The organism is Allomuricauda sp. MMSF_3307 (assembly GCF_030733585.1).
GTDB lineage: Bacteria > Bacteroidota > Bacteroidia > Flavobacteriales > Flavobacteriaceae > Flagellimonas.
Genome location: NZ_JASHIQ010000003.1, coordinates 115,344 through 173,014 on the forward strand (window position 1 = coordinate 115,344; position 57,671 = coordinate 173,014).

The window sequence follows — 57,671 nt, forward strand, 5'->3', positions numbered from 1 at the left end:
TTACACCGGTTTGCTCGGTCAATTTTTCCGCAACGGTCATTCCATTGAAAGAAGCGGCTAGAAAGTCTTCCTTTTTGTCAAAACCTATTGCCAAATCGGCCAATTCGGTTGCAAGCTTTACAAAGCTATCGTTTTTGGCAACAAAGTCGGTCTCACAGTTTAGGGAGATAACCACGCCCTGAGTGTTGTCATCGTTAACTTTTGCGATGGCAGCACCTTCAGATGAATCTCTGTCAGCTCTTTTGGCTGCAACTTTTTGACCTTTCTTTCTTAGGATTTCGATGGCTTGGTCAAAATCTCCATCAGCTTCGACCAAAGCTTTTTTACAATCCATCATTCCAGCTCCGGTAGCTTGTCTTAGTTTATTTACCTCTGCGGCAGTAATCTTTGCCATTTTTTCTTTCTTTTTTAAATTTTATGTAAAGTAAAACACTACGAAAGTGTTTTTGTTTAGGACAATGTTAAATCAACAGGTTTATTCAACTCCGCCTTTAACGCTGTCTTGCCATTCTTTTAGTTCGTCCCAGTTGCCTTCGGCAGCCATTTTGGCTTGTTTTGGCCAAGATGTTGGGTCCAAGTGAGCTAAAGTTGAACTGGCTTCGGTCAAGATTTCCTTGATTTTTTCAGCGTCAGTGTCCGCTAGTGCAGCATAAGTGCTTAGGCCATTGGCAACCAATGCCTCGGCAGCTTTAGGTCCTATACCTTCGATTTTGGTAAGGTCTTCTGGCTTGGCTTCAGCCTCTTTTTTGGCAGGCTTTTCCTCAGCAGGCTTCTCTTCTTTGGTTGCTGCCGCCTCGGCTTTTTTAGCAGGCTTTTCTTCTGCAGCTTTTTCCTTTTTCTTTGGAGTTTCCTCTACCGCATCGGTAGTGTCATCTTCCTTATCTTTTCCGCTTCCTTTATCGTTTTTGCGCTCTTCCAAACCTTCAGCAACGGCTTTGGTTACGTGCTCCAAGATAATTTCAATGGATTTACCGGCATCGTCGTTGGATGGGATGGCGAAATCTACGTCACGAGGGTCGGAGTTGGTATCCACCATGGCGAAAATCGGGATGTTCAATTTTTGCGCTTCCTTAACAGCGATGTGCTCACGCATGGTGTCCACAATAAATAGGGCACCTGGCAAACGGGTCATATCTGCAATGGAGCCCAAGTTTTTCTCCAACTTGGCACGCAAACGGTCCACTTGTAATCTTTCTTTTTTGGAAAGGGTGTTGAACGTTCCATCTTTCTTCATGCGGTCGATAGCAGCCATTTTTTTGACAGCTTTACGAATGGTTACAAAGTTGGTCAACATACCACCGGGCCATCTTTCGGTGATGTACGGCATGTTCACTTTGGATACTTTGTCCGCTACAATGTCCTTAGCTTGTTTTTTGGTAGCTACAAAAAGGATTTTTCTTCCTGAAGCGGCAATTTTCTTAAGGGCTTCGTTCGCTTCCTCAAGCTTTGCAGCTGTTTTGTAGAGATTGATAACGTGAATCCCGTTACGCTCCATGTAGATGTAGGGAGCCATGTTGGGGTTCCACTTTCGTGTTAGGTGTCCAAAATGCACACCTGCTTCCAGTAAGTCTTTTACTTCAATTTTACTTGCCATTTTTTGTACTTAGTTTACGTTCCGTTGTAAGTAGCAATGCGCTGGTGGTCACAATAATTTGTTCGCCCAGCCCATTTAGATGCTAAACTAGTTTCCAAAAAGTCGAAATGTATATTCCCTTTTGGAACAACGACAACTTGGTTAAAAATTTAACCCTGAAATGTGTACGCTTTCAGGGTTTTCAATGAACTTATATATAGTTGGGTACGAGACCCAATGTATATTAACGCTTGGAGAATTGGAATTTCTTACGGGCTTTCTTCTGACCGAATTTCTTTCTTTCCACCATTCTTGGGTCCCTTGTCAACAGACCTTCTGGCTTAAGAATGCCTCTGTTTTCCGCATCGATTTCGCACATAGCTCTTGATAAAGCCAAACGTACGGCTTCTGCCTGACCTGTGATACCACCTCCGTAAACGTTTACTTTTACATCGTAGTTACCTTCGGTTTCCGTTAGGGCAAAAGGTTGCTTTACTTTGTACTGCAATGTGCCGGTAGTAAAGTAATCGTTAAGATCTCTCTTGTTTATGGTGATGTTTCCAGAACCTTCGGAAACATATACTCTGGCTACAGCAGTTTTTCTTCTACCTATCTTATGAACCACTTCCATTATTTGTAGTCGTTTAAGTTTATAGCTTTTGGTTTTTGTGCTTCTTGTCCGTGCTCGGCTCCTGCATACACCTTAAGATTTCTGAAGAGGTCCGCACCCAACTTGTTTTTAGGAAGCATTCCTTTTACGGAACTTTCGATAATACGCTCTGGGTGTTTGGCCAATACGTCTTTAGCGGAAGCGGAACGTTGTCCACCTGGGTACCCAGTATACCTTTGGTATTCTTTCTCGTCCCATTTGTTACCGGTCATGTCGATTTTCTCAGCGTTGATAACAATAACATTATCTCCACAATCCACATGGGGGGTAAAGTTGGTCTTGTATTTCCCTCTAAGTATTTTGGCTACTTTAGACGCCAATCTTCCCAAGGTCTGTCCTTCAGCATCAACCAATAACCATTGTTTGTCAACAGTAGATTTATTGGCGGAAATAGTTTTATAACTTAATGTATCCACTTCTCGAATATTATTGATTTAATAACCTTTCCCGAATAACGGGCTGCAAATGTACAATTATTAGATTGAATTACAAACGGTTGATTGGGAATATTTTTCCACTTTTTTCAATTTGAATGGTAGTGCAAAAATACCGCCCACAAGTCAATTCCGCAAAATGTTAAAAATACCTTAAAAATCTGTGATACTGTAACTCTACCTGATTTCGTGGGTCTTTAACGTATCAACCTAATCAAAAAACGAACAAGTGAAGTATGCAGTCCTCGCTTTCGCGACCCTTCTTTTTATTTCCAAAAGTCAAGCACAGGATACCACCGAGGTAGTTGTCAAAAAAACATATACGACACATGATTTGGGCGAATATGCCGCACCAACTATAAATGGTGTTCTAGAGGATGAGGCTTGGAACCTTGTAGAATGGGCAGGAGATTATATTGAATGGCAACCCGACGAAAACACACCGCCCAGTCATCAGACCAAATTTAAAATACTGTACGATAGCAAAAACCTATATATAGGTGTGCGCTGTTATGATGATGAACCGGACAAAATCGTAAAACGACTTTCCCGTAGGGATGGGTTTGATGGCGATTGGGTAGAATTCAACATTGACAGTTACTTCGATAAACGCACCGCATTTTCCTTTACGATTACAGCTGCTGGCGTAAAGGGGGACGAATTTATTTCCAACAACGGGAATAATTGGGACTCCAGTTGGAATCCCATCTGGTATGCCAAATCCCATGTGGACGATGAAGGCTGGACGGCAGAGCTGCGGATACCGTTGAGCCAGTTGAAATTTGGCAGCGCCGAGGAGCAGGTATGGGGGTTTCAGTCCACCCGACGTTTTTTTAGGGACGAAGAACGTTCACTATGGCAGCGAAAACCTGTGGACCAGCCCGGTTGGGTAAGCGAATTTGGCGAACTCCATGGACTAAAGAACATCGAACCCCAGAAGCAACTGGAAATACAGCCCTACACGGTAACGAATACAGAAACTTACGAGGCAGAAGAAAACAATCCGTTTAGGGATGGGAGCGAAAACAACCTGACGGTAGGACTGGACGCCAAAATCGGTATTACCAATGACCTTACTTTGGATTTGACGGTAAACCCAGATTTTGGACAAGTGGATGCCGACCCGTCGGCCATTGCGTTGGATGGTTTTCAGATTTTCTTTCAAGAACGGCGGCCATTTTTTGTGGAGAACAAGAACATTTTTGATTTCAGTGTTTCCCAATCACAAGCAGGAAATACCTTTGGTTCAGATAATATCTTTTATTCCCGAAGGATTGGTAGAAGTCCTCAAGGCTATCCCAATACCTCGGACGGCGAATTTGTAAATCAACCGGATAACACCCCGATTATTGGAGCGGCCAAGTTTAGTGGAAAAACCAAGGACGGCTGGGCCATTGGTGTACTTGAGAGCGTAACGGCCCAGCGAACAGCAACCATTCTCAATGGCAACGGCGATACCAGGAAAGAGATGGTGGAGCCATTGACCAATTATTTTGTGGGGCGACTTCAAAAGGATTTCAATGAACGGAACTCCTATATAGGCGGTATTTTTACGGCAACGAACAGGGAGAATTTACCAGAACAGCTCAATTTTTTACACGATGCCGCTTACACAGGCGGACTTGACTTTAAACACCAATGGGCCAATCGGGATTGGTATGTGGGAGGCAACATCACTCTGAGCCATGTACGTGGGAGTGAGGAGGCCATAACCAATACCCAAGAATCCATTACGCATTTGTTCGGAAGGGTGGGGGCGGACCACGTAGCTATCGATTCAACCAGAACATCTTTGACAGGGACAGGGGGAAACGTGCAGATAGGGAAGATTGGCAATGGCCATTGGCGGTTCGAGTCGGGGGCCACTTGGCGTTCGCCCGAACTGGAGCTCAATGATATTGGTTTTCAGCGCCAATCGGACGATGTTCGGCACTACACCTGGATAGGATACCAAACCCTAAAACCGGATAGCACCTTTAGGCGGGTGGGCATCAATTACAACCATTGGTCGGCATGGGATTTTCAAGGGAATCATAATTATATGCAGTTCAATACCAATAGTTGGCAAAACTGGAAGGGTAATTGGAATACCAATATTGGTTTCAACTATGCACCGATTCAATATTCGAACTTCGCCCTACGGGGTGGTCCAAGGCTTCGGCAATCCCCTTGGATGAGTTTTTGGAACAGCATCAACACCGACAACCGGAAAAAAATGCGATTTTCCTTTTTTCACAACGGAAGGAAAGCTTTGGACAACTCCATCAAGACCTATTATATGGAAGGGGGTTTTGTGTACCAGCCCATAAATGCGTTGCGGGTTTCCGCATTTCCAAGTTTACAGATCAATAATGATCAGTTGCAGTTCATCAATAATTTTGATGATGTCAATGGCTCGCCGCGCTACCTGAATGGGGAAATTGACCAACGCACTTTGAGCATGTCCGTTAGGTTGAACTATACCATTAATCCCAATTTGACCATCCAATATTGGGGACAGCCTTTTATTTCTCGCGGACGCTATTCCAATTTTAAGCATATCACGGACCCGGTTGCCAAGACTTTTGAGGATAGATTTGTGCAATATACTCCAGAACAAACCAGTTTGGCCGATGGTACCTATGCCATCGATGAAGATTTGGATGGTGTTACCGATTTCAGTTTTGATGACCCGGATTTTTCCTTTGTGCAGTTCCGTTCCAACTTGGTCATTCGATGGGAGTATATTCCGGGGTCGGAAATATTCTTGGTATGGTCCCAGGATGTGTCTAGGAGTGGTGACCCAACCAATGGACTGCTTTCCAGTTTGGGGGATAACATTTTTGGACAAAAACCACAAAACATATTCTTATTGAAGGCTACCTATCGTTTTGTGCTTTAAGTGTCATTGCTGAGAAGGTAGGAATCCAATTGTCACTTCGAGTGGTTTTGGCAACGCCAAAATTGTATCTAGAAGTGTTTTATACTCAAGTGAGATAAAAATAGTCCTAAGAACAAGAGTTCTCGATACTTTTTCCTTTGGAAAAAACTCGAACTGACTTCGCAGGAATGACAATTAGGATGTTGTGATTTTCTGAAGTGCCTTTACCAGAGCAGCGTTCGCCTCTGCATCGCCTACCGTAATCCTTACCTTGCCTGGAGCGCCAAATTGAGAAACCGGGCGCACCATAATGCCTTCTTCCATCATTTTATCCGTAAACTCCATCTCGGGAAGTGGCGGGTCAATGATAAAAAAGTTGGCTTGACTGGGCCAGTATTTTATTCCGAGCTGGTCAAATGCCTTGGCGATATATGTCCTGCCTTCCAAAACAGTCTTTACGGTTTTGTCAATGAACTCCTTGTCGTTCAAGGCTCCAATCGCAGCCTCAATGGAAGTCAACGGTAGTAAAAAGGGTTTGTGAATCAAACGAACATAGTTGGCAATAGTGGCTGTCGTATAGCCATACCCAATGCGTTGCCCTGCCAAACCATAGGTTTTGGAAAAACTGTTCAGTCCAATCACATTATGACCTTCCAATACATACGGTAATGCTGTGACATAATCATCCGCATCCGCAAAATGGCGATAGACCTCATCAAATACAACCACAATATTCTTGGGAACACGCGCCATGAAATTGTCCATAACGGATTTTGGAATATAGGTGCCCGTAGGATTGTTGGGACTGGTTAAGAAAATGATCTTGGTCTTATGGGTGATGGCGTTCAAAATACCTTCCACATCCAAATCGTAATTCGGGGATAGAAGCGGTATGTCTACTTGTTTGGCACCGTACCACCTTGAAAAGACGGAGTAGGGCAGAAAACAGGGGTTGGAAAAAATCACTTCATCGCCTTCGTTGATAAAAGCTCGGAGAACAATATCAATAACCTCCGACCCGCTATTCCCGCACAGAAACTGGTCGGCGCTCAACTGGCCGTCAAAATCTTTTACCAAGGCTTCCCGCAAACGAATATCGGTTTGGTCGGGGTAAATATCGACCTTGTCCAATACAGCTTTCATGGCAGCTAGGGCCTTGGGCGATGCCCCCAGAGGATTCTCGTTGGAGGACAACTTATAAATTTTTTTATGCGATGGTGGAATGTTTTTTCCGCCTTTATAAACTTCTTTGGGCACCAAATGGGCCTTAAAAATCGATGTAATGTCTTTTTGCATTTAACTATCGGTTAAAAAATTTTTCAAATCCCTTCCTCCATACAATACCCGAACGATACGAACCCTATTCTTCATTTTTCTATAGAAGATGATATGGGAGTTGAAAGGAAAACTGAAAAGGCCATTTTTAATTTCATCTCTTTCTTTCCCAATGTCGGGGTTCTGTGCAATGGCTTCGAAGTGCTCGTTCAATCCGATCAAATATGAAATGGCTTGTGTGGAACCAAATTTAGTTTCCCCGTAGGCGAAAATAGCTTCAATGTCGTTATCCGCTTCTTGCGATAATACATACCGGTCAATCACCCTTTCTTCTTTGAAGCAATAATTTCCTCCATCGTTCTTGGACTATCCGGTCCGTTCCAACCTTTCTCGATTTCCCTTCTAAGGTCATCAATCACTTTTTCCCTGTAGATTTTGTGCAAGCGCAAGGCATCGCGTATCACTTCGCTATTATTCTGGTATTCGCCTGTTGCTACCTGTTGGGCAATATATTCTTCCTGTTTTTTTGTGAAACTGATATTCATAATACACCTATTATGTCCTCTCAATATTACAGATTATGTCCAAAATTGACAAATATGGACATCATAAGTTTTCCGCAAACAATAAATAAGCTATCGCCTTTTCCGTATCGCCCTTTTCCAAAAGCTGTTTGGCCAGGGTATGTAGTTCGGTTTTGGAGGTGCTTTGTACACCTTCCTTTTCAATAATTTTTTTAATATCCGCTGAGGATGGAATGCTTTCCAGATTCCCCAATCGTCCTAAATTGTTTCCCGTAAGCACTTCGCTTTCGCGAATCCCTTTGGGCAATGCATCAACACCTATACCCTGACTGCGGATAGGCTTTGGAATCTCGAACAGGGACTCTTTAATCGCCCTGATGTACCAATTACCTCCCATACGACCTACCAAATCCAACTTTTCGGTGTCCAATACATCATCCGTTAAGTACTCATCGTTGATATGGATCATATCCACCTGAGCGATGATCAAATTTCCCGCTCCGGGGGTTTGTGCAATCTCCACTACTTCCAAAACCGTACATTCAAAGGATACGGGAGCCTCACCCACACGCGGGGGTTTTACCTTCACGCTGGGCACTTCGGTAAAGCCGGCTTTCACGAATTCGTTCACCCCTTTGTCGTAGGCCGTGCTGGAGAGCGACATTTGCTCCGCCATTTTGTGGTTCACCACATTGATGACCACTTGCGGCACTTCCACCACATTTTGGTGCGTATGTTTTAAGGAATTGTCCCTACCGCTTCGCGTTGGCGAAAACACCATCACTGGCGGATTGGAACTAAAGACGTTAAAAAAACTGTACGGGCTCAGATTGACGTTACCTTTGGCATCCACGGTACTGGCAAAGCAAATCGGCCTTGGTGCCACTGCGGTGGACAAAATAGTGTACAGTTCCGGTTGGGGTATGGTAGTTGGGTCTAAGGTTTTGATCATATTTTCGTTTTCTATCATTTCCGCGAAGGCGGAAATCTCAATTCATTTTATATCTAGGAGACTGAGCATAGTCAAAGTCACCATTCAGTGGCTCTGACTCCGCTCGGCCACCAAACTTATTTCGCAGGTAACACTTTGGCAGAAACTTCGCCAAATCCGAATCGAATATCGCCATTTTGGGCGTAACCTCGCATGGTCACTGTGTCGCCATCTTCAATAAATTTACGTTCGCTTCCGTCTTTTAGTTGGATGGGTTGGGTGCCTCCCCACGACAATTCGAGCATGGAACCGAAACTGTTTTTCTCTTTACCGGAGATGGTCCCCGAGGCCATCATATCCCCGATATTGATGTTGCACCCATTTACGGTATGATGCGCCAATTGTTGGGCCATGTTCCAGTACATATGTTTGAAATTGCTTTGGCAAACCGTGGTTTCTTCGCCCTGCTCCGGTGTGATGCCCACTTCTAGGTGGATGTCGTAATTCTTTTTGCCCTCATATGTAAGATAGGGCAATACTTCAGGTTCTTGTTTGGGCCCTGCCAACTTGAAAGGTTCCAAAGCTTCCAATGTCACTACCCAAGGTGAAATGGATGAAGCGAAGTTCTTGGCCAAAAAAGGCCCTAGCGGTACATATTCCCATTTTTGGATATCACGTGCCGACCAGTCGTTGAACAGCACCAGTCCGAAGATATAATCCTCCGCATTTGCGGTGGAAACGGATTCACCAAGCTTTGTCTCTTTTCCGCAGATAAATCCCATTTCCAGTTCAAAATCCAAGCGTTTGGTAGGTCCAAACACGGGCGAATCTGCTCCGTTGGGCATGGTCTGTCCTTTGGGACGATGAATGGGTTGTCCGCTCACAATAATGGAGCTGGCCCTGCCATGGTAACCCACGGGAATATGCTTCCAATTGGGCAAAAGGGCATTCTCAGGGTCGCGGAACATTTTCCCCACATTGGTGGCATGCTCCAAGCTAGAATAAAAATCGGTATAATCCCCAACCGCTACAGGCATGTGCATCTGGGCTTCGGACTGCTTCACAAAGAGTTCGGGCCTTCCGGCCAAAACAGAGTTGTCATCCTTGAGCCAATGCTGGATATTTTTACGGACACGGGTGGTGATTTCTTTCCCGAGGGAAATAAAATCGTTCAGGGTGTCCTTTTCCAACAATGCGGTGTTGAAGTCAAATACATCCAGTTCGGCCACGGCGGCCAAATCCAAAATATGCTCTCCTATGGCCACACCGATGCGAGGGCTTCGGTCTTGGGTGGAAAAAATCCCAAAGGGGATATTGTGAATCGAAAAGTCTGAATTTTCGGGTATATCTATAATCATCTGAGGGTAAATATGTCAGCTCGAGCGCAGTTGAGAGCAATACTTAGGCCTTCTTTTCTCGACTGCGCTCGAAATGACAGAAGGCCTTAATGAATTTATGTTACTCCAACCACGATTTATAGTACTTGCCATCATCGATTTTAAGGGCGTTCTCCGTAACCTGCAAGGGTTTGAAGGTGTCTATCATCACTGCCAGTTCCTCCGTACCTTTTTTGCCAATACTTGCCTCGTAGGTGCCGGGGTGTGGTCCGTGTGGAATACCCGCAGGGTGCAGGGAAATATATCCTGGTCCAATACCCGTCCGGCTCATAAAGTCACCATCAACATAATACAGCACTTCGTCCGAATCTATATTGGAGTGGTTGTAGGGCGCTGGAATGGATTTTGGATGATAATCGTATAGCCTTGGGCAGAACGAACAGACCACAAATGCGCCTGTTTCAAACGTTTGGTGTACAGGTGGCGGTTGATGAACGCGTCCCGTAATCGGTTCAAAATTATGGATGGAGAATCCGTAAGGGAAGTTGTAACCGTCCCATCCCACCACATCAAATGGATGCGTAGCATAGACCAGTTGGTGCAACATGCCCTGTTTTTTGATTTTCATCAAAAATTCTCCTTTTTCATCAAAGGTCTCGAGGTCCTGTGGCAATTTGTAGTCGCGCTCACAGAAAGGGGAGTGCTCCAATAATTGTCCAAACCAATTTCGATAGCGTTTTGGTGTGTAAATGGGGTGAAAGGATTCCGCAAATAAAATGCGGTTATCCTCAGTATCAAACTCTATCTGGTAAATCATCCCTCGTGGAATGATGAGGTAGTCCCCATATTCGAAAGGAATGTTTCCCAAAAAGGTTTTCAAGGTTCCCGAGCCTTTGTGGATAAAGAGCATTTCGTCAGCATCGGCATTTTTGTAAAAGTAGTCGGTCACCGATTTTCTGGGTGCTGCCAAGCCCACATGAACGTCATTGTTCACCAAAAGAGGTTCGCGCGCCTCCAAAAAGTCATCTTTGGGCGCTACATCAAAACCGATGAACTTTCGGCTGGTGATGTTCTTTTCCACGGCAATTTTGGGACTGGCGTCCATAGCTTTTCCGATTTCCTTAACCTGCGTAGGTCTGTGGATGTGATAGGAAAGGGAGGACATCCCATCAAAACCGATAGTCCCAAAAAGCTGCTCATAATATAGGCCGCCTTCGGGTTTCTCGAATTGGGTGTGCCGCTTTTGCGGAATTTTCCCGAGTTTATGATAAATAGGCATTTTTCTCGAATTTGAGTTTAAAGTTATGGGTTATAAACCTGAAATTCAACAGTTCATAACCCATTCCTTTTACTGTGATTAATGCAAGGTGCCGCGTAGCTCTTGCTCACGTTCGATGGCTTCGAACAGTGCTTTAAAGTTACCCTTTCCGAAGGATTGCGCGCCCTTTCTTTGGATAATTTCGAAAAACATGGTCGGTCTGGGTTCCACAGGTTTGGTGAAAATCTGAAGCAAATAGCCTTCATCATCGCGGTCTACCAAGATACCAAGCTCTTTTAAGGGAGCGATATCCTCATCAATTTCCCCAACACGGTCGCTAACTGCATCGTAGTAGGTAGCGGGTACCCTTAGAAACTCCACGCCGCGACTTCTTAAATCGCGAACAGTTTTAATGATATCGTCTGTGGCAACGGCAATGTGCTGTACACCTTCATCCTCATAGAAATCCAAGTACTCTTCTACCTGTGATTTTTTCTTCCCTTCGGCAGGTTCATTGATCGGGAATTTGATACGACCGTTTCCATTGCTCATTACCTTGCTCATCAAAGCCGTGTAGTCGGTGGAAATATCCTTGTCATCAAAAGAAAGAATGTTCTTGAATCCCAAAACGTCCTCATAGAATTTTACCCAATGGTTCATTTTGTTCCACCCCACGTTGCCCACCATATGGTCCACAAACTTGAGACCGGTTGGCTCTGGATTGTAATCGGGTGTTTCCCATTTTTTGAAGCCGGGCAAAAAGGTTCCGTTGTAGTCTTTACGTTCCACAAAAATATGAACGGTCTCCCCATAGGTGTAAATTCCGGAACGTACCACTCTTCCGTCCTTGTCTTCCTCAACAGTGGGTTCCATGTAGGATTTAGCTCCGCGCTCCATGGCATTGTTGTATGCTACTGTTGCATCATCCACCCAAAGGGCCACCACTTTTACGCCATCTCCGTGCTTGTCGATGTGCTTTCCGATTTCGGTTCCGCTCTTCAAAGGGGAAGTCAGTACCAAACGGATTTTATCTTGGACCACCACATAGCTTTCACGGTCCTTTAGTCCTGTTTCAAGTCCGGCCTGTGCATAGGATTGAAAGCCAAAAGCCGTTTTGTAGTAGTGTGCCGCTTGTTTGGAATTCCCTACGTAAAGTTCCACGTAGTCCGTGCCGTTTATCGGCATAAAATCTTCTGATGTATTTGCTCCTTTTGGAAGTGTTGATGTTTCCATGATTCGTTTATATTTTTTCCGGTTTAATCTTATTTTGTTGCATCAACAACAAAAATAATAAAATTGGAATAGGAAAGCGATTTTACCAACAGAAAATTGCGTTAAAATTCCAGTTGCCCATACCATGTGGACATACTGCTTCGGAATCCCTATTTTTGTGGCTATTCTTAAGTACATGCTCAGTCGGATAGATGAAATACAGGGGATGGGGTTCCATTTGGATTTGGTACTCCGAAAAATTCAAAAAGCTTATTTGCGCAAGTTTGATGAACTTGGGGTGGATACGACCATTGAACAATGGGTGATTCTCTATCAAATTCATCAGTTGGGCGATGATGCCAGCCAGCGCGATATTGTGAATGAAAATTTCCGCAATCGGGCCACCACTTCCCGAGTTATCGGTGGTCTGGAGAAGAAAGGATGGATTTCCAAGACCCGTTTTGAAGGTGACCAAAAGCGATTTAAATTAGAATTGACCCCAAAAGGACAAGAAATCTTGGATTTGACCTTGCCCAGTGCCCTACAATTGCGAAAATTGGCACTTAAAGATGTAGACCCTTCCGAATTTGAGATCTTTTTAAAGGTATTAGATCAAATGGGGGATAACTACGAGGCGGACATGGACCAATAGTCAAAAGCCAACTTGGTTATGGTGGCCAGTCCAATCAGCAAAATAAAAATCAAACTAAGCTTACGGAACCTTTCTTGGGGAATGTAATGCAGTATTCTTTTGCCCAGATAAGTGCCTATTAAACCAATGGCGAACAAAAATGGTAGGTACATCAGTTCTTGTTTACCGATATATCCATTGCCATAGTAGACAAAGGTCCGTGAAAAATCAATCATAAAATCGATAAATGCCGAAGTGGCAATAAAGGCGCTTTTTTCCAAATTAAAGGCTGCCATGGTAAGACCGCGAATGGCCCCTCCCGTTCCCAAAAGTCCCGCGGAAAAACCCGATAGGGCCCCTCCGATGATGGAATTTTTTTTATTGGGAAGTATCACGATTTCACTTTTGATCAGAAAAAGTAGGCTAAAAACCACCAAGAATGCGCCCAGCACAATTTCAAGGATGGCGCTATCGGCGATTTTGGACAGGAATCCGCCAACAATCACAAAAAGTAAGGACGGTATGCCAATATAGAGCAGCAGTTTTTTGTCCAGACCTTTTTTGAACAGGAAAATCTTGCTCACATTGCTGGAGAGGTGAAAAATGGCCGTCATTCCCAGAACGGAATAAAAATCAAAATAAAAGTTGCCCAAGGGCACGAAGAAGACGGAAGAACCAAAGCCTCCAATGGTCCCGATGATTTCGGCGACCAATGCCAACAACAGAAAAATATAGTTGATTTTCATACTGCAGAAAGATAGTGAGGTATTGCATATGGAAGACAGTTTTATGCCATTTTACCCTAAAGAAATCTTAAAAAATGGATTTTAGGTTAATTCAGCATATAAACTGGATAATCTAATGGACGTGGGGCGTATAAAACCACCGCAACTTTGTACCCGTATAACTTATAGATATACATAGCTATGAAGACAACAAATGTTTATCCAACTATATGGGCTACACCCTATTACACACCGAGTGTGATGGCGGGCTGGTACGAAAGGAGTACCCAAGTAGCTGAATTGATTTTAAAGAACGATGTCGTAAACGACCTCAAGGTTTCGGAAATGAACCTGAATATAACGCGATTCTCTGCCATTGATGAGCAGGGGAAAGAACATTTCATCTTGGATTTTCCAGGTCAGAACCCGGTCAACCTTAAGGGAGTTGCGTCAGGAAATTTCATTCATTCCAAGAGTGTGCTTTCCCTTCCCGAAGGCTCGTACAAGGCACTACGTTTTTATTTGGCGGACTGGGGCAACCAGTTTATTTATGAAGATGGGATGGAAGAATCTGCCAACGCGTTCAACCGTTTGGATTTCCACATTGAGAACGGATTTGTGGTGGAGAACGGAAACACCCCAGAAGTAAAGTTATGGTTTGACTTTGCTCCCTACCAGTGGAAGCGACACTTTAAACCGCTTACGGATTTGTTTATGGGGAGCAAAAGTCAAAGACCACGATTGGCCAATAGTTTCGGCAATTGATCCATAGGCTATGAAAAGGAATGAAAAAGGCACCGTTTGGTGCCTTTTTTAGTTTAGGAGTCAATACTTCGCCCTAATCGCTTCAGTTTTTCCAATACTTCGTAGACCGAAAAGCTTCGCGCAAAGCGGTACATTTCCCTGCCATCGACCTTAATGATGACCACGGGAAGGGTAAACACCATGGACTGCCCGGTAAACTCCTCTTCCTCTTCCACATCCACCAAACGGATGCCCACTTTCGGGAAGTTTTCTTGAACCGCTTCAAGGAGTTTAGGCTTCAGGACCTTGCAGACCCCGCACGTTTTACTGCTGAAAAAAATCAATTCCGTCATGTGGTACCAGTTTTACCTAACTAATAATCGGAATACTCGGTAGGGTAGAGGAACCACATATCAATATGTGACATATTGTTCTTGTATTTGGGCATGGCAATGAGCTCTTTCCATTCGGGAGAGTTTACAAAGGCATCCCAGTGTTGGTTTCTGGTATCCATATCGGCATGGGTGGTCATGTACATTAAGTTGGGCATTTTGGGTCCGGAGAGCACTTCACCGTAAAACACAGCTTGAAAGTCCAATCGGTCAAAAAGTGGTATTTCGCCACCAGCATTGAACATATCCACCTTGTTCCAATAATATTTTTCCGTAGGAGATTCATAACTACGAAGTTCATAAACCCGTTCCGACCTTGGACTGTCCAAATTGGGCGTTTTCATTTGGGGCATATCGGGAAAGGCTCGCATCAGGATGGATTGGATACGATCATAAGGGGGATTATCGTAGTTCGCATCGATATATGTACTTCCAGTGCTTGCGTAGGTGCTGTCATTCATAATGTTTTCCTCCAACGCCCGAAATTGTTCCAAGTTTTCAAAAGGTAACAGCACAAAGGTTTTTTGTACCGTATCTGTTTCGGTTATACGTGATTTAAAAACCCCGACCTTGCCAATACCCTGTCTTTTTACAGCGGGCATAAAAGCGTTTTCCAGGTAATGGTCCACCGTGGCCTCTTGTTCTTCGGAGCTGAAGGAATAGATTTTGAATTGATAGAATTCGCGTTGGTTTGATGCGGTCTCTGGAGATTGCGTAGTTTCTTCGGTTTCAGTTTTTGGGTTGCCACAGCTTGCCAGGATGAGGCAAGCCAATAGCAGTTTGATAGTCTTCATGTAGCCTAGTTTGGTTTTTAAATGGATGCCCCAAGATACGGATTAATTCGATGAGGTTTTGACGGTCTTCGTGCCGTTTCAGCCCTTTTTCTTCGAAGCCAAAGCGATAAGTCCAAAAAGGGGACCTAGGGCCAAAACCATGTAAACCATGTTGGAGTTGGACCATATCCGCAGCTCGTTCACCAATTGAATGCTAACAATGGTAATGGCAAAGCCGATACAATTTACAATGGTCAGAGCGGTGCCTTTGATTTCTGCAGAAGCGTTTTGGGCCACCAAGGTGGAAAAGAGCGGAGAATCGGCAATTACGACCATGCCCCAGAACAGTAAAAAGGCGATGAACAGGGTGGCTGAACCTTGCATGAAAAGTAAGGGGGAAATCAAACAACAAAGCCCGGAGAGGAGAAGAGCGATGGAAGCTACGCGTTTGGTTCCGGCCACTTGCGACAGATAACCGCCCATTACGCAGGCCAAACCTCCCACGGCAATAATGACAAAGGATACTAACGGAACAGGGAAGTGGGTATTTGGATGTGCCAGCGCGTAGGTTTGCAGCATGATCGGGACAAAGGCCCAAAAGGTATACAGCTCCCACATATGGCCAAAATAGCCGAAGGCTGCCGAGCGGAAACTTCGGTTTTGGAACACTTGGATAAAGGCGGACAATTGAAACTGCTGGCTCCGTTTTCGGTAGGGACCATTGGGAACAAGTGTTATCATTAGGCTGCCGCCCAAAACCGCCAAGCCGGAAGTGGACACCAAAACGGTATTCCACGGCAGGGTATGGGTCATTTCCTTAAGTAAATGAGGGAATGCGGTACCGACCACCAGCGCACCCACCAAATAACCGAGTGACTTGCCCAGTCCTTTTTCGTAGTAATCGGCGGCAATCTTCATCCCTACGGGGTAGATTCCGGCTAGGAAAAAACCTGTAAAAAACCGAAAGGATAGGATGCTTGCCAGTCCGTTCCCGTCCCAAACCACACCCAAATTAAAGAGTGCTCCCAAAATAGCACAGCCAAAAAATACCTTGGATGGCGAAAACCGATCGGCAATGGATAAAATGGCAAACACCAAGGTACCGACGATAAACCCAAACTGCACCGCTGAGGTCAAATGTCCCACAGCGCCTTCACTTAACCCAAAGGTGGCGACCAAATCGCGCATGACCCCATTGCCCGCAAACCAAAGCGAAGTGCAGCAAAATTGCGATAGCACGATGATGGGAAGGATGCGGTTGGGTGGGTTCATAAATTGGTAAATAAAAAAATCAGCTCGGAAATTTTTCTTCCAGCTCAGGCCAAAGTGAATCAGCATTTATTTCAAAATACTCCATTTTTAATTCAGAAAGTTTCTCCTTGTATAAATAGAAAGCTTTGTCCAATTCATTCAATTCTTCTTGCAGTTCATCATTTTCGTATAATTCTGAAAAATCAAATATCTGATACATTGTCTTTGAACTTAACTTTTCATTTAGGACCTTAGTATTCTCATTATGTTTGAGAAGTATTTCAACCGCATTTAATAAAAGTTGATGGTTGTATGTGGCGCCAATCAAATCCAAAGCTTCAAAGGTTTCATCCACATATCTACCCGAAGAACTAGTAAAAAACTGAAGATAGCCTCCGTTGTTGACCTCCGCTTCCAGTTCGTTTATCAACCAAACCACTTGAAGCTGTCTGGGCATTTGCCTAAAAGATGCATCACTGTAATTATCCGCCTGCCTTAATTTATTGGTGAAGTAATAAAGTAATTCTTGCTTTTCTTCTGGGGTAGCTTTGTCATATTTCTCCTTGTTTAGTTTGGCGAATTTTACGCGGTAGTGCCATTCGCTTTTAGGTTCAGATTTTTCCGGGGCTCCAAAATCAACCAATCTAGGAAGCAAAAATCTTAAGACAACAATAATGGCAATGAAAATGGTTAGTTTCATTTGATATAATTTAAATCAATGCGCCTCCAACCAATTCTCACCAATACCCACTTCCACATCTAGCGGCACGGAGAGTTTATAGGCATTCTCCATTTCCGATTTGATGAGTTTTTTCATTTCTTCCAATTCCGGTTTGTAGCAATCGAACACCAATTCATCATGCACCTGCAGCAGCATTTTGGTCTTGTACTTTCCTTCGGAAAGCTTTTTATGGATGTTGATCATCGCAATTTTAATAATGTCCGCCGCACTCCCTTGAATGGGAGCGTTTACGGCGTTTCGCTCCGCAGCTCCGCGCACCACTTGGTTCCCCGCATTGATATCCTTTAAATATCTGCGACGGCCCAACACCGTTTGCACATAGCCGTGCTCACGGGCAAAATCTACCTGCTCGCTGATGTAATTGCGCAATTTGGGATAGGTCTTGTAGTAGGTGTCGATCAATTCCTTGGCTTCGGAACGGCTCAAATCCGTTTGGTTGCTCAACCCGAAGGCCGACACTCCATAAATAATCCCGAAGTTCACCGTTTTGGCATTGCTACGCTGTTCGCGGGTCACCTCCTCAATCGGTACATTAAAAACTTTGGATGCGGTGGAAGCATGAATGTCCTCCCCATTTTTAAAGGCAGAGATCATGGTGTCCTCCTCGCTCAGGGCGGCAATAATGCGCAGCTCAATTTGGGAGTAATCCGCCGCCAAGAGCACGTAATTCTCGTCCCTTGGGATAAAGGCCTTGCGAACTTGCCGTCCACGCTCGGTACGGATAGGGATGTTTTGCAAGTTGGGATTGTTGCTGCTCAAACGCCCTGTTGCAGCCACCGTTTGCATATAATCGGTATGCACCCGACCTGTTTTTTGCTGGACTTCGTTGGGCAGCGCATCCACGTAGGTGCTTTTTAGTTTTGCCAATCCACGGTAATCCAACACGTTTTTGATAATTTCGTGGTCCTTGGCCAAGTAGGACAGCACATCTTCCGAAGTGGAAAACTGACCCGTTTTGGTCTTTTTCGGTTTGTCCACCAATTTCAACTTGCCAAAAAGGATATCGCCCAACTGTTTGGGAGAGGCAATGTTGAATTCTTCGCCGGCATCAGCATAGATTTTCTTTTCCAGTTCCGCAATGTCCTTATCCAATTGTTCCGAAAGGCCACCTAGATAATCCTTGTCCAGATTGATACCTTCCAGCTCCATATCCGCCAGCACGCGGAGCAACGGAATTTCAATTTCATCAAACAATTTATCCGTATGGGCTTCCTTGAGTTCTGGAGTAAACTTTAGCCCCAGTTGAAACGTGATATCGGCGTCCTCCACAGCATATTCTGTTTGCTTTTCCAAAGGAACATCGCGCATACTGAGCTGGTTTTTGCCTTTTTTTCCGATGAGTTCGTTGATGGAAATGGGCGTATAGTTGAGGTAGGTCTCGGACAGCACATCCATGTTGTGGCGCATATCGGGGTTGATGAGGTAGTGGGCCAGCATGGTATCGAACAATTTTCCTTTGACCTCTACGCCATAATTTTGCATCACTTTGATGTCATATTTGAGGTTTTGTCCCACCTTTTCAATGATTTCCGATTCAAAGAAGGGACGTAATTTTTCAATCAACGGTTGTGCATCATTTTGATTGTCGGGGAAGGGCACGTAAAAACCCTTGCCAGGCGACCAACTAAACGCAATACCCACCAATTCAGCTTCCAGCGGATTCAAGGAAGTGGTCTCGGTATCAAAACAGACGGAGGGTTGCTTCATCAGCATTTCCAGAAAGAGTTCCATGCCCTTGCCATCCTGAACCTTCTGATAAAAATGGGGTACGTCGCCAATGGTCAATCGGCTGTTCACGTCCTTGATGGTGGCCGCTGCTTCCGAAGGGTCACCACCAAATAGGGTAAACTGACCACTGCCTGCCACCTTGGCCTCTTCCTTTGCGGTTTGGGTGCTCGTCACTTTGGTGGTCGCTTCCGCTTCTTCGGTAAATAATTTGATGAACTGGTCCTTTAGTCTTCGGAATTCCAATTCCTCAAAAATCTCTTGGACCTTCTCGGCATCAGGTGGACACATTTCGTAGTCTTCGGCATGGAATTGTACGTCACAATCCGTTTTGATCTCGGCCAATTTTCGGGATAAACGGCCCAACTCGGCATGTTCCTCCACTTTTTCCTTCATTTTGCCCTTCAGCTTGTCGGTATTGCTCAACAATCCTTCCATGGAATCGAACTGTTCGATGAACTTTTTGGCCGTTTTGTCACCTACGCCGGGCAGTCCGGGAATATTGTCGCTGGCATCGCCCATCATTCCGAGGTAATCAATCACCTGTTCGGGGCGTTTCACGCCAAATCGTTTTTGCACTTCGGGGATGCCCCAAATTTCGATGCCGTTTCCCATTCGTGCAGGTCGGTACATAAAAATATTTTCGCTCACCAATTGCCCAAAATCCTTGTCGGGAGTCACCATAAACACCTTGTAGTTTTCCTTTTCGGCCTGTTTGGCCAAGGTGCCGATGAGGTCGTCGGCCTCATACCCCTCCAACTCCACTACGGGAATCTTCATGGCTTCCAAAATTTGCTGGATGTAGGGCACGGCTATACGGATGGCATCCGGAGTTTCATCCCGGTTTGCCTTGTAGTCTTCGAACATTTCGGTCCGCTCCACGCTACCTCCCTTATCAAAGGCCACGGCCAAATGGTCGGGCTGTTCCCGTTTGATTACATCAAAAAGCGAGTTCATGAACCCCATAATGGCCGAGGTGTCCATCCCTTTGGAGTTGATTCGTGGGTTTTTAATGAGGGCATAGTAGCCACGGAAAATTAGCGCGTAGGCGTCTAAAAGAAACAGTCTTTTTTGGTCAGACATTTTATTCAGATATCAATGTTCAATAAAAAATAATGGTACCCAGAATGGGGTAGGGATTAAATGTACGAATTGCGTTTAAAAGATATGAGAATTGAGATATTAGATTTGAGAGGATTTGGGTTTAGCTTAAAGAGACGTGAGACGTGAGACGTGAGACAGGAGACAGGAGACAGGAGATGTGAGACAAGAAACAAGAGACAGGAGACAAGACGGGTAAAACCAGCCGTCCTGATTCTTGAATCCAAGAGCAAAGCGGTCTTGGGTCTTTTGTCTATCAGCGCAGCGGTCTAATTGCTACTCATAAAAACTGGTCACCTCTCGGTTTTCATGTCCATTGGCAGAATACTCCCGATACGTAAACCCGGGATGTACGCAGTAGCCACCTGTTTCTCCATTTTTGTTAATGGCCAAAAACCCAATTTGGAAATCCTTTCGGCCTGCATTTTTCTTCATGATGCGTTTTACGCCTTCTTCACAGGCTTCTTGCGGACTTTTGCCCTGTCGCATCAATTCCACGATCAAAAAGCTGCCCACCGTACGAATGACTTCCTCACCGACACCGGTTGCTGTTGCACCGCCCACTTCATTATCGATAAACAGTCCTGCCCCAATAATGGGTGAGTCGCCAACACGCCCTGCTACTTTGTAGGCCATGCCGCTGGTGGTGCAAGCGCCGGCAATATCCCCATTTTCATCAATGGCAAGCATTCCAATGGTATCGTGGTTTTCTATATTGATGGTGGTCTCGTATTGGGAGGTTTTTAGCCACTCTTTGTACTGTTTTCGTGTGCTTTCGGTGAGCAAATCCTCTTTTTGGAAGCCCTGTTCGTAAGCAAATTTCTCTGCCCCTTTTCCTGCTAGGATGATGTGTGGGGTTTCTTCCATCACTTTTCTGGCCACGGAAACTGGGTGTACAATATTTTGCATGCACACCACCGAACCACAATTCCCATCTTTGTCCATAATACAGGCGTCCAAGGTCACGTTTCCATCACGATCGGGACGGCCGCCCTTGCCCACGGTCTCGTTGGTTTCGTCCGCTTCTTCGACCCTAACACCTTGCTCCACGGCATCCAGGGCATTTCCACCCGATTTTAGCACTTCCCAAGCTTTCTCGGTAGCGTTGAAAAAGTTCCAGGTACACACCACAATGGGTTTGATGGGATTGGGAGTTGGAATTTTTGCAGCGGGAGCTACTTCGGGTTTTGTTTCGGTTTTACAAGCGACCAAATTGGAAGCGGCAACCAATCCGGCGGCGGAAAGGCTGGAATTTTTGAGGAATTTGCGTCGTTCCATGGGTTGGTATGTTTACTTTTATGGAGTTTAAAGATACAATATGCTGGTAGAAGTTTGCGCCAATTCGTTGGAATCGGCAAGGAATGCGGAAAGGGCAGGGGCGGACCGGATTGAACTCTGTTCGGAGCTGGGAGTGGGTGGCATCACCCCATCCGTAGGGATTATTCAATTGGTGAAAAAGGAGCTGACCATTCCTGTTCATGTGTTGATACGTCCCAGAGGTGGACATTTCACCTATTCCGATGCTGAGTTTGAGGTGATGCAGGCCGATATTTTGGCGTGCAAGGCGCTAGGAGTGCAGGGGATTGTTTCTGGGATTTTGATGGAAGATTTTGCGGTGGATGTAGAACGAATGAAGGTGTTGGTGGAACTGGCAAAGCCGTTGCATTTTACTTTTCACCGTGCATTCGATTGGGTAGCAGAGCCTTTGGAGGCCATCAAGCAGTTGGAAGAATTGGGGGTACAAACGATTTTGACTTCCGGAGGTGAAACCGCTGCAGGAGAAGGCATCAAAAATTTGGCGGCTTGGCAACAAAAAACGTCGATGACCCTAATGCCCGGGGGAGGGGTGTCGCCCCAAAACGCATCAAACTTCAAGGATATGGGACTCAAGGCTATCCATTGCTCCGGTACTTCTTTCGGGAAGGAATTGAAGCTGAGCGGAAAAATCAGCATGAATTCTTCCAAGCATTTGGTGGAACATCAGGTGGCCGTTTCCAATGTAGATACCCTAAAAGCCATCGTGCGTGCCGTTAAATAAATTTAAAAACCACTGTTTAATAGCAGATTAGCCCTAATTTTGTAAAAAAATTGTATGTCCCGATTTCTTGTTTTGGCAGTTCTTTATGTGGTGTTGGCCGTTTATGGCTTTCAGGCATTCCGAACGCTTTTTAAAAGCCCATTGATGCAATGGACTTACATTGTGCTCTTTTTGGCTGCCTTGATTTTCTTGACCGTTAAGGTAATGACCTACGACCCCGGAGATGGCTTTAAGGGTACTGCTGCCATTGCGGGGACCATTTTTGCCGCTTTCTTTCTTTTGGCCTTGGTATTGGGTTTCTTTCTATTGTTGGAGGATGTGGTCCGTTTGATAGGCTACGGATACAACAAAATCGTTGGGATTTCGGATTCGGATGCAGGTTACTTTCCTTCGCGAAGAAAGTTCATCAGTGGTATTGCATTAGGTTTGGCCGCTTTGCCCTTTGGGGCTTTGCTATATGGCATGTACCGTGGTAAATACAACTATCAAGTATTGAAATACGAACTGGAGTTCGATGACCTTCCGGACGCTTTCCATAATTATCAGATTACACAGATTTCCGATGTGCACAGCGGCAGTTTTGATGATTATAAAAAGGTGGAATACGGAGTAAATCTCATCAACGATCAACAAAGTGACGTCATCTTTTTTACAGGGGATATCGTAAACAATCGCTCCACGGAGTTGGAACCTTGGAAAGATGTCTTTTCCCGTTTGGAGGCCAAGGATGGTGTATTTTCCATTTTGGGCAACCACGATTACGGGGATTATGCTGTTTGGGATACCGAAGAGGAGAAAGCACAAAACTTGGAGGATTTAAAGGCCATGCAAAAGGAAATGGGTTTTGATCTCTTGTTGAACTCCAACCGTTTTTTGGAAAAGGATGGACAGAAAATTGCCTTGGTAGGTGTGGAGAATTGGGGCAGAGGTGGCTTCAAGAAAGCCGGCGATTTGCAAAAGGCCAAAGAGGGCGTTTCCCCAGAGGACTTTAAAATATTGTTGAGTCACGACCCATCCCATTGGGAAGATGTGGTGCTCCATGATGATTACCATTTCCATTTGACCTTAAGCGGACATACCCACGGCATGCAGTTTGGTGTGGAGATTCCAGGTTGGATTAAGTGGAGCCCGGTAAAATGGCGCTACAAATATTGGGCTGGTATCTACAAAGAGTTAGATCAATTTATCAATGTGAACCGAGGTTTTGGATTCATCGGTTATCCCGGTCGCTTTGGTATCTATCCAGAGATTTCTGTAATCACATTAAAAAAGAAGGGATTCGCTTAAATGGATTTCCTCTTATGGCCTAAACTTCACAGGCTGTAAAAAACATTCACATTTTTTCTTACATTTGACTGTAAACCTTAGAATACATGTCCAAATTCGGAGAACTTATAGATTTACAGGTCCCAGTATTGTTAGACTTTTATGCAGAATGGAACGAGCAATCGACCGCCATGCACCCTGTGCTGAGCGATGTGGCCGCTGCCCTTGGGGATAAAGGCAAGGTTATTAAGATTGATGTGGACAAGAATAAAGAACTATCCCAAGCCCTTCGGATTAAAGGGCTGCCCACTTTGATGATCTACAAAAAAGGGGAGATGGTATGGCGACAGAGCGGTGAGCAGGACGCCAATACGTTAATAGGAATCCTAAACGAATATATCAAATAAAAAAAAACGAGGTGTTGACCTCGCTTTTTTTATGCTATTGTTCCTCATCCGGGATAATGGATTCCGGAATGGTATCGGGTGCATCCAATAGAACTGTGTCTTTCATATCTGGATCTATGGGGATGGGTTCCTCCAACACATCCTCTTCCTCATCTACAAATTGGGAGAACATGTCAATATATTCATTGAAGATGATGGTTTCCGATTCGGCCAGTTCCTTGTCCCCGTTTTCAATTAAGATGTCAATGTTTCTTCTGTAGGCCTGCATATCGGAGAGGATGTCGTCTATTTTATCGTACTGCTCATCCAAAGGAATGTTGGCGTAGTATTCCAGATGTTCCTGATATACTTTCTTGAGTTTGCCAAACAGCTCTCGCGCCTTTTCGGTCTCGCCCACTTTGTAATAGCCGTCCACAAAGGGTTCCACAAAGGCATAGAAACCATAGTGGTCCACAGGCATGTTGTCCATGGCAATATTGATGACGTCCTTCGCCTTGTCAATGTTGTTCTCGGCAATTAAGGTTTCCATCAATCGGGCCAAATTGCTTCGGAAGGACAATCCTTGTGAGCGAGTCTGGGGGTCGTGGTAAATATCGTCACTGCCAGAGTTGCCCCAATCCCAATCTTTTACAATGTCGTACATCAACTCGGAGTCGATGCGTCCCATTTCGAAAGAATTGCGGTTCGGGGTTTTTATGGGTACCAGTTTGTAAACAAGGCCATCCAGTTGAAGGTAGTCCTTCATCCAAATGTACTCTGCACTGTCAAAACTTCCGCCAGAGAAGTAAATGGGTCGTTTCCAATCGTTGTTGGCAATGAGGTCCAGCATCATGATCCTGTTTTTGGCCAAGGCGCTTTGCGGTAGGTCAATATCGATATAATCGACAATAAGGGCCGAATCTTTTTCCTTGACCAATCCACTTTCCAACACATTTTGCTTGTTGACCGGAATCCTGATTTTATTGGTAGGATAGTACACAATATCCAAGGTACTTTCCGAGAAATTGCTCAAATCGGCTCCTTGATTGGTCAAGATGTGCCTAAACTTGGTCTGAGGCTTGTCGCTACCTATCCAGTTTACAAAATCCTTGATGTTCCACCTATTATCGGTGATACCTTGATAGTAAACTGCATCTCGGGTTCCATAGCTGTATTTGTCGTGCGTGAGTTGCGATGGGATAGGGTCGCTTTCATAGGCCTTTCGCTTCATCTGGTCAATGTACCAGTCGGTAGCAAAAAGGCTGGTATTGATCACACGGACATCGGTTCTATAATTTTCAATTTCCTGGGCGTACCAAATGGGGAAGGTGTCATTGTCCCCGATTGTAAACAGTATGGCTCCAGCATCCTCCTGACACGAATCCAAATAGGCCTTTGCGGTTGCCGGGGCGGTATATCTGCCAGAACGGTCATGATCGTCCCAGTTTTGGAAAGCCATCAACAACGGTACGGCCAACAGGCAAATCGTAGTGATGGCAGGTGCGGCAATTTTGGCCGATATCAACTTTTTAAACTCTTCAAAAAGGCCATACACCCCTAAGCCGATCCAGATACAGAAGACATAAAACGAACCCACGAGGGAATAATCCCTTTCCCGTGGCTGGAAGATGTAGGGATTCGTATAAAATTGAATGGCAAGGCCCGTAAACATAAAGAACACAAAGAGGACCCAGAACTGTTTGGGGTTTCGTGATATTTGGAAGACAATACCCAAAATACCCAACAGCAAGGGCAAAAAGAAATAGGTGTTGCGCCCTTTGTTGTTTTTCCAATCGCTGGGAAGATTTTCTTGGCTTCCCAATCGAATGCTGTCCATAAAATTGATGCCGCTCAGCCAGTTTCCGTTTTCGTCGTATCTGCCCTGTACGTCGTTCTGTTTCCCAACAAAGTTCCACATAAAGTAGCGCATGTACATATAGCTGAACTGGAAATCAAATAGGTACTCCAAATTTTGCCCCAATGTTGGTGGCTGTACCTCGATATATTCCCCGAACTCCCTTAAAAAGCGGATATATTGTTCGGTGTCCAGTTCTCCTTGGGAGTAGGCTGTTTTAAATTGGTTGACGGCTTCCCGCAGGTCATTGTTGGAGATGTACTCCGATTTGATTCGGAAATCCAGTGCGCCAAAATATTTCATGTAGTTCTCGGCATGTTGGTCGCTCCACATCCTCGGTAAAAATCCTACGTGTTTTTCGTTGGGTCCGGGTATGGCACCTTTATAATGGTTGACCACCACATATTTACCGAGCTCCAGGTCTTTTTCATATTTAGGGCTGTCGTCCCTGTCCTCTCCCGAAGGTGCAAAGGCATCCGAATAATAGGCACCATACACTGGGCTGTCCACACCAGGATACTGTTCCCTATTGTAGTAGGCCAAAAGGGCACGTGCATCGGCCGGGTTGTTTTCGTTTACAACGGTTTTGGCATTTGCACGGATGGGAAGCATCAACCAAGAGGAAAACCCAAGGATGAGGAACATCAGACATAATACTACTATGTTGGCATTGTAATAGTTGTGCTTTCGGGTGTACTTCAATCCAAAATAGAAAGCGGCCACAAAGAGCAGTCCCATGATAATAGATCCCGAATTAAATGGCAGTCCAATCTCGTTGATAAAAAATACTTCGCTCCAACCAAAGAGTTCCAAAACGTAGGTCAACGAGAATTTATAGACTAAAATCAAAATACCGACCACGATGATGTTGGCCAGCAAAAAGTTTTTTACGGTCGTGGTCTTGTATCTTTTAAAATAATAGAGCAATCCGATGGATGGAATGGCCAAAAAGCCCATAAACTGGATTCCGAAGGTAAGTCCTATCACAAAGCAAATGAGCATGAGCCAGCGGTGACTCCGAGGGTCGTCCAAGTTGTCCGTCCATTTAAGCCCCAGCCAAAGCAACAATGCCATAATCAAGCTTGCCATGGCGTATACTTCCGTTTCTACGGCATTGAACCAAAAACTATCTGAAAAGGTGAAGGCCAGTGCGCCGACCAATCCGCTCCCTAAAATGGCAATGGCCTTGCTGTTGGTGATTTCAGCTTTTTTACCGACCAATTTGCCCGCTAGGTTGGTAATGGTCCAAAAGGTGAACAAAACCGCAAAGGCACTGGAAACTATGGATACGGCATTGACCATGAGGGCAATCTTGGTCTCATCGCCAAAGGCGAACATGGCAAAGAAAGCGCCGATCATTTGCAACAATGGAGCTCCCGGTGGGTGCCCAACCTGCAATTTTGCGGAGGTGGAAATATATTCCCCTGCATCCCAAAAACTTCCTGTGGGTTCTACCGTTAGGGCGTACACAATAAAGGCTATGGCGAAGGAAACCCACCCAAGGATGGTATCCCATTTTTTGAAGTCTTTTGCAAACATAGTAGTTGGTTGTTAACCGAATTGTGGCGAATTTAGTAAATCTCGAACAGAAGCCTAACCCTTTTTGGAAAAGCTTTAACACCAAAATGGCATAAAAATGAGATGTATTCTTTTCAAAAATATTTGTTGATACCAAAGTTTGTTTTAAATTTGCACGCTCAAAAGCTGATAGCATTTAGCTTTTATGGTACTGGCCTATGGTGTAATTGGTAACACAGCTGATTTTGGTTCAGTCGTTCAAGGTTCGAGTCCTTGTAGGCCAACGAAAAAGCCCCGCAAATGAAAGTTTGCGGGGCTTTTCTTTTGGGTGATACCCTTATTGACTATTCGCTATCGAAAAGTTCATCGATTTTGGCGATGGCATTTTCGTAATGATACTTCGTCATCGTGTTTACGTTTGCGTTTTTGGCCCTGTTCAGGGTCCTTTTTAGCGTAGTCAGTTCTCCGCGTACCAATGTTCTTACATCGGAAGTTTCCACATTATAATTGGAAGCATTGTCATCCGTGAGCAAATCCGCCATATAGTCCAAATAGGTGTTCTGTAAATTTCTACGGTACAGTTCCACATTCCTGCTTCGATAGGCTTCGCTCCAAAGCCCCTTTCTCAAATCGCTCAACATTTCGTAGGCACTGTAATTGTCGTCTTGAGTCGTTTCGGAATTGATCAACCTGCCCAAGGTTTCCAATCCCATCAACTGGTTGAGTTGCGAAGACTGTACCCTTCTCACATTTTCAAAGTACGCGGTATGGTCAATGTTCTGCAATACTGAAGTGTCCAAAAGCCATTCTGGGGTTTCAAAAATATTTTTGTGCAACCATTCCATCGATTTGCGCTGTTCCTCGGCGCTCAGGGCGGTATAGACCGTACCCTCTTGTTGCGGTGTCTTGATATTTTCATATACACCACCCACGTTGCGGGCCACATGCCGCACATATCGATTGAAAACTCCTAAAAGTTCCCCGTAAAGTTCCTCCAAATCATCATAATTGTTGGTTTGGTCCGAGGTCCAAGAAGGGAGCTGGGTCATCACATATTTTAAATTTTTGATGCCGTAGGTACTCGCTTTTATGGGGTCGTCACCGATGCACTCTGTTTGCGACTGCGGATCAAAATAGCTGGACTGACGGCCATACTTGAACTTGGGGTCGTCCGCCTTTTCCAAAATCCATTGGTTCAAGGTTGCCTTTTCATCTTCAGGTTCCTGGATATTGGGCAGCCATCTGTATCCCCAGTTGACCGCGTAGTGATCGTAGGGGCCCATTTGGCGAATGAAACGGATATTTTCATCACCGGGCTGTGCCACATAATTGTACCGGGCGTAATCCATGATACTTGCCGCGATACCGTTCTTTTGTGTAAAACTACCGCTGCGAAGTGAGTCCACAGGATAGGCATAGCTGGCGGCCATATTGTGCGGGAAACCCAATGCGTGTCCCACTTCGTGGGCAATGACCATTCGCATCATTTCACCGATTTCTTCCTCTGGGGTATCCAAAGTACGTGCAGACGGATTGGCGGCTCCTGTTTCCAATAAATATCGGTTGCGATAGCTGCGTAAGTGGTTGTGGTACCATATAATATCACTTTCAATAATTTCCCCACTTCTAGGGTCGGATACGCTGGGACCGACCGCATTTCGCGTGGTGCTTGCCACATAACGTACCACGGAATAACGGATGTCCTCTGGGCTGAATTCCGGGTCTTCCTCTGGGGTCGGGGCATCCTTTGCGATGATTGCATTTTTGAATCCGGCCGTTTCAAAGGGCTTTTGCCAGTCTTCAATACCTTGCTTAATGTATTTTTGGAGGTTTTCGGGGGTTCCCGGGTCCAAATAGTAAACAATGGGTTTTACAGGCTCAACCAACTCTCCCCTAGCATAGGCCTCAGGGTCCTTGGGCTCCAATCGCCAACGGCGGATGTACCTTTTTTGGTCGGCCTTCAATTTAGGACTTCCATAATCGATTTGAGATACGGTGAAGAAACCTACCCTAGGGTCGTTTAACCTGGGTGTCATGGGTTCTTCGGGCAACAAAATCATGGATTGGTTCATTTGTAGGCTGATGGAGCCCGTGTCCGAAAAAGAAGGTGGTTCCGAAGCATCGTAAGTGAAGTCCTGTTTTACCTCGATGTTCTCTGGAAAACTTTTGATGCTGTTGATGAAACTACGGGACTGGTCCAACTTTTTGACCTTGTAACGTTGTCTTAACCGGGACGATAAACCACTGATGGCTGCCACATCGGTGGTGAAGAGTTTATCAACCTGAATGACCGCGGCAGTGGAATCTGCATTGAAGGCTTTGATATCAAAAGCAAACAATATGGGTTCAAAATTGTTGACTTTCACCGAACTGCTAATGGCCTTGGTGCTGTCCGCAATGTTGGTGTACGATTTGACCCTAAGTAAGATCTTGTTTTGGTAACGTTGCCAGTGGACCACTTGTTCATTGGTCTTGGAACCGGCATTTACGTAGCCTCCCCCGAGGTTGTCGGGAATCTGGGCTATCCGGCTTACCCAAAGCATGTCCTTTTCCAAGCGGTCGAAGGGAATTTCGTAAAAATAATCCTGTTCCATTTGGTGTACCTTGAACAGGCCGTCGTCGGTAATCGCATCTTCGGTGATGACATCACTGTATTTTTTGATGCCGTTTTTGTCTTTTTTAGGTTTTTCTGCGGTGGCTTCCTTTTTGTTTTTGTTCTTTTTCTTGCCAAAAAGTTGTGCTTGGGCGGTATGTGTCAATACAAGCGAAAAGAGTCCAAAAATCAGGAGTTTTTTAATCATGGTCGGTTTCAGTTTAAATTCCAAAAGGGACAAAGTAGGAAAAAGTAGGCGAACCTATTTTCTTTTTATGAAACATTAACAAGTACTGTCCGCAAACGTCTTTGCGAATTCAATTTAGGCCCGAGTCAAATCACAAATAGCTTAAAGGAAATATGATAGTGTTGAAACGAAAAGTACTCGGCTACCTAGACGCACTGTTTGTCAGAACTGGGGATGGGCCTATAGGTGTAATACTGGAGCACTTCTTCCAAAGCCATTTTAAGCGCCTTGTTTATAGGCATCACTTTGGTTCCGAGTTGAAAATCTATTTGTCCCAATTGCATGTAGTAGTCCGTAAAAACAGGCACGTACATCCCTTCTGAAATGGCCTTTTGGGTGGCCAAGTAATTTTCCTCCTGATTTTCCTTGATGACCTTGCAGGTAGCCAACCGTAGGTTTCCGTGCTTGTCGCGGTTGGCCGCATAGCCGAACAATCTGCAGATAAGCCCCCTATGAGGGTAACTGCCGCAATGACCCTTTCCAATGATGGAGACCGGATTGAGGATAAAACAGGTCGCTCCGGGATTTTCGGTCAAACTGATCAAGGCATCTTCCGCCTTGCCGGATAAAAATAGATGGAAGGCCCAAGGTAAAAACTCCAAGGGCGAAGCATCGATATTGGGGTAGGTACAACATTTTCCACAACCCGAAACACAACCAATTCCCGAATTTTTTTGGAATTGTTCGGTTTCTTTCTCCAATTGATCGAACAACCGTTCGACCGATCGGACTTTCTGTTCCAGTGTCATTTTGCGGCACCGAAATTATATCATATTTCAATACGCGCTAAAAATATTTTTTAAAAAATCAAAGGCTGAAAATCAGGTCTAAAAAGTGCCATTGTTGTGGGCAAAAAGTTCAACCACTTCCTGTCTTCCTTCGAGTTCCATTTTCCCCAAGGATGTAAATGTAAGTGCATCTGATTTTGATAGTTTCCCCACAAGATCGCCAGAAACCAGAAGGTCCTGCTCCAGGGATTTGCACAATTTTTGGATGCGTGCAGTGACGTTAAGTACATCGCCAGTAAAGAAAATTTCCTTTTTGAGCGCGCCGATTTCACCCGTGGTCACTTTTCCCAAATGCAGGCCTGCCCGGAAAGATGGCACCATACCATAAGTAGTGCTAAAATAGTCTGATTTTTGTTGCAGTTTGAGCTTCATGTCGATGAAACAACGAATGCAATTTTGGTTGTGCAATCCATCCTTTTCCTTCCATGTGATTACGATTTCATCGCCCACATACTGGTAAACTTCGCCTCTGAATTGGATAATGGCATCTGACAGTTGGTTATAATAATCGCTCAAAAACCGGAAATAGGCCTTGTGTCCCAATTGCTCTGCAAGCGAGGTGGAGGACTTCATATCCAAAAACATAAAAACTCTGGATTCCTCCTTTGGCTTATGGTATTTTCCAGAGAAAAAATTGAGCAACACATTATGGCCAAGGTGTTCGCTGATTCCAGCATAAATGAGGGATACAAAAATGCTGAAGGACAAGGATACCATGGTGCTCAGAAAGGTGGTGCTGGAGATATAGTTGGCAAACTTTTCCCAGACTTGATGGTCCAGTAGGGAGCTATTGGACTCGATACTGGCGGCAATGGGGAAGGTAATCAGGTTGATGAGCAGCATGAACAATACGTAGAATCCCATTTTATACAGGATTTTTTGTCCAAAGCTTTTGGATTTGAACCGCTTGCCCATCCAAAGTACTTCTACCGAACCCATCAAAATGCCAACCAGAAATACAGCCAAGGAAGCAAAGAGCAAAATACTCCAGGTAACGGTGATATCGGTTTCAGGCCGTTGGTTTTCGTAGCCTGTGGCCATGGATTCTATGAGCAGTATAAACCAGCTCAAGACCAGCCAAATGATGCCGAAGGGCAAAATGCGCTTTAGGTGATGAAGCGTTTTCGGGTTTCGAAAGACATCCATCCGCTAAAGATAAGATGATTTTGGATTCCTAGTTCTTGTTTACCCGATAGGTAACGCCCCTGTTAGTGATCACTCTGCCCGCTTTCATGGTCAAGGTGGCCTCGTCGGAGGTCAACGGAGTACAACTTCCACCACTGTTGGAAACAAGTACCCTAAACAGGTATCCATCTTTATTGCTGTCGGGTGATAGTACCGTTAGTGTGGCCGTTTGGGTGCCCGAGTATTCAGACCCATCAATGATAGGTGCAAAGTTGCTTCCGCCGTCCGTGCTCACTTCCCATTGATAGGTGTCCACATTGCTTGCGGATACGTTGAAGCTACCATTGTTTCCAATGACCACGGTCTGGTTGGTGGGTTGGGTATCGATTGTGAAAGGAGCAACTGTAATGGTTTGTTCCACATCGAGGGAGTTGCCCGCTGCGTCGGTAATGCGATATGTTCTTGTGATGGTCTCTGGGTTGCTTCCGCCATCACTAACGTCACTTACGAAAGTAACCGTTGGATTTGGGTCGCAATTGTCGGTTTCATCGGTAATTAAACTAATGTCTGCAATTGGAATGTCATCCGTACAATGTACCGTTACAGGTGCTGGGGCGCTGGCTGTAGGGGCAATAGATTCTACGGTAATGGTCGTGGTGGCGGCAAGGTCTGGGTAAGGCGGATCTCCGGGCATTCCTCCATATTCCACTAAGTAACCTTTAGGTTGATACACTCCGCTGTTGGCACCGGTATTGGAAAGGTCGTTCCAGGATCCAGGAAGTCCCACACCCGGTGCTGTAATATGTGCATAATCTTCATTTCCTGAGTTGTTGGGCTCTCCGGAGTTCCAGAATTCATAACCAAACGCAGTTCCGCCTGCGCCGCCTCTCCAGAATAATGTGCCTGCTTCGGGGCCTGTTACCCAATACCAATCGCCTTCGAGGGCAGCGTCACTGGCTCCAATCCATCCTGCCCCTGGCGCTTGCGATCCCAAAAGGTCGGATTCGTCTTGAACGGAAATGGTCGCCAAATAGCCCTGAAGTCCGTAGAACGTTCGTAATGCTGCTGCATCCCTCGCGGCAGTCCAAGTAATGCCCTCGGAGGGTATGTATTCATAATAATGACCCGTTGATTCTAGGTAGTTGGCTTCGTTCATCACTATGGAGAAAGTTCTTGTTTCACCAGCGGTTACGGTTGCGGTCGTTTCAAACACCACTGCACTGATGGCCGCCTCAAATTCGGCCAAGGTTGCGGGTCCGTTTAGCAAAAGCCTTCCTTCGGAGGTGTCCCAAGTGGCTGAAATGTTTGGATGGGTACCCGTTAGGCTAAGGACATCCCCCGAAACATCATAGTTCGAGGTCACCTGGACATATACTGCATCCAAGGTGCTACTGTCCGGGTCAGTGATTTCCACACTTTCAATCACGGGAATGGTGTCGCCCGGGCAAAAAGTTTGATTTCCAGTAGCGGTGATGGATGGTGGTTCGTTGTCATCAAAGGTATCATCCCTAAAGTCCAAATCGCCCCCCGAGGCAACATCCCCATCGGAATCTGGTAGCAATATTGAGCCTCCATTGGTGTTCAAAGGGTTATCAATGGTGCCTCCTGGGTCATCGTATCCTGTAGTGGCATCTGTCGCATTATCGAGTCCATCACCGTCACTATCGGAACCGGCTAAAGTTAGGGTTGCTTCGGTAGTGTCTGGTGTACCATCATTATCACTGTCAGTGTCCATAAAGTCGGGTGTGCCGTCCCCATCTGTATCCACTGGGGAAAGTCCGCTTCCCTCGTAGGCATTATCGAGACCATTGCCATTGGAGTCACTGCCCGAAGGAGCTGTATACGCCAAAGATGTTTGGGCTTCCACATTATCGGGAATCCCATCACCGTCACTATCCAAGTCTTGGTAGTTAGGGATTCCATCGCCATCGGTATCCACTGTGGTGCAATCCACCGAACCGCCATAACTGGCGCCATAGACCCGAGCACCGACCTGCCAAGCAATTACCTTTATATATTGTAAACTAGTTCCGTTTACGGTAAAGGTGACTTCACGAATGGAGCCTGGGGTAGTGCCATTGGCACCGGCCAGCCAGCCGTTATTTCCTCCACCTGCCGAAGAGCGTTGTATTTGCATATCGGTGCTGGACACTGCCGGGTCTGCCCCAAGAAAAACGCTTACGGAAGTTCCGACAGGAACAGGTTGGGCAAATTGTAAGAGTATTTCGGATTGTCCTTGGTAGGTAGAAACCGCATTGGCGGCAAAGGAAGTGCCAGGGTTACCTTCAGCATTGGACGGATTGGTAAAGAATTGCAGATTGGTGGCGTTTTGCACAAAATTTCCGCTGGCGCCTCCACATTCGTCAATATCCAAGATGCCATCGTTGTCATCATCCACATCGGCAACATCATCCACACCATCGCCATCGAGGTCCGCACTGCCAGCACTACAAGTGGAATACAGTTTGGAAAATGGGATGTTTTGCTTGGAAATGGATGGTCCTTGATATTGAACGGTAAGCGTCTCGCCACCGCTATTTTCAAAAAATAGGACGGTAATATCGTGTAGTCCTGCGGTTAAGGAAATGGTGCCCGACCGTTCCTGTGATCCATGAAGTCCATCATTGTCCACTACTTCTGTTCCGTTGATAAAGAGTTTGGAGCCATCATCCGAAGTGGTGAAAAACGTATAGGTTCCGGGTGTATCTATTTGGATAAAACCACTGTATCGAATGCTAAAAGTGTTGTTGTCGCCTGGGTCTTCTTGGTTTTGAAGGGCGTCCACATCAAAACTGGTATAGGTGCCCGAGCCCAAGAAACCTGAGGTTGGAATATTATCTACTGTGTTGCCAGAGGGAGTGCTATCGTAAAACTCGAAGTCAACTTCACCGTTGCATATTCCAGAAGTGCCTTCCACGAGAACATTGTCAATAAAATATTGTTCGTCGTTATTGTCGTTATCCATCCGTACCCTCACTTCCAAATCGGAGTTTCCTGTGACAGGTATGATAAAGGAGTAGGATGGTGCCAAAGGATCGGAATCTGAACCCGAAGCGTTCACAAATTGCTGCCATGAGCCTGCGTCGACACGGTATTCCCCAATCAAATAATCGTTACTATTGTCCATCTCGTCCTCATCGTCCACCCAGGTATCCATACTGAAGCTGATGACGTCGTATCCAGAAATGTTGATGGTGCTGGTTTGCCAAGTTCCTTCGGCGTCCAAATTACGTCCTCTAAGAGCATTGTTCCTTGTAGAGAGTCTGTTTCCTAGGTTGGTCGTCCAACCAGAGGCTGATGCTCCGGTCGCCGTTCCAGATGAGGTATTGTTACCGTAACTGTTAAAATTTTCACTCCAAAGCGTGGTCTGTGCAAAAGATAATGTGGTTCCTAAAAGAAAGAGTGCAAAAATGAGCATCCATCTTAGGGGATAATGATTCTTCTTGGTAGTGAAGAAAGAGGTTGAGGCCATGTACTCCATTAATTAAGGTATAAATTTACGTTTCAACGATTCGATGGAAAATATTTGTTGTGAACTGTCCCAAATCGGGTGTTAAACATTTAAATGTATTGGTTGCTTAGATTTGGCCACGAGATGAATCGCGAAGCATGCAAATGGTAATACACTGAAAAATAGTGCGGTCGACCTTATTTTTGTTTTGGAATGGGTTGCACGGGCGATATTATTTGTTGTATATTTGCAAAACTGAACGGATATAAAAGTATTCATGAGGGGACCTTGAGTCCCCTCTTTTATTACTTATTTCTCATTTATGTTGAAGGATAAAGTGGAATTGTTGCTGAACAAGGCGTTGCAGGAAAACCCGTCCTTGTTCTTGGTCAACCTCACCATAGGTGCTGACAACAGCATCAAGGTGGTTTTGGATGGCGATGAGGGTGTCAGTTTGCAGGACTGCATGGATGTTAGCCGAGCCATTGAGCACAATTTGGACCGTGAAGAGGAGGATTTCTCCTTGGAAGTAACCTCGGCAGGAGCTACATCGCCTTTAACGTTGCCGCGTCAGTACAACAAAAATATTGGAAGAAAGTTACAGGTGAGAACCACCTCCGGGGAACTGGAGGGAACATTGGTGGAAGCCTCGGAAAATAGCATTACCCTGGAGTGGAAGGCACGTGAGCCGAAACCCGTGGGTAAAGGAAAAGTTACGGTACAGAAAAAGCAGGTAATCGCATTTTCTGATATTCAACAGGCAAAAGTTAAATTAAAATTTTAATTGTAGTAGAAAATGGAAAACCTAGCGCTCATCGAATCCTTTTCGGAATTTAAGGACGATAAGTTTATTGACAGGGTTACCCTTATGGCGATTTTGGAAGAAGTGTTCCGAAGTGCGCTCAAAAAGAAGTTTGGTTCTGACGACAATTTTGATATCATCATCAACCCGGACAAAGGGGATTTGGAAATTTGGAGGAACCGTGTGGTTGTCGAAGATGGTGAAGTGGAAGATCCAAACGAGGAGATTTCGTTGTCCGAAGCGCGTAAGATCGAGCCCGATTTTGAAGTGGGCGAAGATGTTTCGGAAGAGGTGAAACTTATCGATTTGGGAAGAAGGGCCATTTTGGCATTGCGCCAAAACCTAATTTCCAAGATCCATGAGCATGATAATACCACCATCTACAAGCAATTCAAGGATTTGGAAGGTGAAATATACACGGCTGAGGTACATCATATCCGTCACCGTGCCGTAATTTTGTTGGATGATGAAGGAAACGAAATCATCCTTCCAAAGGAAAAACAAATACCATCGGACTTTTTCCGCAAGGGAGACAACGTCCGCGGGATCATTGAGAGCGTAGAGCTCAAAGGGAACAAACCGGCCATCATTATGTCGAGAACTTCCCCCAAATTCTTGGAACAATTGTTTTTCCAAGAAATCCCCGAGGTTTTTGATGGATTGATTACCATTAAAAAAGCGGTTCGTATCCCAGGAGAAAAGGCCAAAGTGGCCGTGGACTCCTACGATGACAGAATCGACCCCGTTGGTGCCTGTGTGGGTATGAAGGGATCACGGATTCATGGAATCGTCCGCGAATTGGGCAATGAGAACATCGATGTGATCAACTGGACCAACAACCCCCAATTGATGGTAACAAGGGCCTTGAGTCCGGCGCGTGTGTCCTCCGTTAAATTGAACGATGAGAAAAAAACCGCCCAAGTGTACCTTAAGCCAGAGGAAGTTTCCAAGGCTATCGGTAGGGGAGGTCATAATATACGATTGGCTGGTCAATTGACTGGTTACGAAATAGATGTGTTCCGTGAAGGTGTTGAGGAAGATGTGGAGTTGACCGAGTTCTCGGACGAGATCGAAAGCTGGGTGATCGAAGAATTCAAGAAGATTGGATTGGATACCGCGCGCAGCGTTTTGGAACAGGATGTAAACGATTTGGTACAGCGTACCGATCTAGAAGAAGAAACAATCCAAGAGGTGGTTCGCATCCTCAAGGAAGAATTTGAAGATTAGGCTTATATTAGCAGCGAAAATTTAGGGCAAGTAAATTAATTTATGGCAGATAATCCAACAATACGACTTAATAAAGTTCTCAGAGAATTGAACATTTCACTGGATAGGGCGGTCGACTACCTGGCCTCGGAGGGGCATGAGGTAGAGGCTAGGCCTACCACTAAGATATCCAATGAAGTGTATCAGGTTCTGTTGGATGAGTTTCAAACAGATAAGAGCAAAAAGGTCGCTTCCAAGGAAGTTGGCGAGGAAAAGCGCAAGGAAAAGGAGGCTATCCGCATCCGAATGGAGAAAGAGCAGGAGGAGCGCAGGCTGGCCAAAGAGAAAAAGGAAGCCGAACAGCAAGTAGTGAAGGCCAAAGCAGAGCTTTCCGGACCAAAGACCGTAGGCAAAATCGACCTTGACAAAAAGCCGGAAAAGCCCAAAGCAGAAGAGCCTAAGGAAGAAGCTCCTAAAGCGGAGCCCGAAAAGTCGGTGGAGGAAACTCCGGCGAAAGAGGTGAAGGAAGAAAAACCAGTGGCAAAGGCAGAAGAACCCAAGGCGGAAGAGGCTGCGGAAAGTGCGGAAGAGGCTCCATCAGACACCATAAAAACGAATTACCAAAAACTTTCTGGACCCAAAATCACAGGGGATAAGATTGACCTATCCCAATTCAATAAGCCCAAAAAGAAGAAGGCAGAGGAAAAAACCTCAGGAAAAGGAGGGGCTTCCGATAGTGGTGAGCGCAAAAAGCGCAGAAAACGGATAGTTAAAAACGGTCCACAAGCTGGTGGTGGGCGAAATACCAGAGGCCCTGCAGGAAGGAAAGGACAACGTTCTTCTGCACCAAAAGTGGAGCCTACCGAAGAAGAAGTACAAAAACAAGTACGTGAAACCCTTGAAAAACTTCAAGGGAAATCCAGTAAGGGCCGTGGTGCCAAATACCGTAGGGAAAAACGAGATCAACACCGTCAGCAAACGGAAAAAGATCTTGAGCAACAAGAATTGGAGAGCAAGATTCTTAAGGTAACCGAATTTGTTACCGTGAACGAACTTGCCACCATGATGAACGTTTCCACAACCCAGATCATCTCCGCCTGTATGTCCTTGGGCATTATGGTGACGATGAACCAACGCTTGGATGCGGAGACCCTTTCCATTGTTGCCGATGAGTTTGGTTACGAAGTTGAATTTGTAACGGCTGAAATAGAGGAGACCATTGAAGAGGTCCAAGACAGTCCGGAAGACTTGAAGCCTCGTGCACCTATCGTTACCGTGATGGGGCACGTAGACCATGGTAAGACGTCTCTTTTGGATTATATCCGACAGGAAAATGTAATCGCCGGGGAAAGTGGAGGAATTACCCAGCACATTGGTGCTTATGGGGTTTCGTTGGAAGACGGACAAAAGATAACCTTCTTGGATACACCCGGTCACGAAGCGTTTACTGCGATGAGGGCCCGTGGTGCACAGGTTACCGATATTGCGATTATTGTAATCGCTGCGGACGATGATATTATGCCGCAGACCAAAGAGGCCATCAGCCACGCTCAGGCAGCTGGGGTGCCTATTGTGTTTGCTATCAACAAAGTGGATAAGCCAACAGCCAATCCTGATAAGATCAAGGAAGGACTTGCTGGGATGAACTTGTTGGTAGAAGACTGGGGCGGTAAAGTACAGTCACACGATATTTCTGCCAAAACAGGCCAAGGCGTTAAGGAGCTTTTGGAAAAAGTGCTCTTGGAGGCCGAGTTGTTGGAATTGCAAGCCAATCCAAAACGATTGGCCACAGGAACCGTAGTGGAAGCTTTCTTGGACAAGGGTAGAGGGTATGTTGCCACCATTTTGGTGCAGGCAGGTACCTTGAATATCGGAGATTATGTGTTGGCAGGAACTTGCAGTGGTAAGGTAAAGGCCATGCAGGATGAACGAGGTAAAAGCGTTCAGAGTGCAGGACCGTCTACCCCTATCTCAATCTTGGGATTGGATGGGGCGCCACAAGCTGGTGATAGGTTCCACGTGCTCGAAGATGAGCGTGAAGCCAAACAGATTGCAGCCAAACGTTCACAATTACAACGTGAGCAGTCTGTACGTACACAGCGTCACATTACGTTGGATGAGATTGGACGTAGGATCGCTTTGGGCGACTTCCAAGAGCTGAATATTATCCTTAAAGGTGATGTGGATGGTTCTGTTGAGGCGTTGACCGATTCATTCCAAAAATTGTCAACTGACGAAATCCAAGTAAACATCATTCATAAAGGCGTAGGAGCCATTACCGAATCCGATGTATTGTTGGCCAGTGCCTCCGATGCGATTATAATCGGATTTAATGTAAGGCCTATGGGCAATGCCCGATCTATCGCCGATAAGGAAGAAATCGATATCAGGACGTATTCCATCATCTACGATGCCATCAACGATTTGAAAGATGCGATGGAGGGAATGTTGTCCCCAGAAATGAAGGAAGAAATCACTGGAAATGCAGAGATCAGGGAAACCTTCAAGATTTCCAAGGTTGGAACCATTGCAGGTTGTATGGTCACCAGTGGTAAAATCTTCAGGAATTCACGTATCCGTTTGATTCGGGATGGAGTGGTCATCTACACCGGGGAGTTGGCATCCTTGAAGCGATTTAAGGACGATGTGAAGGAAGTATCCAAAGGATATGACTGTGGATTACAGATCAAAAATTATAATGATATAAGGGAGGGCGATATTGTAGAAGCCTTCCAAGAAGTAGCAGTGAAGAAAAAGCTGTAACGTTCATAATTATTAGTTTTAAGAACCCGCTCATCGAGTGGGTTTTTTTTATGCCTTTTGATTATCATTTTTTCCAAAACCGATTGTGGTACATTTTTGAAAAATCAGGGGTCTTTTTTTAGGCAAAAAAATGCATCCGTCAGATCAAACGGGTCATCCGTCAATTGAAAAGGGCCATCCGTCAATTCACTGAAAATTCTTTCAGAAAATGAAAGTACTTTTTGGGTCTTAACCATTAATTCCCAAATCGACGGACCTATGAGAATGAAAAACCACTTTCCGTTTTTAGGGGCATTACTTGTAGTATTGCTCCAATCCTGTAACAAGGATACCACCGAATTGTCAACAGATGTAAACAATGAACAGATTGAAAGCGACAGCGAGAAAATTGTGATGGGCGACACGCTCGACATTCCATTCACCGTGGCCAATATGCAAACGGCCATGGACAATTTGCTGTTCAATCTGAAGAACGGTGCCAAAAAGAGCAAGCTGTCCAATACTTTTAAGGCCGATGGAGCGATTGAAATTGTCCCTTCGCACTTTTACTATCGCTTTTTGCCCAAAGACAGCACGGAGTACCACCAACTGACCAACGATACCATTTTGCAGGTATCCAACATCCCCTTGCACCTTAAGGTGGAGGAAGAAGGGGATTACTACGACGACCCTGATTATGAGGGCGATGAAAACCCGGGAGACCTTTCCTATCTCTATGCTGTAGTGCCCTATGACCATGCAGTGCCAGAGAGCATCCACAAGGAGCTGCTGGACAATTATTATTTTGCCCCGGAAACCACTAAAGAGGAGTTGGCCGAGGGTGAGGTAGCGGTAAAGCAGCCCGTAAACAAAACCACCAAGGACCTATTGACCGTGGACGAGAACGGAGAGGTGTTTGAGTATTTGGAGCTGGAAGCCCTAAAGCTTACCAACAACTTGGATGCAGACGAACTGGCCGTATTACGGTTTTACCTGCCCAACGATAGCTCGGGCACCACCTATGCTTTTTCCGAGGCTGCGGCGCTGGGCTATGAGCAAAAGGACCTGATCTTGGACCTGACCTCTATCGATGCCCTTTTGGAGCAGGAGGAATTGGCCAGCCGCCGTCGATGGAGCCCCAGTGGAACAATCACTGTGCAAGAGGACGTAGTGGGCCTTAACGTGGGCGTGGCCGGGGCCGAGGTAAAAGTGCGCAAATGGGGGCTTGTGGTGATACGGCGGGCCTACACCAATAGCCAAGGACAGTTCCGTACCAGCAGCACCCGTACCAAACGGGTGAAATATGCCGTATATTTCAATAATCCATCTAGAAAATTTAGGATTATGGCTGGAACTATATTTTTGGAAGCAAGGCATAGGGGCACCAGAAGCTATAAACGACAGCCATGGAACCAGAATTTTTCTTATGGTAGAGGTAAGTTTTATGCCCAGGTGCACAATGCAGCTTATGATTTTTACACTAGAGCCGTAGGTAAATTTGGGCTTCACCATCCCAACCAAAGTTGGTTGCGGATAAGTGCAAAGTATAACCGTGAAGCAGGAGATCATTTAGATCTCAACCCGGGTGGGCGATTTAGTCTAATTCCACACTCCGAGATCCGGGTAGGCAGATTGGACGATGGAAGGATAATGGCAAGCGATGAAATTTACGCATTGGTAATCCATGAGATGACCCATGCCAGTCATTACAGAATGGACAGATCTTTTTTTATAAACCTAAGAGGTGCAGGTTGTACCTTACAGACCATGGCCGAAAGCTGGGCGACAGGTGTAGAAACTGTTGTGACGAATGATAGGTATTTATCCTTGAAATCTAATTATCGGGCAACGGGTAGTATAGCAAACTATAATCCACTTAATTTGTTTAATTCAGATAAACAAAATAGGGAAATCAAACCTAGAAGTAATTATGAATATACCCCAATTGTTATTGATTTAGTGGATAATTATAACCAAAGGCATGAACTCAACGACCCCAATCTGCCAATAGATAGAGTTCGAGGTTATTATTTAACACAAATACAAACTTCCCTAAACAGCTCTAGAGGTCCGCACACATGGAAGGAACGGATAAAAAGTCAGCACAATAACTCCACAGAAAATTATGTAGATGAGTTGTTTAATGTCTATATGTATGATAATTGTAAATGAAAAAATGAATAAGTTTTTAATAATAATAGTCGTAATTGTCCTTTTTTCTTGCGGAAGTGGTCTTGAACCTGATGGTCCAAACTCCCAAACTTACATCTTTATTTTATCAAACAATACAGGTGTTGACTTGTGGATAACAAGTGATTTTAATCGTAAGGAATTAATAATGGATGGGGACTTATATCAATGTCAAATGATTTCTGAAGAAGGTTACCAAGGTGGTCTTTGTTCAGGTGAACTTGAAATCCGTTTTTATAATACAAACTTGGGATATCAGTGTTTTGGATTGGGAATGAAGTCTAAAGGATTGTGCTTTACAGAGGATTATAGACTCTTTACCATATCCGAAGGTACTATTTTCACTGAGATTGCTCCGCGCACTTATGAATATGTATTGACCCCAGAACTTTTGGAAGGAGCTTTTGAGTTGCCAGATTAGATGTTGAATCATAGGCACCGATGGCATTTATGCCACTACGGTACATGAGCTCACCCATGCAGGGCACCGGGAGCTAGACCCTGGAATGTTCAGTGTGTTGCATCTAGGAGACAAGGAAAGATTAATGCTTAGGGAAAGCTGGGCCGAAGGAGTAGAAACTGTAGTGACGAATGACCGGTATTTATCCTTGAACTCTAATTATCGAGCAACGGGTAGTATCAGGAGTTATGCCCCCCTTAATCTCTTTAATTCTTATAGACAGAATAACATTATTAAACATGCTAGTAATTATGAATATACCCCAATCGTTATTGATTTAGTGGATGATTTCAACCAAAGGAACCATTTTAATAACCAATCATTGCCAATTGATCGGGTACGGGGTTATACATTAAAACAAATCCAAACTTCCTTGAATAATTCGCGCGGCCCACACACTTGGAAGGAAAGGTTAAAGAGTCAACATAATAACTCAACAAAGGGATATATTGATGAACTTTTTGGCGTTTATATGTTCGACAATTGTAAATAAACCAAAAAAAAATAAGATGAAAAAATTCTTAATTATTTTGATTCTTATAATTCTTCCAATGGCTTGTGGAATTATAGAAGATACAACCGAAGAAACGTTTACGTATACCTATATTTTACAAAACAAAACTGGAATAGATTTACAGGTTACCAGTGATTTTGGAAGGGTGGAAATGATTCCAAATGGCGGTTCATTTCAATGTGAGACAATAGCTAATCCAGGATATATGGGAGGACTTTGTTCAGGTGAACTTGAAATTCGCATACCTGGGACAAATAAGGGGTATAAATGTGTTGGAAGCCCGCTTGCCTCAGAAGGAATTTGCTTTGTTGAAGATGATAGGCTGTTTACCATATCTGAGAACTCCATCTTAACAGAAATTGATGCTCGAACCTATGAATATGTATTGACCCCAGAACTTTTGGAAGGGGCTTTTGAGTTGCCTTAGAATTTAATTGTATTGAAGCCTTCCAAGAAGTAGCGGTGAAGAAAAAGCTGTAACGATTATAACTCTAGAAAAAAATCCCGCTTTTGGCGGGATTTTTTTTATGATTTGGTGGCCCTCTCCTCGGGTTTTAAGAGCATGGCATCCGGATATTTTTTTCGGACCTCCAAGTATTTTCGCTCCGCTTCGAGTTTGGTTTTAAATCTTCCCAGCCTTACTCTGTAGGTAGGTGATTCAAACTCTATTTTGGAGTACCAATCCGGGAAATCCACCTCTACTTGGTTCAATAGGTCCTGGGCCTTTTGATAGTTGCCAAAACCCACCTGAATTTGATAAAATCCCGTGTTTGCGTTCGCCTTGGTATATAGCTTTACCAGTTCGTTTATTTTAGGGTCTTGTTGAATGGTCACTTGTCCGTCCTGTGCCAAAACCTGTGATGTCAGACCTAGTAAAATAACAGTAAATACAGCAGTTTTCATGTGGTTTTTGTATTGTATGATGAATGCTTGATGCAAATGTAGATGATTAAAGATTAAACAAGTCGAACTTCAGTTATTTAGAATCTTTATAAATTATGAGTTATGAATACCTTAAGATTTCAAAAAATACCTTTATGTCTTACTTTTGTGCTCATTCTTGGCAGGGTAAAATGCTATTGCGCTCAAACTCAATAGAAACAATCATGCCAAAGATTTCGATAGAAATTTCACGAATATGAAAAAGGTTTTATACCGTCATTTATTTTCTAAGGTTTTAGGCTTATCGCTCCTATTATTTTCATCATCGTTTTATGCACAGGAAGAAGCTGAGGCTTCTGCCGAACCAGTTGCCGAACAGGCAGCTGAAGCTGCTGGTGGGGATCCCGTAAAAGGGAAACAGCTCTTTAACCAGAATTGTGCTGCGTGCCACGCTTTGGACAGGAAAATGACCGGTCCCGCTTTGGCCAACGTAGAGACCCGATTGGCAGAGGAAGAAGGTTTGGATAAGGAATGGCTCTATTCTTGGATCAAGAACAGTGCAGGCATGATTGCTTCTGGCGATGCTTACGCGAACAAAGTTTACGCGGAGTACAATCAAGCGGCAATGACTGCATTCCCTACCTTGTCCAATGAGGATATCGACAATATTTTGGCTTATACCGCCGCTCCACCACCGGCTCCTGCCCAAACAGCTGCGGCAACCCCTGCAGGAGGTGAGGGAACGGGTGGTTCCGCTTCAGGAATCTCCAACGAGATGATTCTTGGTGCCTTGGCCCTGGTTTTCGGTCTGTTGGTGGTCATGTTGATCTTGGTGAACAAGACCCTGCGCAGAATTGCGGAAGCCAATGGTGTAGTGCTTGAAAAGGAAAAAGAAAAGCGATTGCCGCTGTGGAAGGCATTTGTTCAAAACCAGTTTTTGGTTTTGGTCAGCGTTGTTTTCCTCTTGTTGGCAAGTGCTTATTTCGCATACGGTTGGATGATGCAGGTAGGTGTAGATCAAGGTTATGCCCCTGTGCAGCCGATACACTATTCCCACAAAATCCATGCAGGTGACAATAAAATTGAGTGTAAATACTGTCACTCATCCGCTAGGGTGTCCAAGCATTCCGGAATACCGTCCCTTAATGTTTGTATGAACTGTCACAAATCCATTTACGAATACACTGGAAACCCAGAAGGCCCATCTGCAGAAGATTTGGCCAATGGCTACACCAATGAGTTCTACACTGGTGAAATCAAAAAGTTGTACAAGGCCGTTGGATGGGATGAGGAAAACCAAAGCTATACTGGCGAGACCCAGCCAGTGGAATGGGTGAGAATTCACAACTTACCTGACTTTGCATATTTCAACCACTCCCAGCACGTCTCTGTGGCAGGTATTGAGTGTCAAACATGTCACGGTCCCGTAGAGGAGATGGAGATCATGTATCAGCATGCGCCATTGACCATGGGATGGTGTATCAACTGTCACCGTGAAACCAATGTTAAGGTGGAGGGCAACGAGTATTATGAAGCAATTCATGAAGAATTGTCCAAAAAATATGGTGTGGAGGAACTTACCGCTGCTATGATGGGTGGTTTGGAATGTGGAAAATGTCACTATTAATTAAAAGAAGATAATCTCAGATATATCGTATGGCATCAAACAAAAAATATTGGAAAAGTGAAGCGGAGTTGAATCCGAACGATTCCATTGTTGAGGCGCTAAGAAACAACGAGTTTACTGAAGAGATTCCCGTTGATGATTTTTTGGGTGACAAGGAAACCTTGTCTGCCTCGAACACATCCCGTAGGGATTTCTTAAAATATGTAGGTTTCAGTACCGCAGCAGCTACGGTTGCCGCTTGTGAAGGGCCTGTCAATAAGTCTATTCCTTACGTTGTTCAGCCCGATAGTATTATCCCTGGGGTGGCTAACTACTACGCCACTACCATCGCGGATGGTTTCGATTTTGCCAGTATTCTGGTAAAGACAAGGGAAGGAAGACCTATCAAAATCGAGAACAATACCGATGCCAAAGTCAACGGAGGTGCCAATGCAAGGGTGCAAGCTTCCGTATTGACCTTGTATGATAGTAAGAGGGTTCAAGGGCCGATGGCCAATGGCGAGCCTGTGGATTGGAATGTGTTGGACGCTACGGTAAAAGCCAAGCTGAATGCCTTAAAAGGTACCAGTCAGCAAGTAGTGCTGTTGACGCAGACCTACGCAAGTCCCTCTACCACAAAATTGATTGCTGAATTTAAAGCTGCCTACGGAGATAACGTGAACCATGTGGTTTACGACGCCATTTCCGAAGATGCCGCACTCAATGCATATCAGAAAGCCTATGGCGAAAGAGCCTTGGCTGATTACGATTTTGAGAAAGCTGATTTGATTGTTTCCTTCGGAGCTGATTTCTTGGGAGATTGGCAAGGTGGGGGTTATGATTCAGGATACGCTAAAGGGCGTGTGCCAAAGAATGGGAAAATGTCCCGTCACATCCAAATGGAGTCGAACATGTCCTTGACCGGTGCCAATGCCGACAAGCGATATCCGATGACCCCGACCCAACAGAAAATTGCGCTGGCCAAATTGTATGGCAAATTGAACGGTAGCAATGTGGGAGGAGGAACTTCCGATGTAGACGAGGCTGTTGATAAAGTCGCTGCCGAAATCAAGAAAGCCGGTAGAAAAGCGGTTGTGGTGAGTGGTCTTAACGACGAAAACGCCCAAACGGTAGTGTTGGCTATCAACAAATTGTTGGCCAGCGAAGCTTTTGACCCTGAAAAACCAAAATACGTACGCCAAGGAGATGCTGCCAAAGTCAACAAATTGGTGGCAGATATGAACGCAGGTCGCGTCGGTGCTTTGATCATGGATGGAGTGAATCCAGCCTATACCTTGCCCAATGCAGAAGAATTCTTGGCCGGACTTGAAAAAGTTGATTTGTCAGTTGATTTTGCCTACACCAATGATGAAACCGCGCAGTCATCCACATATGTCGCTGCGGCTTCGCACTATTTGGAGTCTTGGGGCGATACACAGTTTAAGAAAGGACATTATAGTTTGATGCAACCGGCTATCCGTGAGTTGTTTGATACAAAACAGTTTCAAACTGCACTTTTGACATGGATGGGCGTAGAAAAAACATATTACGAATACCTGAAGGAAACTTGGGCAACCGATGTGTTGCAAGGTGGTTCTTGGAACAAGGCATTACAAGATGGTGTTTTTGAAGCACCAATGATGATGGACGCTGCCGCTGCCGCCGAGCCTGCTGCTAATACAGAAAGCGAAGAGGTGCAACCGGAAATCGTTCCGATTGCCTCTGCTATCCGTGCTTTGGTAAACGCTACAAGTCCCGGTACCGAATTGGTGCTGTACTCCAAAGTTGGAATGGGTGATGGTCGTCAGGCCAACAACCCATGGTTGCAAGAGTTCCCTGATCCGATTTCAAGGGTCTCTTGGGACAACTACGTGACCGTGTCCAAAGCGGATGCTGAATCTTGGGGACTGGAAAACACTATTGTTGCCGATGGTGGACTTAATGGTAGCTACGCCAACTTGACTGTTGACGGTAAGGTGCTGGAAAATGTTCCCGTAATCGTTCAGCCAGGTCAGGCTGTCGGAACTATTGGCTTGTCCTTTGGATACGGCAAAAAGGCTGGTATGCAAACTGAGATGGCGACTGGAGTAAATGCATACAAATTGTATTCAAACTTCTCCGATGTGCAAGCTGTTTCCGTTGAAAAAGCTTCCGGAACTCACGAGTTTGCCTGTGTACAGTCCCAAAAGACCTTAATGGGAAGAGGGGACATCATCAAAGAAACTACACTCGAAATTTTCAATACCAGAGACCACGCGGAATGGAATCCTATGCCGCACGTATCGTTGAACCATCAGGAAATTCCTGTGACCTCTCCGGATGCCGATCTTTGGGAAGAGTTTGATAGAAGTATAGGGCATCATTTTAATTTGTCCATCGACCTAAATGCCTGTACGGGATGTGGTGCCTGTGTGATCGCTTGTCACGCAGAAAACAACGTTCCGGTGGTCGGAAAAACCGAAATCCGTCGTTCAAGGGATATGCACTGGTTGCGTATTGACCGTTACTATTCTTCTGAGGATACCTTTGAGGGAGATAACGAGAAGAAAGAGGAAATGGACGGTCTTTGGGGAGACAAAGGATCTCTTGGAGGTTTCAGGGAGATGGAAGACCCATCTGCCAACCCACAAGTGGCCTTCCAACCTGTAATGTGTCAGCACTGTAACCATGCGCCGTGTGAAACGGTATGTCCGGTAGCTGCTACATCACACAGTAGGCAAGGTCAAAATCATATGGCTTACAACCGTTGTGTAGGTACAAGATACTGTGCCAACAACTGTCCGTATAAAGTTCGTAGGTTCAACTGGTTCTTGTACAACAACAATGACGAGTTCGACTTTAACATGAACAACGATTTGGGTAAAATGGTTCTTAACCCAGATGTTAACGTACGTTCTAGAGGTGTAATGGAAAAATGCTCCATGTGTATCCAAATGACCCAGAAAACCATCTTGGATGCCAAGAGGGACGGCAGGATCATTAAGGACGGAGAGTTCCAAACAGCTTGTTCCGCAGCATGTAACAGTGGTGCCATGGTCTTCGGTGATATCAATGATCACGATAGCAAAGTGGCCGAACTTAAAGAGGACAAGAGAATGTACCACCTGTTGGAGCATGTGGGCACCAAACCGAACGTGTTCTATCATGTAAAAGTGAGAAACACCAACGAGGCTTAATCAATAAAAAAAGAAGTAACTAGAAGATAAATTATGGCGTCGCATTACGAAGCACCTATTCGAAAGCCCTTAGTGGTCGGAGACAAAGGATACCACGATGTAACAGTGGACATTGCCCGTCCGGTTGAGGGAAAGGCCAATAAGCAATGGTGGATAGTATTCTCCATTGCCTTGGTGGCATTCCTCTGGGGTCTAGGATGTATCATTTATACCATTTCTACAGGTATTGGGGTTTGGGGTCTTAACCGAACCGTGAACTGGGCCTGGGATATTACCAACTTCGTTTGGTGGGTAGGTATCGGTCACGCAGGTACCCTGATTTCAGCGGTATTATTGCTCTTCCGTCAAAAATGGAGAATGGCGATCAACCGCTCCGCTGAGGCGATGACCATTTTTTCCGTTGTTCAAGCCGGATTGTTCCCGATCATTCACATGGGGCGGCCATGGTTGGCATATTGGGTGTTGCCCATTCCCAACCAATTTGGTTCACTATGGGTAAACTTTAACTCGCCCTTGCTTTGGGACGTGTTCGCGATTTCAACCTATCTTTCCGTATCCTTGGTGTTCTGGTGGACAGGTTTGTTGCCTGATTTTGCCATGATCCGCGATAGGGCCGTAAAACCGTTCCAAAAGAAAATATACAGCCTGTTGAGCTTCGGTTGGACAGGACGTGCAAAGGATTGGCAACGTTTTGAGGAAGTTTCCTTGGTATTGGCAGGTTTGGCCACGCCCTTGGTACTTTCCGTACACACCATTGTATCGTTTGACTTTGCTACCTCGGTAATCCCAGGATGGCACACCACCATCTTCCCGCCTTACTTTGTTGCGGGAGCGATTTTCTCTGGTTTTGCCATGGTAAACACCCTTTTGATCATCATGAGAAAGGTATGTAGCCTCGAAGCCTACATTACCGTACAGCATATTGAGTTGATGAACATCGTAATCATGATTACGGGTTCCATTGTTGGATGTGCCTACATTACCGAGCTGTTTATCGCATGGTATTCTGGTGTAGAGTACGAGCAATATGCCTTCTTGAACAGGGCAACAGGACCATACGCTTGGGCATACTGGGCCATGATGACCTGTAATGTGTTCTCGCCACAGTTTATGTGGTTCAAAAAATTGAGGACCAGCATCATGTTCTCATTCTTCATCTCCATTGTGGTGAACATAGGAATGTGGTTCGAGCGTTTCGTAATTATCGTAACCTCTTTGCACAGGGATTACTTGCCATCTTCATGGACCATGTTCTCCCCAACCTTTGTGGATATCGGAATATTTATTGGAACCATCGGATTCTTCTTCGTATTGTTCCTATTGTATTCAAGAACGTTCCCGGTCATCGCGCAAGCGGAGGTGAAATCCATTTTGAAATCATCAGGAGAGAAATACAAAAAACTAAGGGAGGCTGGTAAGCCAATGTACGAAATGCCACAGGGCGTGAATAGAGTGGTGAGTTACGACGAACCCGTTACGGATGACGTACTGATGGGGGAAGCAAAACCTACCGTTGGCGATAAGGTTGGTGTGTCTGAGTTGTTGAGTTCTATTGGAACCTTCGATGCGGCCACCGAAACCCCGGACGATTTAAAGAAAATTAAAGGAGTGGGCCCCGAGATGGAACGCACTTTGAACGAGATAGGTATTTTTACCTATGCACAGGTCGCTAGAATGACCGAAAAAGAGTATGATTTGTTGGACTCCATCACCGGAAGGTTCCCAGGACGTGCACAGCGTGACGATTGGGCGGGTCAGGCAAAGTTGTTAAACGATAAAAAATAATTATGGCATCAAAAGTTATACAAGCACTTTACAATGATGACGATGTGTTGATGCATGCTGTAAAAAAGGTTAGGGCAGAGCGACATCATATCGAAGAGGTGTACACTCCTTTTCCAGTTCACGGTCTAGATAAGGCCATGGGGTTGGAGGACACTCGAATCGCCATTACCTCTTTCCTTTACGGATGTTTGGGATTGACGGTCGCCATAGTTATGATGAACTATATCATGATAGAGGATTGGCCCCAAGACATTGGTGGTAAGCCAAGCTTTAGCTACTTGGAGAACATGCCTGCCTTTGTTCCGATTATGTTTGAGCTTACGGTTTTCTTTGCGGCCCACTTGATGGTGATCACGTTTTACCTCAGAAGTAAAATGTGGCCCTTCAAAAAAGCGGAGAACCCGGATAAGCGTACCACCGATGACCATTTCTTGATGGAGATTGGTGTACATGATAATGAAAAGGAACTTGCTGACCTGTTGTGGGAAACAGGAGCAGTGGAAGTAAAAGTTACAGAAAAGGAGTCTTAAGAATATGAAGCAATTAGGTAAAATAAGTGTTGTTTTGGTGTTGGTTTTGTTCGCAGCATCCTGCGCGGACAAGAACAGCCCAAACTACCAATACATGCCCAACATGTACGAACCCGTAGGATATGAAACCTACCAAGGTGTGGACAATGGATTGTTTCCTGATGGAACATCTGCCCTCTTGCCTGCCGAAGGAACCATTTCCAGAGGATACATGCCCTATGAGTTCGAAAACACTCCAGAAGGCAAGGAGCTCGCAAGGATGGATAACAGTCCGTTGGATTCCCTTAACCAAGAAGAAAATTTGGCCCGGGGAGCGGAACTGTATGCTATCTATTGTGCAATTTGCCATGGCGTAAAAGGTGATGGACAAGGCACCCTTGTAAAAAGAGAAAAAATATTAGGTGTTCCCAGCTACGCTGATGCAGCTAGAAACATTACTGTAGGATCAACTTACCACACCATTTACTATGGTCTGAACTCTATGGGCTCGTATGCTTCGCAGTTCGCCAATGAGGAAGAAATGTGGCAAGTATCCGAATACGTGATGAAGTTAAAGGAAGACCTAACAAAATAATAGGATAAGAAGAAACTATGTATACCTTTTCAAACAAACTTAGACTAGGATCTTTCATAGCCATGGGGCTTGGATTTATATTCCTTGTAATTGGTTTTATGTCTGCCCCATCAACTGTGGAAGAGGCCAAGGCCATGGTGGCAGTGCACGATGATGGCCATGGTGGAGGGCATGCAGAGGAAGCCGGTGCAGGCCATGCCGAAGAGCAAGGACATGGTGAGGCCGCTCATGGTGAAGCCCACGATGCTTCCCACGATGAGCATTTGTTGCACCAATTGCAGAATAGACCTTGGTCCGCACTTTACGTAGCCGCCTTCTTTTTCTTTATGATTTCATTGGGTGTTTTGGCATTTTATGCCATCCAACGTGCCGCACAAGCGGGTTGGTCCCCATTGTTGTTCCGTGTCATGGAAGGTATAACCGCTTACTTGGTTCCAGGTGGAATTATTGTGTTTGTAATCTTGTTGCTTTCCGCATTGCATTTCAACCATATGTTTGTTTGGATGGATGCCGAAACTGTGGCACACGATGAATTGCTGCAAGGCAAAGCTGGTTATTTGAATCCGACCTTCTTTTTGATCAGGGCCGCCATTTTCTTGGGTGGATGGATTTTCTACCGTCAGTATTCAAGAAAACTATCCTTGGCACAGGATGAAGCCGATGACAATAGCAACTTCGTAAAAAACTTTAGATGGTCTGCCGGTTTCTTGGTGTTCTACCTAGTGACCGAATCCATGATGTCATGGGATTGGATCATGAGTTTGGATCCTCACTGGTTCAGTACCCTTTTCGGATGGTATGTATTTGCTAGCATGTTCGTATCCGGGATTACCGTGATTGCCATGGTGACCGTTTACCTGAAATCAAAAGGATATCTAGAGCAAGTCAACGATAGTCATATCCACGATTTGGCCAAGTTTATGTTCGGTATCAGTATTTTCTGGACGTATCTGTGGTTCTCACAGTTTATGTTGATTTGGTATGCCAATATCCCTGAAGAGGTAACCTACTACATCGCACGTTTTGAGGACTACAAATTGCCCTTCTTTGGAATGTTGGTGATGAACTTTGTGTTCCCATTGTTGGTATTGATGAACAGCGACTACAAAAGGGTCAACTGGTTCGTGATCATGACGGGTATCGTGGTACTTTTTGGCCACTATTTGGATATATTCAATATGGTAATGCCTGCAACGGTAGGCGACCAGTGGTTCATTGGTCTTCCAGAGATTGGTGGTATCCTGTTCTTTGGTGGTTTGTTCGTTTTCTGGGTGTTCACCGCTTTGACCAAGGCGCCATTGCAGCCCAAACGAAACCCATTTATTGAAGAGAGTAGACATTTTCATTATTAATAGAATACGATTTAAGTCTTAGATAGATATAAAGATGACTGCATTATTAACATTTACTGTTTTAGTTCTGGTTGCCATAGCCATTTGGCAAATGACCAAGATTTTTGAATTGTCGCAGACTAAGACAGAACGCGCTGAGATAGCTAACGATTCCGATAACAAAAACAATGGTTACCTGTTGTTTGCGTTCTTGATATTCATCTACGGAATCACCATTTTCAGTTTTGCCAAATATTCCAAGATGCTTTTGCCAGATGCGGCATCGGAACATGGTGGGGAATACGATCAGTTGATGTGGGTGTCCTTTGCCATCATTTTCTTTGTGCAGACCATTACGCAGGCACTATTGCACTATTTCGGTTATAAATACCGCGGACAAAAGGGAAGAAAAGCGCTCTTTTTCGCAGACAACGATAGATTGGAGTTCATCTGGACCATTATTCCAGTAATTGTTTTGGCAGGTTTGATTCTTTGGGGATTGTATACATGGACCAATATTATGGATATCAACGAGGACGACGACCCATTGGTTATCGAACTCTATGCCCAACAGTTTAACTGGACCGCCAGATATGGAGGAGAGGACAATGTTCTTGGAGAGGCCAATGTTCGATTGATCGATATCAACAGAGCCAATGTTCTTGGATTGGACGAGTCCGATCCCAACGCCGAGGACGATATTATTGTTAAGGAATTGCATTTGCCCGTAGGAAGAAAGGTAAACTTTAAAATGAGGTCGCAGGATGTATTGCACTCCGCTTACATGCCACATTTTAGGGCTCAAATGAACTGTGTTCCCGGGATGATCACCCAATTCTCCTTCACGCCTACCGTGACTACGGAAGAAATGCGTTTGAATCCTGATGTAGTGGATAAGGTAAAAAGAACAAATGCTCTTAGGGCCGAATGGGCTGCCGAAGGCAGACCCAACAGCGAACCTTGGGAGTTCGATTATGTACTATTGTGTAATAAGATTTGCGGAAAGTCACATTATAACATGCAGATGAGGATTGTTGTAGAGACGGAGGAAGAGTACAACAAGTGGTTGGCCGAGCAAAAAACCTTCAAAGAAACCGTAATGGTGGACGATACTGAAGGAGCAGAGGTTGCTGAAACGGAACCCAATGCTGAGGAAATGGAAACCGCATCGGTAGAGTAAAAAACAAAAAAAAAGAAATAACGAAAAATTAATTGGATTATGTCTGAAGCTCATGAAAGTCACCATGATCATCACGATGATCACGGACATCACCATAAGGAAACCTTCATAACGAAATATATTTTCAGTCAGGACCATAAGATGATTGCCAAGCAATATCTTATCACGGGTCTTATTATGGGGTTCATCGGAATTGCAATGTCCCTATTGTTTCGAATGCAATTGGCATGGCCAGGGGAATCCTTCGCCATTTTTGAAGCAGTTTTGGGCAAATGGGCACCTGATGGCGTCATGGATGCTGATATTTATTTGGCATTGGTTACCATCCATGGAACGCTCATGGTATTCTTTGTGCTAACGGCCGGTTTGAGCGGTACATTTAGTAACCTATTGATTCCATTGCAGATTGGAGCCAGGGATATGGCATCCGGATTCTTGAACATGGTATCGTACTGGTTGTTTTTCATTTCTTCTGTGATTATGATTTGCAGCCTGTTCGTGGAAGCAGGACCTGCTGCCGCTGGATGGACTATTTATCCTCCATTGAGTGCATTGCCAATGGCGCAACCAGGTTCAGGTATGGGTATGACTCTTTGGTTGGTATCCATGGCCATCTTTATTGCATCCTCTTTATTGGGATCCTTGAACTATATCGTAACGGTAATCAACCTTAGGACCAAAGGAATGTCAATGACTCGTTTGCCGTTGACAATTTGGGCATTTTTCGTGACTGCGATCATTGGTGTGATTTCCTTCCCAGTATTGTTGTCTGCAGCGTTGCTGTTGATCATGGATAGAAGTTTTGGAACCTCCTTCTTCTTGTCGGATATCTTTATCCAAGGAGAGGTATTGCACTATCAAGGTGGTTCGCCAGTGCTTTACGAGCACTTGTTCTGGTTCTTGGGTCACCCAGAGGTATATATTGTATTGTTGCCTGCCTTGGGTATTACCTCGGAGGTAATGTCAACAAACGCAAGAAAACCGATTTTTGGATATAGGGCGATGGTAGCATCGATTCTCGCAATTGCTTTCTTGTCCACTATCGTATGGGGCCACCACATGTTCGTATCCGGTATGAACCCATTCTTGGGCTCGGTATTTACATTTACCACCCTATTGATCGCGATACCATCAGCCGTAAAAGCATTTAACTATATCACTACCCTTTGGAAAGGTAACCTGCAGCTGAACCCAGCGATGTTGTTTTCCATTGGTTTGGTTTCTACCTTCATTACAGGAGGTCTTACAGGGATTATCCTTGGGGATAGTACATTGGACATCAACGTGCACGACACCTACTTCGTAGTGGCTCACTTCCACTTGGTAATGGGTATATCGGCACTTTATGGACTTTTTGCCGGGGTATACCACTGGTTCCCCAAAATGTTCCAAGGCCGAATGATGAACAAGAACTTGGGTTATGTACACTTCTGGATTACCGCAGTATGTGCCTACGGGGTATTCTTCCCGATGCACTTTGTGGGTATGGCAGGGGTGCCACGTCGTTACTATGAGAACACTGCCTTCCCAATGTTCGATGAATTGACCAACGTACAGGTATTGATGACCGTATTTGCGATTATAGCAGGTTTGGCACAGTTGGTATTTGTATACAACTTTATCTCCAGTATTTTCTACGGAAAGCGCGGACCGGTCAACCCTTGGAGTTCCAATACGTTGGAGTGGACAACACCTCAGGAGCACATCCACGGAAACTGGCCAGGAGAAATTCCTCACGTGTACCGTTGGGCATACGATTACAGTAAAACTTACGAAAATGGGGAGTACATCATTGCAGGGCAGGATTTTGTACCGCAGAACGTACCGCTGCAGGCAAATGAGGAAGAACTCAACCATTAAGATATAGACTAATAGATTTTAAAAGGCCCGTTCCATATTGGACGGGCTTTTTTATGATGACATTCTTTGAGGTGAATTGTATATCTTTAAATTCATTTCCCCCATAAATGAAACAATCTATCATGAAAAAGTTGCTTATTCTATTGTTGATAGCATCTCCACTTTGGATGCAGGCCCAGCGTAAACCCAAAATCAAGGGCAGCCGCATTGTCACGCAGGTCAGTGAGGAACTGCCGCCTTTTGATGCCATAGTACTGAACGACGACCTTGAAATCAATTTGAAAAAATCCTTGGGTGCCGGTTTTCATCTTATTGCGGATGATAACCTTATCGACGTCCTCAAATTTGAAGTACAGGACGGTACGCTTGTCATTAGTTCTTATTACAACATCACAGCCAAGAAGCAACTGGAAATAACGATAGATTATACCGAGCTGAAAGCCATCACCGTAAAAAATGGAAGTATGGTCTCCAAGGATGTCATTGAATCCAATGAGCTGTTTGTGGATGGCTTTAACAATGCCAAAATGGATATTAAGGCCAATGCTGCCGTGATGGATATCAATTTGGAAGACACGAGCAGTGGTGATTTTCACACCGAGGTCGATTCTTTGAACATCAATTTGAACAAAAGAGCACAGGCCTACGTGTATGCACAGATCAATTCAGGAATGGTGGATTTGGAAGGGAACGCTTCTCTGGCCATGGAAGGTACTTCGGATAAGATACAGATCAATGCTATGGATTATGCCAAGTACAAGGGCGAAACGATGCAAATCAGTTCATGTCGTTTAGAGATTGCAGGAAACGCCGACGCCAGGGTGTACGCCTTTGGCGATATCAGTATCAAGTCATCCGGGGATTCCGGTATTTACTTATATGGAACGCCAAAAATCACTATTGAAGAGTTTTTGGGAAGGTCCCAATTGATTAAAAAGGAAGACTAACCCTGTTGGGCAATGGGCGCGGTAAGGCAATGACTTGGAATCCCAAAACCATCTACCAAAACTTCGATGTGAGGCCTCAATTCTGTTGATAATCGCTCCACACGTTGGCGTATCGCCTTGGATTTTGTACTGCCAATATAACCTTGTTCCAGATACCATCGTGCATCCGAATTGATTTGATCCAAAGCATACAGGCATCCGAGTTTCTCCAATAGTCCGCGATACTTAACGTCCGTCACATTTTGATACCGTTCACAGTAGATACTATAGGCCAACTCCACACTGTACGCCTTGCCCAGCGCCAATAAATGGGTCTGTACCTTTAAAAATGCTTGATAGGATGGAATCCCCTTTTTAATGTAATTGCGTATGCGCATGGCCAAGGTATAGGTCAATCTTCGGGTACGGTAGTCGAACGCATGCTTATGGAACTTGGGATTGTACAGATGCTCGGCATCCAC

Annotated in this window: 46 protein-coding genes and 1 tRNA gene (2 of these 47 cut by a window edge); 22 read left to right on the forward strand and 25 right to left on the reverse strand. The window is 45.0% G+C overall.

Features of this window, described 5'->3' with window-relative positions; translation table 11 throughout:
• The 4 genes from tsf to rplM all read right to left on the reverse strand — a co-directional run.
• On the reverse strand, positions 1-394 hold the beginning of the coding sequence (tsf, locus tag RBB12_RS08910; RefSeq protein WP_179383642.1) for a translation elongation factor Ts. 431 nt of this gene lie to the left of the window's left edge; only the first 394 of its 825 coding nucleotides appear in the window; its start codon is at positions 392-394; its stop codon lies off the left edge, out of view.
• Positions 395-475: 81 nt separating this feature from the next.
• The gene (gene rpsB / locus RBB12_RS08915; protein ID WP_179383643.1) at positions 476-1,594 is read right to left on the reverse strand and encodes a 30S ribosomal protein S2; all 1,119 of its coding nucleotides are present in this window, start codon (positions 1,592-1,594) and stop codon (positions 476-478) included.
• 223 nt (positions 1,595-1,817) lie between these two features.
• Positions 1,818-2,204, reverse strand: coding sequence for a 30S ribosomal protein S9 (gene rpsI, locus RBB12_RS08920; RefSeq protein WP_127142248.1), 387 nt, complete (start codon positions 2,202-2,204; stop codon positions 1,818-1,820).
• Positions 2,204-2,659 (reverse strand): 50S ribosomal protein L13, encoded by a 456-nt coding sequence (gene rplM, locus RBB12_RS08925; RefSeq protein WP_293284166.1) that lies wholly within the window; start codon positions 2,657-2,659, stop codon positions 2,204-2,206. The genes rpsI and rplM overlap by 1 nt, the downstream gene beginning before the upstream one ends.
• A 247-nt stretch (positions 2,660-2,906) precedes the next feature.
• Between rplM and RBB12_RS08930 the strand changes: the two genes are divergently transcribed.
• Positions 2,907-5,558: a DUF5916 domain-containing protein gene (locus RBB12_RS08930; protein WP_306013728.1), complete on the forward strand. Its 2,652-nt coding sequence runs from the start codon at positions 2,907-2,909 to the stop codon at positions 5,556-5,558.
• Between the two features lie 174 nt (positions 5,559-5,732).
• Here the strand turns inward: RBB12_RS08930 and RBB12_RS08935 are convergent, their stop codons facing one another.
• From RBB12_RS08935 to hppD, 7 genes are all read right to left on the reverse strand, one after another.
• Positions 5,733-6,833, reverse strand: coding sequence for a pyridoxal phosphate-dependent aminotransferase (locus RBB12_RS08935; RefSeq protein ID WP_306013727.1), 1,101 nt, complete (start codon positions 6,831-6,833; stop codon positions 5,733-5,735).
• On the reverse strand, positions 6,834-7,136 hold the full coding sequence (locus RBB12_RS08940) for a type II toxin-antitoxin system RelE/ParE family toxin (RefSeq protein WP_293287270.1): 303 nt from the start codon (positions 7,134-7,136) through the stop codon (positions 6,834-6,836).
• A complete protein-coding gene (locus tag RBB12_RS08945; protein ID WP_179383648.1) occupies positions 7,133-7,357 on the reverse strand; it encodes a type II toxin-antitoxin system ParD family antitoxin in 225 nt (74 codons plus the stop codon). Before RBB12_RS08945 ends, RBB12_RS08940 begins: the two co-directional genes overlap by 4 nt.
• A gap of 61 nt (positions 7,358-7,418) precedes the next feature.
• Entirely contained in the window at positions 7,419-8,288 is an 870-nt protein-coding gene (locus RBB12_RS08950) for a flavin reductase family protein (RefSeq protein ID WP_293287268.1), read from the reverse strand.
• A 116-nt stretch (positions 8,289-8,404) separates the two neighbouring features.
• The gene (gene fahA / locus RBB12_RS08955; RefSeq protein WP_306013726.1) at positions 8,405-9,625 is read right to left on the reverse strand and encodes a fumarylacetoacetase; all 1,221 of its coding nucleotides are present in this window, start codon (positions 9,623-9,625) and stop codon (positions 8,405-8,407) included.
• A gap of 100 nt (positions 9,626-9,725) precedes the next feature.
• On the reverse strand, positions 9,726-10,883 hold the full coding sequence (locus RBB12_RS08960; RefSeq protein ID WP_306013725.1) for a homogentisate 1,2-dioxygenase: 1,158 nt from the start codon (positions 10,881-10,883) through the stop codon (positions 9,726-9,728).
• Between the two features lie 78 nt (positions 10,884-10,961).
• The gene (gene hppD / locus RBB12_RS08965; protein ID WP_306013723.1) at positions 10,962-12,095 is read right to left on the reverse strand and encodes a 4-hydroxyphenylpyruvate dioxygenase; all 1,134 of its coding nucleotides are present in this window, start codon (positions 12,093-12,095) and stop codon (positions 10,962-10,964) included.
• A 175-nt stretch (positions 12,096-12,270) separates the two neighbouring features.
• Between hppD and RBB12_RS08970 the strand changes: the two genes are divergently transcribed.
• Positions 12,271-12,726: a MarR family winged helix-turn-helix transcriptional regulator gene (locus RBB12_RS08970; protein ID WP_306013722.1), complete on the forward strand. Its 456-nt coding sequence runs from the start codon at positions 12,271-12,273 to the stop codon at positions 12,724-12,726.
• Here the strand turns inward: RBB12_RS08970 and RBB12_RS08975 are convergent.
• Positions 12,702-13,451, reverse strand: a complete 750-nt coding sequence (locus RBB12_RS08975; RefSeq protein ID WP_306013721.1) for a sulfite exporter TauE/SafE family protein — start codon at positions 13,449-13,451, stop codon at positions 12,702-12,704. The genes RBB12_RS08970 and RBB12_RS08975 overlap by 25 nt on opposite strands.
• 180 nt (positions 13,452-13,631) lie before the next feature.
• On the opposite strand from RBB12_RS08975, the gene RBB12_RS08980 reads away from it, so the two are divergent.
• Complete coding sequence (locus RBB12_RS08980) at positions 13,632-14,195, forward strand: hypothetical protein (RefSeq protein WP_306013720.1); 564 nt, start codon at positions 13,632-13,634, stop codon at positions 14,193-14,195.
• Between the two features lie 53 nt (positions 14,196-14,248).
• On the opposite strand, the gene RBB12_RS08985 is transcribed toward RBB12_RS08980, so the two are convergent.
• From RBB12_RS08985 to RBB12_RS09010, 6 genes are all read right to left on the reverse strand, one after another.
• Positions 14,249-14,527, reverse strand: a complete 279-nt coding sequence (locus RBB12_RS08985; protein ID WP_306013719.1) for a co-chaperone YbbN — start codon at positions 14,525-14,527, stop codon at positions 14,249-14,251.
• A gap of 20 nt (positions 14,528-14,547) precedes the next feature.
• Positions 14,548-15,360 carry an NIPSNAP family protein gene (locus RBB12_RS08990; protein WP_306013718.1) on the reverse strand — a complete coding sequence of 271 codons (813 nt, stop codon included), beginning with the start codon at positions 15,358-15,360 and terminating at the stop codon, positions 14,548-14,550.
• A 78-nt stretch (positions 15,361-15,438) separates the two neighbouring features.
• Positions 15,439-16,611 carry a nitrate/nitrite transporter gene (locus RBB12_RS08995; protein WP_306013717.1) on the reverse strand — a complete coding sequence of 391 codons (1,173 nt, stop codon included), beginning with the start codon at positions 16,609-16,611 and terminating at the stop codon, positions 15,439-15,441.
• A 19-nt stretch (positions 16,612-16,630) separates the two neighbouring features.
• Positions 16,631-17,290 (reverse strand): DMP19 family protein, encoded by a 660-nt coding sequence (locus tag RBB12_RS09000; protein ID WP_306013716.1) that lies wholly within the window; start codon positions 17,288-17,290, stop codon positions 16,631-16,633.
• Positions 17,291-17,305: 15 nt separating this feature from the next.
• Entirely contained in the window at positions 17,306-20,140 is a 2,835-nt protein-coding gene (polA, locus tag RBB12_RS09005) for a DNA polymerase I (protein WP_306013714.1), read from the reverse strand.
• Positions 20,141-20,434: 294 nt separating this feature from the next.
• On the reverse strand, positions 20,435-21,436 hold the full coding sequence (locus RBB12_RS09010) for an isoaspartyl peptidase/L-asparaginase family protein (RefSeq protein WP_306013713.1): 1,002 nt from the start codon (positions 21,434-21,436) through the stop codon (positions 20,435-20,437).
• Positions 21,437-21,476: 40 nt separating this feature from the next.
• On the opposite strand from RBB12_RS09010, the gene RBB12_RS09015 reads away from it, so the two are divergent.
• From RBB12_RS09015 to RBB12_RS09025, 3 genes are all read left to right on the forward strand, one after another.
• Positions 21,477-22,196: a copper homeostasis protein CutC gene (locus RBB12_RS09015; RefSeq protein WP_306013712.1), complete on the forward strand. Its 720-nt coding sequence runs from the start codon at positions 21,477-21,479 to the stop codon at positions 22,194-22,196.
• Positions 22,197-22,250: 54 nt separating this feature from the next.
• Positions 22,251-23,483 carry a metallophosphoesterase gene (locus RBB12_RS09020; RefSeq protein WP_306013710.1) on the forward strand — a complete coding sequence of 411 codons (1,233 nt, stop codon included), beginning with the start codon at positions 22,251-22,253 and terminating at the stop codon, positions 23,481-23,483.
• Positions 23,484-23,569: 86 nt separating this feature from the next.
• The gene (locus RBB12_RS09025; RefSeq protein ID WP_127142270.1) at positions 23,570-23,869 is read left to right on the forward strand and encodes a thioredoxin family protein; all 300 of its coding nucleotides are present in this window, start codon (positions 23,570-23,572) and stop codon (positions 23,867-23,869) included.
• Between the two features lie 34 nt (positions 23,870-23,903).
• Here the strand turns inward: RBB12_RS09025 and RBB12_RS09030 are convergent, their stop codons facing one another.
• Positions 23,904-27,242, reverse strand: a complete 3,339-nt coding sequence (locus RBB12_RS09030) for a DUF2723 domain-containing protein (protein ID WP_306013709.1) — start codon at positions 27,240-27,242, stop codon at positions 23,904-23,906.
• A 191-nt stretch (positions 27,243-27,433) separates the two neighbouring features.
• Here RBB12_RS09030 and RBB12_RS09035 point away from each other — a divergent pair.
• Positions 27,434-27,505, forward strand: a tRNA-Gln gene (locus RBB12_RS09035).
• Positions 27,506-27,565: 60 nt separating this feature from the next.
• Here the strand turns inward: RBB12_RS09035 and RBB12_RS09040 are convergent.
• The 4 genes from RBB12_RS09040 to RBB12_RS09055 all read right to left on the reverse strand — a co-directional run bounded on the left by RBB12_RS09040 (position 27,566) and on the right by RBB12_RS09055 (position 35,446).
• Entirely contained in the window at positions 27,566-30,022 is a 2,457-nt protein-coding gene (locus RBB12_RS09040) for a zinc-dependent metalloprotease (protein WP_306013708.1), read from the reverse strand.
• A gap of 185 nt (positions 30,023-30,207) precedes the next feature.
• Positions 30,208-30,810 (reverse strand): YkgJ family cysteine cluster protein, encoded by a 603-nt coding sequence (locus tag RBB12_RS09045; protein WP_306013707.1) that lies wholly within the window; start codon positions 30,808-30,810, stop codon positions 30,208-30,210.
• 78 nt (positions 30,811-30,888) lie between these two features.
• Complete coding sequence (locus RBB12_RS09050; protein ID WP_306013706.1) at positions 30,889-31,995, reverse strand: adenylate/guanylate cyclase domain-containing protein; 1,107 nt, start codon at positions 31,993-31,995, stop codon at positions 30,889-30,891.
• A gap of 28 nt (positions 31,996-32,023) precedes the next feature.
• Positions 32,024-35,446: a PA14 domain-containing protein gene (locus RBB12_RS09055; protein WP_306013705.1), complete on the reverse strand. Its 3,423-nt coding sequence runs from the start codon at positions 35,444-35,446 to the stop codon at positions 32,024-32,026.
• A 301-nt stretch (positions 35,447-35,747) separates the two neighbouring features.
• On the opposite strand from RBB12_RS09055, the gene rimP reads away from it, so the two are divergent.
• The 6 genes from rimP to RBB12_RS09085 all read left to right on the forward strand — a co-directional run bounded on the left by rimP (position 35,748) and on the right by RBB12_RS09085 (position 43,766).
• Complete coding sequence (rimP, locus tag RBB12_RS09060) at positions 35,748-36,209, forward strand: ribosome assembly cofactor RimP (RefSeq protein ID WP_293289608.1); 462 nt, start codon at positions 35,748-35,750, stop codon at positions 36,207-36,209.
• Positions 36,210-36,221: 12 nt separating this feature from the next.
• Complete coding sequence (gene nusA / locus RBB12_RS09065) at positions 36,222-37,454, forward strand: transcription termination factor NusA (RefSeq protein WP_127142276.1); 1,233 nt, start codon at positions 36,222-36,224, stop codon at positions 37,452-37,454.
• Positions 37,455-37,496: 42 nt separating this feature from the next.
• Complete coding sequence (infB, locus tag RBB12_RS09070; protein WP_293289605.1) at positions 37,497-40,196, forward strand: translation initiation factor IF-2; 2,700 nt, start codon at positions 37,497-37,499, stop codon at positions 40,194-40,196.
• 258 nt (positions 40,197-40,454) lie between these two features.
• On the forward strand, positions 40,455-42,347 hold the full coding sequence (locus RBB12_RS09075) for a hypothetical protein (protein ID WP_306013704.1): 1,893 nt from the start codon (positions 40,455-40,457) through the stop codon (positions 42,345-42,347).
• Between the two features lie 4 nt (positions 42,348-42,351).
• Positions 42,352-42,786: a hypothetical protein gene (locus tag RBB12_RS09080; protein WP_306026648.1), complete on the forward strand. Its 435-nt coding sequence runs from the start codon at positions 42,352-42,354 to the stop codon at positions 42,784-42,786.
• A 548-nt stretch (positions 42,787-43,334) separates the two neighbouring features.
• Positions 43,335-43,766: a hypothetical protein gene (locus tag RBB12_RS09085; RefSeq protein ID WP_306013701.1), complete on the forward strand. Its 432-nt coding sequence runs from the start codon at positions 43,335-43,337 to the stop codon at positions 43,764-43,766.
• Positions 43,767-43,864: 98 nt separating this feature from the next.
• On the opposite strand, the gene RBB12_RS09090 is transcribed toward RBB12_RS09085, so the two are convergent.
• On the reverse strand, positions 43,865-44,242 hold the full coding sequence (locus RBB12_RS09090; RefSeq protein ID WP_306013700.1) for an SPOR domain-containing protein: 378 nt from the start codon (positions 44,240-44,242) through the stop codon (positions 43,865-43,867).
• A gap of 235 nt (positions 44,243-44,477) precedes the next feature.
• Between RBB12_RS09090 and RBB12_RS09095 the strand changes: the two genes are divergently transcribed.
• The 9 genes from RBB12_RS09095 to RBB12_RS09135 all read left to right on the forward strand — a co-directional run bounded on the left by RBB12_RS09095 (position 44,478) and on the right by RBB12_RS09135 (position 57,210).
• Positions 44,478-45,848 (forward strand): c-type cytochrome, encoded by a 1,371-nt coding sequence (locus RBB12_RS09095; RefSeq protein ID WP_306013699.1) that lies wholly within the window; start codon positions 44,478-44,480, stop codon positions 45,846-45,848.
• A gap of 29 nt (positions 45,849-45,877) precedes the next feature.
• Entirely contained in the window at positions 45,878-49,003 is a 3,126-nt protein-coding gene (locus tag RBB12_RS09100) for a TAT-variant-translocated molybdopterin oxidoreductase (protein ID WP_306013697.1), read from the forward strand.
• Between the two features lie 33 nt (positions 49,004-49,036).
• The gene (nrfD, locus tag RBB12_RS09105; RefSeq protein WP_306013696.1) at positions 49,037-50,788 is read left to right on the forward strand and encodes an NrfD/PsrC family molybdoenzyme membrane anchor subunit; all 1,752 of its coding nucleotides are present in this window, start codon (positions 49,037-49,039) and stop codon (positions 50,786-50,788) included.
• Between the two features lie 2 nt (positions 50,789-50,790).
• Positions 50,791-51,318: a DUF3341 domain-containing protein gene (locus RBB12_RS09110; protein ID WP_179383676.1), complete on the forward strand. Its 528-nt coding sequence runs from the start codon at positions 50,791-50,793 to the stop codon at positions 51,316-51,318.
• A 4-nt stretch (positions 51,319-51,322) separates the two neighbouring features.
• Entirely contained in the window at positions 51,323-51,892 is a 570-nt protein-coding gene (locus RBB12_RS09115; protein ID WP_293284240.1) for a c-type cytochrome, read from the forward strand.
• 17 nt (positions 51,893-51,909) lie between these two features.
• Complete coding sequence (locus RBB12_RS09120; protein WP_293284242.1) at positions 51,910-53,244, forward strand: quinol:cytochrome C oxidoreductase; 1,335 nt, start codon at positions 51,910-51,912, stop codon at positions 53,242-53,244.
• A 34-nt stretch (positions 53,245-53,278) separates the two neighbouring features.
• The gene (locus RBB12_RS09125; RefSeq protein WP_179383679.1) at positions 53,279-54,403 is read left to right on the forward strand and encodes a cytochrome c oxidase subunit II; all 1,125 of its coding nucleotides are present in this window, start codon (positions 53,279-53,281) and stop codon (positions 54,401-54,403) included.
• Positions 54,404-54,442: 39 nt separating this feature from the next.
• Positions 54,443-56,263: a cbb3-type cytochrome c oxidase subunit I gene (locus RBB12_RS09130; RefSeq protein ID WP_179383680.1), complete on the forward strand. Its 1,821-nt coding sequence runs from the start codon at positions 54,443-54,445 to the stop codon at positions 56,261-56,263.
• Positions 56,264-56,385: 122 nt separating this feature from the next.
• Positions 56,386-57,210, forward strand: coding sequence for a GIN domain-containing protein (locus RBB12_RS09135; RefSeq protein ID WP_306013695.1), 825 nt, complete (start codon positions 56,386-56,388; stop codon positions 57,208-57,210).
• Here RBB12_RS09135 and RBB12_RS09140 read toward each other — a convergent pair.
• Positions 57,207-57,671, reverse strand: the final stretch of a protein-coding gene (locus tag RBB12_RS09140; RefSeq protein WP_306013694.1) for an acyl-CoA dehydrogenase. Its footprint extends 1,794 nt past the window's final position; only the last 465 of its 2,259 coding nucleotides appear in the window; the start codon falls outside the window, past its right edge; its stop codon occupies positions 57,207-57,209. The genes RBB12_RS09135 and RBB12_RS09140 overlap by 4 nt on opposite strands.

Coding starts and splice junctions, on each gene's coding strand:
- RBB12_RS09080 (WP_306026648.1), top strand. CDS start 42,352: ATGAATAAGTTTTTAATAATAATAGTCGTAATTGTCCTTTTTTCTTGC.
- RBB12_RS09025 (WP_127142270.1), top strand. CDS start 23,570: ATGTCCAAATTCGGAGAACTTATAGATTTACAGGTCCCAGTATTGTTA.
- RBB12_RS08985 (WP_306013719.1), bottom strand. CDS start 14,527: ATGACGGAATTGATTTTTTTCAGCAGTAAAACGTGCGGGGTCTGCAAG.
- RBB12_RS09000 (WP_306013716.1), bottom strand. CDS start 17,290: ATGAAACTAACCATTTTCATTGCCATTATTGTTGTCTTAAGATTTTTG.
- RBB12_RS08970 (WP_306013722.1), top strand. CDS start 12,271: ATGCTCAGTCGGATAGATGAAATACAGGGGATGGGGTTCCATTTGGAT.
- RBB12_RS09075 (WP_306013704.1), top strand. CDS start 40,455: ATGAGAATGAAAAACCACTTTCCGTTTTTAGGGGCATTACTTGTAGTA.
- RBB12_RS09020 (WP_306013710.1), top strand. CDS start 22,251: ATGTCCCGATTTCTTGTTTTGGCAGTTCTTTATGTGGTGTTGGCCGTT.
- RBB12_RS08935 (WP_306013727.1), bottom strand. CDS start 6,833: ATGCAAAAAGACATTACATCGATTTTTAAGGCCCATTTGGTGCCCAAA.
- hppD (WP_306013723.1), bottom strand. CDS start 12,095: ATGGAAACATCAACACTTCCAAAAGGAGCAAATACATCAGAAGATTTT.
- RBB12_RS09050 (WP_306013706.1), bottom strand. CDS start 31,995: ATGGATGTCTTTCGAAACCCGAAAACGCTTCATCACCTAAAGCGCATT.
- RBB12_RS09095 (WP_306013699.1), top strand. CDS start 44,478: ATGAAAAAGGTTTTATACCGTCATTTATTTTCTAAGGTTTTAGGCTTA.
- rpsB (WP_179383643.1), bottom strand. CDS start 1,594: ATGGCAAGTAAAATTGAAGTAAAAGACTTACTGGAAGCAGGTGTGCAT.
- nrfD (WP_306013696.1), top strand. CDS start 49,037: ATGGCGTCGCATTACGAAGCACCTATTCGAAAGCCCTTAGTGGTCGGA.
- RBB12_RS08960 (WP_306013725.1), bottom strand. CDS start 10,883: ATGCCTATTTATCATAAACTCGGGAAAATTCCGCAAAAGCGGCACACC.
- rimP (WP_293289608.1), top strand. CDS start 35,748: ATGTTGAAGGATAAAGTGGAATTGTTGCTGAACAAGGCGTTGCAGGAA.
- nusA (WP_127142276.1), top strand. CDS start 36,222: ATGGAAAACCTAGCGCTCATCGAATCCTTTTCGGAATTTAAGGACGAT.
- rpsI (WP_127142248.1), bottom strand. CDS start 2,204: ATGGAAGTGGTTCATAAGATAGGTAGAAGAAAAACTGCTGTAGCCAGA.
- RBB12_RS09100 (WP_306013697.1), top strand. CDS start 45,878: ATGGCATCAAACAAAAAATATTGGAAAAGTGAAGCGGAGTTGAATCCG.
- RBB12_RS09090 (WP_306013700.1), bottom strand. CDS start 44,242: ATGAAAACTGCTGTATTTACTGTTATTTTACTAGGTCTGACATCACAG.
- RBB12_RS08980 (WP_306013720.1), top strand. CDS start 13,632: ATGAAGACAACAAATGTTTATCCAACTATATGGGCTACACCCTATTAC.
- RBB12_RS09010 (WP_306013713.1), bottom strand. CDS start 21,436: ATGGAACGACGCAAATTCCTCAAAAATTCCAGCCTTTCCGCCGCCGGA.
- RBB12_RS08990 (WP_306013718.1), bottom strand. CDS start 15,360: ATGAAGACTATCAAACTGCTATTGGCTTGCCTCATCCTGGCAAGCTGT.
- RBB12_RS08945 (WP_179383648.1), bottom strand. CDS start 7,357: ATGAATATCAGTTTCACAAAAAAACAGGAAGAATATATTGCCCAACAG.
- polA (WP_306013714.1), bottom strand. CDS start 20,140: ATGTCTGACCAAAAAAGACTGTTTCTTTTAGACGCCTACGCGCTAATT.
- RBB12_RS09040 (WP_306013708.1), bottom strand. CDS start 30,022: ATGATTAAAAAACTCCTGATTTTTGGACTCTTTTCGCTTGTATTGACA.
- RBB12_RS09055 (WP_306013705.1), bottom strand. CDS start 35,446: ATGGCCTCAACCTCTTTCTTCACTACCAAGAAGAATCATTATCCCCTA.
- RBB12_RS09120 (WP_293284242.1), top strand. CDS start 51,910: ATGTATACCTTTTCAAACAAACTTAGACTAGGATCTTTCATAGCCATG.
- infB (WP_293289605.1), top strand. CDS start 37,497: ATGGCAGATAATCCAACAATACGACTTAATAAAGTTCTCAGAGAATTG.
- RBB12_RS08950 (WP_293287268.1), bottom strand. CDS start 8,288: ATGATCAAAACCTTAGACCCAACTACCATACCCCAACCGGAACTGTAC.
- RBB12_RS09030 (WP_306013709.1), bottom strand. CDS start 27,242: ATGTTTGCAAAAGACTTCAAAAAATGGGATACCATCCTTGGGTGGGTT.
- RBB12_RS09110 (WP_179383676.1), top strand. CDS start 50,791: ATGGCATCAAAAGTTATACAAGCACTTTACAATGATGACGATGTGTTG.
- RBB12_RS09085 (WP_306013701.1), top strand. CDS start 43,335: ATGAAAAAATTCTTAATTATTTTGATTCTTATAATTCTTCCAATGGCT.
- RBB12_RS08995 (WP_306013717.1), bottom strand. CDS start 16,611: ATGAACCCACCCAACCGCATCCTTCCCATCATCGTGCTATCGCAATTT.
- RBB12_RS09130 (WP_179383680.1), top strand. CDS start 54,443: ATGTCTGAAGCTCATGAAAGTCACCATGATCATCACGATGATCACGGA.
- fahA (WP_306013726.1), bottom strand. CDS start 9,625: ATGATTATAGATATACCCGAAAATTCAGACTTTTCGATTCACAATATC.
- RBB12_RS09015 (WP_306013712.1), top strand. CDS start 21,477: ATGCTGGTAGAAGTTTGCGCCAATTCGTTGGAATCGGCAAGGAATGCG.
- RBB12_RS09045 (WP_306013707.1), bottom strand. CDS start 30,810: ATGACACTGGAACAGAAAGTCCGATCGGTCGAACGGTTGTTCGATCAA.
- RBB12_RS08975 (WP_306013721.1), bottom strand. CDS start 13,451: ATGAAAATCAACTATATTTTTCTGTTGTTGGCATTGGTCGCCGAAATC.
- RBB12_RS09125 (WP_179383679.1), top strand. CDS start 53,279: ATGACTGCATTATTAACATTTACTGTTTTAGTTCTGGTTGCCATAGCC.
- RBB12_RS09135 (WP_306013695.1), top strand. CDS start 56,386: ATGAAAAAGTTGCTTATTCTATTGTTGATAGCATCTCCACTTTGGATG.
- RBB12_RS09115 (WP_293284240.1), top strand. CDS start 51,323: ATGAAGCAATTAGGTAAAATAAGTGTTGTTTTGGTGTTGGTTTTGTTC.